This window comes from Kocuria cellulosilytica, assembly GCF_040981245.1.
Lineage (GTDB): Bacteria > Actinomycetota > Actinomycetes > Actinomycetales > Micrococcaceae > Kocuria > Kocuria cellulosilytica.
On record NZ_JAVFWZ010000005.1, the window covers coordinates 168,533 to 224,900 of the forward strand.

50 protein-coding genes and 4 tRNA genes (2 of these 54 cut by a window edge) are annotated in these 56,368 nt (G+C 73.5%); 32 read left to right on the forward strand and 22 right to left on the reverse strand.

Translation table 11 applies throughout. The annotated features are described in order from the left end of the window. Positions 1–548, reverse strand: partial view of a hypothetical protein gene (locus tag RCG67_RS10010; RefSeq protein WP_368825980.1) — the 5' portion only. 97 nt of this gene lie to the left of the window's left edge; 548 of the gene's 645 nt are visible here — the first part of the coding sequence; it begins with the start codon at positions 546–548; its stop codon lies off the left edge, out of view. Positions 549–591: 43 nt separating this feature from the next. Further along, a complete protein-coding gene (gene glsA, locus RCG67_RS10015) occupies positions 592–2,463 on the reverse strand; it encodes a glutaminase A (protein ID WP_368825981.1) in 1,872 nt (623 codons plus the stop codon). Positions 2,464–2,638: 175 nt separating this feature from the next. Here glsA and RCG67_RS10020 point away from each other — a divergent pair. Beyond that, a tRNA-Lys gene (locus RCG67_RS10020) sits at positions 2,639–2,711 on the forward strand. A gap of 929 nt (positions 2,712–3,640) precedes the next feature. Here RCG67_RS10020 and RCG67_RS10025 read toward each other — a convergent pair. Together RCG67_RS10025 and RCG67_RS10030 are read right to left on the reverse strand one after the other, a co-directional pair. Further along, positions 3,641–3,922, reverse strand: coding sequence for a hypothetical protein (locus tag RCG67_RS10025; RefSeq protein WP_368825982.1), 282 nt, complete (start codon positions 3,920–3,922; stop codon positions 3,641–3,643). A 174-nt stretch (positions 3,923–4,096) separates the two neighbouring features. Next, a complete protein-coding gene (locus RCG67_RS10030; protein ID WP_368825983.1) occupies positions 4,097–4,351 on the reverse strand; it encodes a hypothetical protein in 255 nt (84 codons plus the stop codon). A gap of 170 nt (positions 4,352–4,521) precedes the next feature. On the opposite strand from RCG67_RS10030, the gene RCG67_RS10035 reads away from it, so the two are divergent. After that, positions 4,522–4,761: a hypothetical protein gene (locus tag RCG67_RS10035; protein WP_368825984.1), complete on the forward strand. Its 240-nt coding sequence runs from the start codon at positions 4,522–4,524 to the stop codon at positions 4,759–4,761. 71 nt (positions 4,762–4,832) lie between these two features. Here the strand turns inward: RCG67_RS10035 and pstS are convergent, their stop codons facing one another. Then, entirely contained in the window at positions 4,833–5,981 is a 1,149-nt protein-coding gene (gene pstS / locus RCG67_RS10040; protein WP_368825985.1) for a phosphate ABC transporter substrate-binding protein PstS, read from the reverse strand. A gap of 121 nt (positions 5,982–6,102) precedes the next feature. Between pstS and RCG67_RS10045 the strand changes: the two genes are divergently transcribed. Next, on the forward strand, positions 6,103–7,395 hold the full coding sequence (locus RCG67_RS10045) for a DUF2254 domain-containing protein (RefSeq protein ID WP_368825986.1): 1,293 nt from the start codon (positions 6,103–6,105) through the stop codon (positions 7,393–7,395). 9 nt (positions 7,396–7,404) lie between these two features. On the opposite strand, the gene RCG67_RS10050 is transcribed toward RCG67_RS10045, so the two are convergent. Next, the gene (locus tag RCG67_RS10050; RefSeq protein WP_368825987.1) at positions 7,405–8,931 is read right to left on the reverse strand and encodes an MFS transporter; all 1,527 of its coding nucleotides are present in this window, start codon (positions 8,929–8,931) and stop codon (positions 7,405–7,407) included. Positions 8,932–9,102: 171 nt separating this feature from the next. Here RCG67_RS10050 and RCG67_RS10055 point away from each other — a divergent pair, with 171 nt between their 5' ends. The 4 genes from RCG67_RS10055 to RCG67_RS10070 all read left to right on the forward strand — a co-directional run bounded on the left by RCG67_RS10055 (position 9,103) and on the right by RCG67_RS10070 (position 17,019). Then, on the forward strand, positions 9,103–10,893 hold the full coding sequence (locus RCG67_RS10055; RefSeq protein WP_368825988.1) for an AMP-binding protein: 1,791 nt from the start codon (positions 9,103–9,105) through the stop codon (positions 10,891–10,893). Between the two features lie 622 nt (positions 10,894–11,515). After that, entirely contained in the window at positions 11,516–13,702 is a 2,187-nt protein-coding gene (locus tag RCG67_RS10060) for a RecQ family ATP-dependent DNA helicase (RefSeq protein ID WP_368825989.1), read from the forward strand. Positions 13,703–13,756: 54 nt separating this feature from the next. After that, positions 13,757–14,848, forward strand: a complete 1,092-nt coding sequence (locus tag RCG67_RS10065) for a glycosyltransferase (protein WP_368825990.1) — start codon at positions 13,757–13,759, stop codon at positions 14,846–14,848. Positions 14,849–14,922: 74 nt separating this feature from the next. Continuing rightward, on the forward strand, positions 14,923–17,019 hold the full coding sequence (locus RCG67_RS10070; RefSeq protein WP_368825991.1) for an acyltransferase family protein: 2,097 nt from the start codon (positions 14,923–14,925) through the stop codon (positions 17,017–17,019). Positions 17,020–17,038: 19 nt separating this feature from the next. On the opposite strand, the gene RCG67_RS10075 is transcribed toward RCG67_RS10070, so the two are convergent. Then, positions 17,039–18,496, reverse strand: a complete 1,458-nt coding sequence (locus tag RCG67_RS10075; RefSeq protein WP_368825992.1) for a lipopolysaccharide biosynthesis protein — start codon at positions 18,494–18,496, stop codon at positions 17,039–17,041. Between the two features lie 108 nt (positions 18,497–18,604). On the opposite strand from RCG67_RS10075, the gene RCG67_RS10080 reads away from it, so the two are divergent. From RCG67_RS10080 to RCG67_RS10100, 5 genes are all read left to right on the forward strand, one after another. Next, on the forward strand, positions 18,605–18,727 hold the full coding sequence (locus tag RCG67_RS10080; RefSeq protein ID WP_368825993.1) for a hypothetical protein: 123 nt from the start codon (positions 18,605–18,607) through the stop codon (positions 18,725–18,727). A gap of 5 nt (positions 18,728–18,732) precedes the next feature. Beyond that, positions 18,733–19,839 carry a glycosyltransferase gene (locus RCG67_RS10085; protein WP_368825994.1) on the forward strand — a complete coding sequence of 369 codons (1,107 nt, stop codon included), beginning with the start codon at positions 18,733–18,735 and terminating at the stop codon, positions 19,837–19,839. A gap of 62 nt (positions 19,840–19,901) precedes the next feature. After that, positions 19,902–19,990 (forward strand) — tRNA-Ser (locus RCG67_RS10090). Positions 19,991–20,163: 173 nt separating this feature from the next. Beyond that, positions 20,164–20,556 carry a spore germination protein GerW family protein gene (locus RCG67_RS10095; RefSeq protein WP_368825995.1) on the forward strand — a complete coding sequence of 131 codons (393 nt, stop codon included), beginning with the start codon at positions 20,164–20,166 and terminating at the stop codon, positions 20,554–20,556. A gap of 12 nt (positions 20,557–20,568) precedes the next feature. Further along, positions 20,569–20,979 (forward strand): phage holin family protein, encoded by a 411-nt coding sequence (locus tag RCG67_RS10100; RefSeq protein ID WP_058875318.1) that lies wholly within the window; start codon positions 20,569–20,571, stop codon positions 20,977–20,979. 13 nt (positions 20,980–20,992) lie between these two features. Here RCG67_RS10100 and RCG67_RS10105 read toward each other — a convergent pair whose 3' ends face one another. Beyond that, positions 20,993–23,110 carry a prolyl oligopeptidase family serine peptidase gene (locus tag RCG67_RS10105; RefSeq protein WP_368825996.1) on the reverse strand — a complete coding sequence of 706 codons (2,118 nt, stop codon included), beginning with the start codon at positions 23,108–23,110 and terminating at the stop codon, positions 20,993–20,995. Positions 23,111–23,174: 64 nt separating this feature from the next. Between RCG67_RS10105 and RCG67_RS10110 the strand changes: the two genes are divergently transcribed. Further along, positions 23,175–25,139: an FAD/NAD(P)-binding protein gene (locus tag RCG67_RS10110; RefSeq protein WP_368825997.1), complete on the forward strand. Its 1,965-nt coding sequence runs from the start codon at positions 23,175–23,177 to the stop codon at positions 25,137–25,139. A 67-nt stretch (positions 25,140–25,206) separates the two neighbouring features. Here RCG67_RS10110 and RCG67_RS10115 read toward each other — a convergent pair. Beyond that, positions 25,207–25,294 (reverse strand) — tRNA-Ser (locus RCG67_RS10115). 97 nt (positions 25,295–25,391) lie between these two features. On the opposite strand from RCG67_RS10115, the gene RCG67_RS10120 reads away from it, so the two are divergent. From RCG67_RS10120 to RCG67_RS10135, 4 genes are all read left to right on the forward strand, one after another. Next, complete coding sequence (locus RCG67_RS10120; protein WP_368825998.1) at positions 25,392–26,828, forward strand: cryptochrome/photolyase family protein; 1,437 nt, start codon at positions 25,392–25,394, stop codon at positions 26,826–26,828. 152 nt (positions 26,829–26,980) lie between these two features. Next, positions 26,981–27,964 carry an NAD(P)H-quinone oxidoreductase gene (locus RCG67_RS10125; RefSeq protein ID WP_368825999.1) on the forward strand — a complete coding sequence of 328 codons (984 nt, stop codon included), beginning with the start codon at positions 26,981–26,983 and terminating at the stop codon, positions 27,962–27,964. A 118-nt stretch (positions 27,965–28,082) separates the two neighbouring features. Beyond that, entirely contained in the window at positions 28,083–28,547 is a 465-nt protein-coding gene (locus tag RCG67_RS10130) for a hypothetical protein (protein ID WP_368826000.1), read from the forward strand. A 59-nt stretch (positions 28,548–28,606) separates the two neighbouring features. Further along, positions 28,607–28,927 carry a hypothetical protein gene (locus tag RCG67_RS10135; protein ID WP_368826001.1) on the forward strand — a complete coding sequence of 107 codons (321 nt, stop codon included), beginning with the start codon at positions 28,607–28,609 and terminating at the stop codon, positions 28,925–28,927. A 13-nt stretch (positions 28,928–28,940) separates the two neighbouring features. Here the strand turns inward: RCG67_RS10135 and RCG67_RS10140 are convergent, their stop codons facing one another. From RCG67_RS10140 to RCG67_RS10160, 5 genes are all read right to left on the reverse strand, one after another. Further along, the gene (locus RCG67_RS10140) at positions 28,941–29,531 is read right to left on the reverse strand and encodes a glycosyltransferase family 2 protein (protein WP_368826002.1); all 591 of its coding nucleotides are present in this window, start codon (positions 29,529–29,531) and stop codon (positions 28,941–28,943) included. A gap of 218 nt (positions 29,532–29,749) precedes the next feature. After that, complete coding sequence (locus RCG67_RS10145; RefSeq protein ID WP_368826003.1) at positions 29,750–30,181, reverse strand: ATP-binding protein; 432 nt, start codon at positions 30,179–30,181, stop codon at positions 29,750–29,752. Further along, complete coding sequence (locus tag RCG67_RS10150; RefSeq protein ID WP_058875326.1) at positions 30,174–30,506, reverse strand: STAS domain-containing protein; 333 nt, start codon at positions 30,504–30,506, stop codon at positions 30,174–30,176. The genes RCG67_RS10145 and RCG67_RS10150 overlap by 8 nt, the downstream gene beginning before the upstream one ends. After that, positions 30,490–32,445: a glycosyltransferase family 2 protein gene (locus tag RCG67_RS10155; protein ID WP_368826004.1), complete on the reverse strand. Its 1,956-nt coding sequence runs from the start codon at positions 32,443–32,445 to the stop codon at positions 30,490–30,492. Before RCG67_RS10155 ends, RCG67_RS10150 begins: the two co-directional genes overlap by 17 nt. Further along, positions 32,442–33,539, reverse strand: a complete 1,098-nt coding sequence (locus tag RCG67_RS10160; protein WP_368826005.1) for a PP2C family protein-serine/threonine phosphatase — start codon at positions 33,537–33,539, stop codon at positions 32,442–32,444. Before RCG67_RS10160 ends, RCG67_RS10155 begins: the two co-directional genes overlap by 4 nt. 79 nt (positions 33,540–33,618) lie before the next feature. Between RCG67_RS10160 and RCG67_RS10165 the strand changes: the two genes are divergently transcribed. After that, positions 33,619–35,436 carry a sensor histidine kinase gene (locus RCG67_RS10165; protein ID WP_368826006.1) on the forward strand — a complete coding sequence of 606 codons (1,818 nt, stop codon included), beginning with the start codon at positions 33,619–33,621 and terminating at the stop codon, positions 35,434–35,436. A gap of 761 nt (positions 35,437–36,197) precedes the next feature. Here the strand turns inward: RCG67_RS10165 and RCG67_RS10170 are convergent. Together RCG67_RS10170 and RCG67_RS10175 are read right to left on the reverse strand one after the other, a co-directional pair. Beyond that, on the reverse strand, positions 36,198–37,109 hold the full coding sequence (locus RCG67_RS10170) for a hypothetical protein (RefSeq protein WP_368826007.1): 912 nt from the start codon (positions 37,107–37,109) through the stop codon (positions 36,198–36,200). Positions 37,110–37,948: 839 nt separating this feature from the next. Continuing rightward, positions 37,949–38,587 carry a restriction endonuclease gene (locus tag RCG67_RS10175; protein ID WP_368826008.1) on the reverse strand — a complete coding sequence of 213 codons (639 nt, stop codon included), beginning with the start codon at positions 38,585–38,587 and terminating at the stop codon, positions 37,949–37,951. Positions 38,588–38,887: 300 nt separating this feature from the next. Between RCG67_RS10175 and RCG67_RS10180 the strand changes: the two genes are divergently transcribed. Both RCG67_RS10180 and RCG67_RS10185 read left to right on the forward strand, forming a co-directional pair. Then, positions 38,888–39,829 (forward strand): tyrosine-type recombinase/integrase, encoded by a 942-nt coding sequence (locus tag RCG67_RS10180; protein ID WP_368826028.1) that lies wholly within the window; start codon positions 38,888–38,890, stop codon positions 39,827–39,829. A gap of 149 nt (positions 39,830–39,978) precedes the next feature. Further along, the gene (locus RCG67_RS10185) at positions 39,979–41,205 is read left to right on the forward strand and encodes an aldehyde dehydrogenase family protein (protein ID WP_368826009.1); all 1,227 of its coding nucleotides are present in this window, start codon (positions 39,979–39,981) and stop codon (positions 41,203–41,205) included. A gap of 263 nt (positions 41,206–41,468) precedes the next feature. Here the strand turns inward: RCG67_RS10185 and RCG67_RS10190 are convergent. After that, positions 41,469–41,541: transfer RNA gene (locus RCG67_RS10190), tRNA-Thr, on the reverse strand. Positions 41,542–41,762: 221 nt separating this feature from the next. On the opposite strand from RCG67_RS10190, the gene RCG67_RS10195 reads away from it, so the two are divergent. Further along, positions 41,763–42,482, forward strand: a complete 720-nt coding sequence (locus tag RCG67_RS10195) for an HAD-IA family hydrolase (protein WP_368826010.1) — start codon at positions 41,763–41,765, stop codon at positions 42,480–42,482. Between the two features lie 180 nt (positions 42,483–42,662). After that, positions 42,663–43,313 carry a hypothetical protein gene (locus RCG67_RS10200; RefSeq protein WP_368826011.1) on the forward strand — a complete coding sequence of 217 codons (651 nt, stop codon included), beginning with the start codon at positions 42,663–42,665 and terminating at the stop codon, positions 43,311–43,313. Between the two features lie 64 nt (positions 43,314–43,377). Here the strand turns inward: RCG67_RS10200 and RCG67_RS10205 are convergent, their stop codons facing one another. The 3 genes from RCG67_RS10205 to tmk are packed head-to-tail and all read right to left on the reverse strand — an operon-like array spanning position 43,378 to position 46,855. After that, positions 43,378–44,967 (reverse strand): alpha/beta hydrolase, encoded by a 1,590-nt coding sequence (locus RCG67_RS10205; protein WP_368826012.1) that lies wholly within the window; start codon positions 44,965–44,967, stop codon positions 43,378–43,380. 32 nt (positions 44,968–44,999) lie between these two features. Then, positions 45,000–46,139, reverse strand: coding sequence for a DNA polymerase III subunit delta' (locus RCG67_RS10210; RefSeq protein WP_058875333.1), 1,140 nt, complete (start codon positions 46,137–46,139; stop codon positions 45,000–45,002). Beyond that, positions 46,136–46,855, reverse strand: a complete 720-nt coding sequence (tmk, locus tag RCG67_RS10215; RefSeq protein WP_368826013.1) for a dTMP kinase — start codon at positions 46,853–46,855, stop codon at positions 46,136–46,138. The genes RCG67_RS10210 and tmk overlap by 4 nt, the downstream gene beginning before the upstream one ends. A gap of 82 nt (positions 46,856–46,937) precedes the next feature. On the opposite strand from tmk, the gene RCG67_RS10220 reads away from it, so the two are divergent. The 3 genes from RCG67_RS10220 to RCG67_RS10230 all read left to right on the forward strand — a co-directional run bounded on the left by RCG67_RS10220 (position 46,938) and on the right by RCG67_RS10230 (position 49,285). Next, positions 46,938–48,107, forward strand: coding sequence for a trans-sulfuration enzyme family protein (locus RCG67_RS10220; RefSeq protein WP_368826014.1), 1,170 nt, complete (start codon positions 46,938–46,940; stop codon positions 48,105–48,107). Positions 48,108–48,117: 10 nt separating this feature from the next. After that, entirely contained in the window at positions 48,118–48,432 is a 315-nt protein-coding gene (locus RCG67_RS10225) for a DUF2516 family protein (RefSeq protein WP_058875335.1), read from the forward strand. A gap of 94 nt (positions 48,433–48,526) precedes the next feature. Beyond that, positions 48,527–49,285, forward strand: a complete 759-nt coding sequence (locus RCG67_RS10230) for a phosphoglyceromutase (RefSeq protein WP_368826015.1) — start codon at positions 48,527–48,529, stop codon at positions 49,283–49,285. Positions 49,286–49,394: 109 nt separating this feature from the next. Here RCG67_RS10230 and phoU read toward each other — a convergent pair whose 3' ends face one another. Beyond that, positions 49,395–50,093: a phosphate signaling complex protein PhoU gene (gene phoU / locus RCG67_RS10235; protein WP_058875337.1), complete on the reverse strand. Its 699-nt coding sequence runs from the start codon at positions 50,091–50,093 to the stop codon at positions 49,395–49,397. Between the two features lie 220 nt (positions 50,094–50,313). On the opposite strand from phoU, the gene RCG67_RS10240 reads away from it, so the two are divergent. Next, complete coding sequence (locus RCG67_RS10240; RefSeq protein WP_368826016.1) at positions 50,314–51,582, forward strand: sensor histidine kinase; 1,269 nt, start codon at positions 50,314–50,316, stop codon at positions 51,580–51,582. Continuing rightward, positions 51,579–52,259: a winged helix-turn-helix domain-containing protein gene (locus RCG67_RS10245; RefSeq protein WP_368826017.1), complete on the forward strand. Its 681-nt coding sequence runs from the start codon at positions 51,579–51,581 to the stop codon at positions 52,257–52,259. The genes RCG67_RS10240 and RCG67_RS10245 overlap by 4 nt, the downstream gene beginning before the upstream one ends. Positions 52,260–52,344: 85 nt before the next feature. On the opposite strand, the gene RCG67_RS10250 is transcribed toward RCG67_RS10245, so the two are convergent. Then, positions 52,345–52,893 carry a hypothetical protein gene (locus RCG67_RS10250; protein ID WP_368826018.1) on the reverse strand — a complete coding sequence of 183 codons (549 nt, stop codon included), beginning with the start codon at positions 52,891–52,893 and terminating at the stop codon, positions 52,345–52,347. 156 nt (positions 52,894–53,049) lie between these two features. Between RCG67_RS10250 and RCG67_RS10255 the strand changes: the two genes are divergently transcribed. The 5 genes in view from RCG67_RS10255 to rlmB are tightly spaced (at most 41 nt apart) and all read left to right on the forward strand, a layout consistent with a single transcriptional unit that may run on beyond the window. Continuing rightward, a complete protein-coding gene (locus RCG67_RS10255; RefSeq protein WP_017831963.1) occupies positions 53,050–53,532 on the forward strand; it encodes a CarD family transcriptional regulator in 483 nt (160 codons plus the stop codon). A gap of 7 nt (positions 53,533–53,539) precedes the next feature. Further along, a complete protein-coding gene (gene ispD, locus RCG67_RS10260) occupies positions 53,540–54,364 on the forward strand; it encodes a 2-C-methyl-D-erythritol 4-phosphate cytidylyltransferase (protein WP_368826019.1) in 825 nt (274 codons plus the stop codon). A 4-nt stretch (positions 54,365–54,368) separates the two neighbouring features. After that, positions 54,369–54,860 carry a 2-C-methyl-D-erythritol 2,4-cyclodiphosphate synthase gene (ispF, locus tag RCG67_RS10265; RefSeq protein WP_368826020.1) on the forward strand — a complete coding sequence of 164 codons (492 nt, stop codon included), beginning with the start codon at positions 54,369–54,371 and terminating at the stop codon, positions 54,858–54,860. A 35-nt stretch (positions 54,861–54,895) separates the two neighbouring features. Then, positions 54,896–56,326 carry a cysteine--tRNA ligase gene (cysS, locus tag RCG67_RS10270; RefSeq protein ID WP_368826021.1) on the forward strand — a complete coding sequence of 477 codons (1,431 nt, stop codon included), beginning with the start codon at positions 54,896–54,898 and terminating at the stop codon, positions 56,324–56,326. Between the two features lie 41 nt (positions 56,327–56,367). After that, position 56,368: a 1-nt sliver of a 23S rRNA (guanosine(2251)-2'-O)-methyltransferase RlmB gene (gene rlmB / locus RCG67_RS10275; protein WP_058875344.1), read on the forward strand. Its footprint extends 974 nt past the window's final position; a 1-nt sliver of its 975-nt coding sequence is all that appears in the window; its start codon straddles the right edge of the window (only 1 of its three bases is visible, at position 56,368); the stop codon falls past the right edge of the window.

A 56,368-nucleotide genomic window follows, 5' to 3' on the forward strand; every position in this document is an offset into this window, starting at 1 on the left:
CGCGCCGCGCCGGGGTCCACGACCGGCATCTGCCCGGTGTCCGTCAGCCGGATCCGGCCGAGGGCGATCACGCGGCAGAAGGCCGCGAACCGGTCCAGGGCGACGTCGAACTCCCCGTTGAACGCCCCGGAGAGGATGGCGTCCGCCATCGAGGTGATCTCCTCCGCCCCGGGCGGCTCCGCGACCCCGGCCACCACGTGCGAGACCTGTGCGGTGCTCCGCCCCGCCGCGAAGTAGCGGCCCATCCGCACCGGGTCCTTCCGGACCCCGGCCCGCAGGGCGTAGAGCCGCCACAGGGCCCCGGGCAGGGAGACCGCCGGAGCCTCCGCCCACATCTCGGCGATCCCCTCCAGGCCCTGCTCGTCGGTCAGCTCGATGAGCCGCCGGCTGATCTCGGGGTCGTCGCTGGCGCGCCCGCGGGAGACGAGGGCGTGGGCGGCGAGGTGGGCGGCCTCGGAGACGCGCGCCGGGTCGGGGCCGCCCTCGTGCGCGTCGAACTGCTCCGGGGAGAACTTCACCGGCTTGTGGTGGCGGGGAGCTTCGCTCATGCGTCCAGCGTACGGCCGTGGCCCGCGGCGGGCCACGGAGCGCTCACCAGTCGCTGGCCGAGGCGTGCACCGCCGCGTCCCGCCACTGCTGGTCGGCCCGCTCGAAGCCGTCCCGGGCCAGGGCCTTCCACAGCCGCAGCCCCAGGACGGGGTCCTCCTGCTCGAGCTCCGCGAGCGTCTGCGGGGGCAGCACCCGCGCGGTGACGTCGGTGACGGCGCTGAGCGTCACGTGCTGCTTGTCCCCGGTGCCGAGGGCGAGCTCCCCGAAGCTCATCCCGGGCCCGAGGACCTGCAGCTCGACGCGCTCGCCGACGGGAGTGCGCAGGGACATCGAGACGCTGCCGCTGACGATGAGGTGGATGCCGGCGAAGTTCTGCCCCGTGCGCAGGATGTTCTCCCCGGCCGCCCACGTCCGCTCCACGGTCCGGGCGCGGAGGGCGCGGGCGTCCTCGGGCTCCAGCCGGGAGAACAGCTCGGACTCCACGGGCCGGACCCGGGACGGGGTGCACTCCGGTCCGCCGTGCTCCTCGAGCAGCGCGTCCTCGACCCACTTGATGGCCGCGGCCCGGCTGGGGAACACCTCCAGCGGCGGCTCGCCCTCGAAGGAGCCGGCGAAGCCCGGATCGGTGGCCACCGCCACCACGGTGCGGCCCGCCGCCTGCAGCTCGGCCCGGGTCTTGGCCAGCAGCGGCATGGCGTACTCCGCGATCACGTCCACCCGGCGCATGTCCACGACCACGTACTGGGCGCCGTAGGCGACGTCGCGGACCGTGCGGATCGCGGTCTCGGTGCCCGTGAACAGCAGGTCGCCCTGGAGCTCCACGACCACGGCGTCCTTGCCGTGCTCGGCCAGCACCGCCTCGGCCTCGGCGTTGCGGCGCACCAGCGACGGGGACTGGTCGATCGGGTAGCTGGCGCGCACGGTGGAGCGGGCCACCCGGGCGGTGTGCGTGAAGTGCAGGTCGAGGTCCTGGGAGAGCCGCTCGCAGGCGAGCACCCCGCGCACGCTGTTGCCGTGCCGGTCCAGGGCCGGGGAGAAGGTGGCCACCGCCAGCTCCCCGGGCAGGACGGCGATGATGCCGCCGCCCACCCCGGACTTCGCGGGCAGGCCCACCCGGACCATCCACTCGCCGGCGTCGTCGTACATCCCGCAGGAGCTCATGACGGACAGCACCCGGGAGACCGTCCCGACGTCGAACACCTCGTCCCCGGTCAGCGGGTTCGTGCCCGCGTTGGCGAGGGTCGCGCCCATCAGGGCGAGGTCGCGGCACGTGATGAGCACCGAGCACTGGGCGAAGTAGTCCTCGAGGGCCTGGGTCGGGTCCCCGTCGATGATCCCGGCGGAGGCCAGCAGATAGCCGAGGGCGCGGTTGCGGTCCCCGGCCTCGCGCTCCTGGTCGAGGACGTCCGGGCTGATCGCCAGCTCCCGGCCCGCGCACCGCGAGTAGGCGTCGCGGATCCGGTCCCGGCGCAGGTCGCGGTCGCTGTCGGGCACGAGCCACGTCGAGGCGATCGCGCCGGCGTTGATCATCGGGTTGGCGGGCCGCCCGGTGCCGGGCTGGAGGGAGATCTCGTTGTAGGCGTCCCCGCTGGGCTCCACGTCCATCTTCGCGTGCACCGCCTCCGCCCCGAGGTCGGAGAGCGCGAGCGCGTAGGTGAAGGCCTTGGAGATCGACTGGATGCTGAACTCGTCCCGCGTGCTGCCGGCCTCGTAGACGTGCCCGTCCGCGGTGGCGATGACGACGCCGAAGCGCTCGGTGTCGGCCTGCGCGAGCGCGGGGATGGAGGGGCTGGGCTCGCCGCCGCGGACGTCCCGCAGCTGCTCGACCACCTGCGCGAGGTACTCGGTGACGGCCGACGGGCCGAAGAGCCCCGTCTCGGCGCGTGCTTCTTCCTCGGTGCTCGGGTGCGGCACGGTCGGTCCTCCGGTCGGGTCGGCGTGGGCGGCTCGGAACAGGCCACCACTCTAGCCGTCGGGCGGCTGAGCGGATCGGGCCGGCCCGTCGCGGGGTCCGGACCGCGGCGGGAACCGTGCGGTAGAGTGGTGCCCGCTCCGGACCGGCCGTGCCCCGCGCCCGCCGTTGGAGCGCGGGCCCCTAGCTCAGTTGGCAGAGCAGTGGACTTTTAATCCATGGGTCGTGGGTTCGAGCCCCACGGGGCCCACGCAGCGCAAGGGCCCCGGCCTCCCGGAACGCCCGGGGGCCGGGGCCCTCCGCCGTGGCCGGGACGCGGCCCGTGCTCCGGGTGCGCGGCGGTCCCCGGGCGGAGGCCGCCGTCGCAGGGGCGGTCCTCGGCGCCGGCCGGGCGGGCGCGCTCCGTGGCGGCGCCGGTGAGGCAGCGGGCGGAGTCGACGAGGCGGGCGTTGCGCTCGGCCGCCCACTGCGGGACCCGGGCGGGCATCGTGGCGTACCAGCCCAGGTTGTCCCGGCACTGCGCCCGCAGGGCGGAGCCGGCGCCGGTGTCGGTCGCCGTCACGGTGAGGGTGGAGGGGAAGCGCCGCCGCCCCCGGGCGGACCCGGTGCCGCTGAGCCGGAACGCGACGTCGGAGCCGACGTCGACGACCGCCTCCTTGCCCTTCTGCCGCACCGTGGCGCCCTCCGCCCGGAAGTGCTCCGTGACGCGGTCCAGGGCCTGGGCGGCGGGCAGACCCGACGCCCACTCGTCCTGGAGGCAGAAGCGCTCGTGGCGTGCCGCGCGGGGGGCCCACCGGCAGAACAGGAGACCGGCGCCGACGGTCCCCAGCCAGAGCACGGTCGCCCACAGCGGGAGCTCCAGCCGGCGCAACGCCCAGAACGGCGCCAGCAGAAGGACCGCCCCGAGTGCCGTCAGGCCCCTCGGCGTTCCTCGCGTGTCGGTCATGGACGCGTTCCCCCTCCGCGCGGCGAGCCCCGCCCCGTCAGCTGGCTTCCTTCCTACGGGAGGGCATTTGCTTCCGCAAGACACGCAAGGGGGGACAGGGGGCAGGGGCGGTCCGCGCGGAGGCCGTGGTGCCGCGGCCCCGGCCGCGCGGACCGCGGCCACGGAGCGGCTGCGGAGCTGCCGCGGAGCACGTGCCGGGGAGGCGCCCGCGCTGCGCCGCGGGCGGGGAACTGCTAGTCGAGCAGGGCGAGGGCCTCGCCGATGCGGTCGCGCAGGACCCTGGCCTGCTCCACGGTCCACGCCTCGTGGCCGATGTGGAGGACCGTGCCGTCGGGGTGGGCGTAGGAGCCGTCCGCCGTGCTGATGACCTCCCAGGTCTCCAGGAGCGCGACCGGTGACGGGCCGGCGAGGGACCGTGCGGGCAGCTCCCGCGAGTTGGTGACCGTCTCGGGATCGGTCATCTCCTGACGGGTGGCCCAGCGGGGGCGGGGGACGAGAGCGGTGTTCTCGTACATGGGGGTGCCTTCCAGGAAGAGGGGGTATGTCCATGTTTGTGCATGTGACGGCGCGTTCGTGCTCGTGGCGTGCGCGTGTCGCCGGGGGATCGAGGTGTAGACGTCCGTCGGCGCCGCCTGCACTTTTGTCCTGCCGGACGACGTCGCTCCGCCGGGGCCGGCCTGCTGCCCGCCCTACGGCCCCTCGAGCTGCTCGGAGGGGGTGGGGACGGACTCGGGGCCGGGCGGGTCCGGCGCCGGGGCCGCGGACCCGGTCCCGGGGTCCGTCGGAAGACCGTCCGGGATGGGGGTCGGAGTGGCCGTGACCGGGGGAGGAGGGCTGAACGAGGTGGGAGAGACGCCGGGCGTGCTCTCCGCGTCCTGCGGCCGGTCGTCGCACCCGGTCAGCGTCAGCGCGAGCAGGGCCACGGCGGGGATCGTGCGGCGCATCGGGGAGCCTCTCTGTCGGGGACGACTCCTCCTACGGTAGCGGGGCGCGGCGCCGTCGCGGAGGAACGTCGCGGAGGAAGGCCGGGGCGTGGGTCCGGCCGCCGCCGGCGCGCCCGCGCCCGGGGTGTGCGAGGATCCGGGGACCAGGGTGCCGACCGGCAGGAGCCGCCATGTCCGAGCGAAGCAGCGAACGCACCGCCCTCGTCCTGCTGTCCGCGACCGCGGTGCTGCTGCTCGGGGGCCAGCTCCTCACCTGGTCCTCGGAGGACGGGGCGTTCAGCGCCCTCGTGCTCGTGCTGCTGCTGCTCTGGTCGGCGGTGATCGCGGTCCGGGTGGTCCGCTTCGTCCGGCGGGGCCGCCGCCCGGACGACGCCGGGCCCGACGGGCACGGGCCCCACGGTCCCGCGTAGGGCGCTGCCGCCGGCTGCCGGTGAGCCGCTCGCGCCCTGCCGGGCCCGTGCCCGGGCCCCGTCCCGACCGGTCAGCGGAGGCTGATGGAGTCGAGGGCGGCCTGCGCCTCGGCGGTCAGGTTCTCCGGCAGCGGGGCGCTCTTGACGGCCTCCGACGAGGCCTGCTGCCCCTCCTCGCTGACCACGTAGTGCCCGAACGCCTTGGCCAGCTCGAGGACCTCCGGGTCCGCGTAGCTGCTGCAGTAGATGTGGTAGGAGACCAGGACCACCGGGTAGGCCCCGGGCACGTCCGGCTCGCGGTCCAGCTCGAGGGCGATGTCGTGCGGGCCGGTGCCCTCCACGCGGGAGGCCTCGCCGACCGCGGCGCCGGCCGCCTCGCCGGACACGGCCACGTACTCGGAGCCGACCTCCACCCTGGCCTTGCCGAGGGACTCGTCCACGAGCGAGTCGTCCGCGTAGGTCACGGCGCCCTCGGTCTCCGCCGTGAGGCTCACCACCCCGGCGTTGCCCTGGGAGCGCTCGGTGGGCAGCTCCGACGGCCAGCTGCCGTCCTCCTCGTCCGTCCACACCTCGGGGACCACCGAGTGCAGGTAGTCGGTGAAGTTCTCGGTCGTCCCCGAGTCGTCCGCGCGGGCGATGGGCGTGATGGGCAGGTCGGGCAGCTCCACGCCCTCGTTCTGGGCGGCGATCGCCGGGTCGTCCCAGCGGGTGATCTCGTGCCGGAAGATGTGCGCGATCGTCGCGGCGTCGAGGTTCAGCTCCTGGATGCCGGGGAGGTTGAAGGCGATGCTGATCGGGGAGATGTAGACGGGGATGTTCAGGGCGCCGCCGGGACCGCAGAACTCGCGGACCTCGGCCTGCTCGTCCTCGTCCAGGTACGCGTCCGAGCCGGCGAAGTCCGTGCCGCCGCCCACGAGCGCGCTGCGCCCGGCCCCGGAGCCCGCGGAGAGGTACTGGACCTGGGCGTCCGGGTGCCTCGACTCGAAGCCGCTGCGCCACGTCAGCATGGCGGCGTTCTGCGCCGAGGACCCCACGCCGGTCAGGATCCCGGACAGGTCCGAGCCGCCCTCCTCCGCCGCCCGGCGCTGCTCCTCGCCGAGCGGATAGTCGGAGCCGCACCCCGTCAGCGCCGTCAGGGCCAGGACCAGGGCCGGCGCCGCGCCGGTCCGCAGCGCCCGGGCGGGCCTGGTCCGGCGGGGCGGTCGCGAAGCGTTGAGCATGGAAGGGTCTCCTCGGAAGCGGTCAGGGTGCGGCGACAGGGAGGCGGCGCGCCCGCAGGCGTGCGGGTCCGGGCGCCCAGCCTACCGCCACCGGCGCGGTGGGCCGGTCTAGGGTGAGCCCATGGAAAAGCTCTCCTCCTCCTGGCGCCGGGTGTCCAACAACTTCTGGTTCGTGCCCGCCGTGTGCGTGCTCATCGCCGTCGTGCTGGCCCAGTCCGTCGTGGCCCTGGACCGGTGGCTGCCCGAGGGCCTGGACTCCCCGTGGGTCGCCTGGGTCTACGCCGTCGGCATCGACGGGTCCCGGGCGATGCTCGCCGCGATCGGCGGGTCGATGCTCGGCGTGGCCGCGACCGCCTTCTCCATCACGATCTCGGTGATCGCCACGGCCAGCTCCACGTACGGCCCGCGGCTGGTGCGCAACTTCATGGCGGACCGCTGGAACCAGCTGGTGCTGGGCGTGCTCGTCTCGACCTTCATCTACTCCCTGCTGGTCCTGCGCACCATCCGTTCGGCCTCCGACGACCTCGCCCAGCCGTTCGTCCCCCATCTGGCGGTCAACCTCGCGGTGCTGATAGCGGTCGCGGACGTGGCGCTGGTCGTCTACTTCATCCACCACATCGCGGACTCCGTGCAGGTGGACACCCTCGTCCGCGGCGCCCGCCGACGGCTGCTGGGCGTGATCGAGCGGTGGCACCCGGAGGAGGTGCCCGAGGAGCTCGTCCGGACGGTGCGGCACCGCGACGGCGGGGGCGGGATCACGGCGGGCGCCGACGGCTACGTCGCCGGCGTCGACTTCGAACGGCTGCGCGACCACGCAGGCTCCGGAGACGTCGAGATCGAGCTCGTCCCGCGCGTGGGCGACCACGTCCTGGCCTCGGAAACCCTGTTCCGGGTGTGGCCCGAGCACCGCGCCGAGGAGCTCCGGAACCGGCTGCGGCGCTGCGTCCGGCTGAGCGACTCGCGCTCGGCCGACGAGGACGTGCGCTTCGCGGAGCAGCAGGTCGTGGAGCTCGCCGTGCGCGCCCTGTCCCCGAGCACCAACGACCCCTACACCGCGGTCAACGCCATCGAGGAGGTCGCGTCCGGTCTCGTCCGGGCCGTCTCGCGCCCGCTGCCCGGCAACACGGTCGTGATGGACGGCGTGCACCGGCTGCGGTACGGGACGGTGGGGATCGACGAGCTCGTCGACATGCCGTTCGACCAGATCCGCCCGCACGCCACCGGGCACGTGAGCGTCCTGCTCGCCCTCGTGGACCTCGCCGCGCGCCTCGAGCAGGCGAGCATCCACCCGTCCGTGCAGCGGCAGGTGCGCGAGCACGTCGAGGTGCTGCTCGACCAGTTCCGGGACAGCGCGCCGCACCCCCGGGACCTCGCCCGGGTGGAGCAGCACGTCAGGGTGCGCTCGGCCGGCTGAGCGCGTCCGCTACCGGCGCCGGAGCCGCGGGACGCGGCGCAGCAGGACGCCCACGGCCACGGCGGTCGCGGCCAGCAGAGCGGCGCCGATCCCGGCCGACAGGTGCACGCCGGCCTCGAAGGCGGCGACGGCCGAGGCCAGCAGCTCCCCGGACGCGTCCGGGCCGAGGGCCGCGGCGACGTCGACCGCCCCGCCGAGGGTCTCGGACGCGGTGGCAGCCTGCTCCGGGTCCAGTCCGGGCGGCAGGACCGTCCGGCGGGCGTAGGTCGCGGTCACGGCCGTGCCCAGGACGGCCACGCCGAGCGCGGCGCCCAGCTCGTAGGCGGTCTCCGAGATCGCCGAGGCGGCGCCGGCCTGCTCGGGCGGCACCTCGGCGAGGACGAGGTCCCCCGCGATCGTCTGGGCCGCGCCCGAGCCCAGCCCGACGACCACGAGGGCGACCACGAGCACGAGCCCGCCGGAGAGGTCGCCGAGCAGGACGAGCAGGAAGCCCGAGGCCATGACGAGCAGCCCGCCGCCGAGCACGAGCGCCGGCGGCACGAAGCCGACCACGTGCACCACCAGCAGCCCCGAGGCGATCGTGACGGCGGCGCCCGGCAGGAGGGCCAGACCCGCCTGCAGGGGCGGCATGCCCTCCACGAGCTGCAGGTGCTGGGAGACGAAGAACAGGAAGCCGATGAAGGTGGTCGAGGCCACCAGGTTGTTGAGCAGCCCACCGGCGAACGGGGCGTGGCGGAACAGCCGCAGGTCCAGCATCGGCACCGGGCTGCGCAGCTGGCGGCGCACGAACAGCGCCCCGGCGGCCGCGGCCGCCACCGCGGCGGCCAGCACGCCGGCGGAGGGCCCGTGCGCGCCGAGGTCCTTGATGCCGTGCACCAGGGCCACCATGGTCACCACGATCAGCGCGGCGCTGGGCACGTCCACCGGACCCGGCGCCGGGTTGCGGGACTCGGGCACCAGCACGGGCGCCAGGACCAGCAGCGGCAGCAGCACGGGGACCGCCAGCAGGAACACGGACCCCCACCAGAGGTGCTGGAGCAGGAACCCGCCGACGACCGGCCCCAGGACCCCGCCCGCCGAGAAGCCCGTGGCCCACACCGCGATGGCCGCCCGCCGCTGCGTGGCGTCGTGGAACATGTTGCGCAGCAGGGACAGGGTGGCGGGCATCAGCATCGACCCGAAGAGGCCCAGCGCCGCCCGCGCGGCGACGAGCACCTCCCCGCTCGGGGCGAACGCGGCCACCGCGGACACGGCCGCGAAGCCCGTGCTGCCCACCAGCAGCAGCCGGCGGCGGCCCACCCGGTCCCCGAGGGCGCCCATGGGCACGAGCAGCCCGGCGAGCACCAGCGGATAGGCGTCCACCATCCACAGCAGCTGCGCCCCGGTGGGCCGCAGCTGCCGGGAGATCTCCGGCAGGGCGAAGTTCAGCACCGTGTTGTCCACCGAGATCAGCAGCACCGGCAGCATCAGGACCACGAGCGCGGCCCACTCGCGGGCGCCGGCGCGGGCCGGGGCGTCGGGTGCCGGGGACAGCATGGCGGGACGGGGCTCCTTCGGGACGGGGTGCGGGGCCCATCCTTCCAGAGCCGGCACCGGCCCGTTCCGGACGGAGGGGTCCGCGCCGCACTAGACTGCTCGGGACGGCCCGCCGGGCGAGCCCGCCCGGCACGTAGCGGAAAGCACGCAGCGGAAAGATTGAGGTCCCCGATGGTCGAGCCGGTCCCCACGAGCGCGATGTCCGACGCCGCCCCCGGCGTCTCCGAGCAGTACGAGGCGGCCCGGGACCGCGTCCTGGAGCTGCGGGAGGACTACGACCGGGCCCGCGAGGAGTTCCGCTGGCCGCGGATGGAGCACTTCAACTATGCCCTGGACTGGTTCGACCACGTGGCCCGCGACCCGCGGCGCGGGGCCCGGGACGCGCTGTGGATCGTCGAGGAGGACGGCACGGAGCTGCGCCGGACCTTCCGCGAGCTCACCGAGTCCTCGTCCCGCACCGCGAACTGGCTGCGGGGCCTCGGGGTGCGGCGCGGCGACCGGGTCCTGCTCATGCTCGGCAACCAGCTCGAGCTGTGGGAGGTCCAGCTCGCCGGCATGAAGCTGGGCGCGCCCCTGATCCCCACCGCCGTCATGATGCCGCCCGCGGACCTGCAGGACCGGGTGCAGCGGGGCAGGGTCTCGTGGGTCGTCACGGACACGACCAACGCGCCGAAGTTCGCGGACGTCGAGGGGGACTACCAGCTCGTCGTCGTCGGGGCGGGCGCCGAGGCGGTGCGCGAGCGGCTGCCCGGCCGTCCCGTGCACGCCTACGCCGAGGCCGCGGACGCGGACCCCGTGCTCGTGCCGGACGGCGTCACCCGCTCCCGGGACCCCCTGCTGCTGTACTTCACCTCCGGCACCACGTCCCAGGCCAAGCTCGTGGAGCACACCCACTACTCGTACTCCTTCGGGCACCTGTCCACGGTCTACTGGATGGGGCTGCGCCCCGGGGACGTCCACCTGAACATCGCCTCGCCCGGCTGGGGCAAGCACTCGTGGTCCAACTTCTTCGCCCCGTGGATCGCGGAGGCCACCGTGTTCATCCACAACCAGGCCCGCTTCGACGCGGTCGGGCTCATGGAGCAGATGGGCCGCGCGGGGGTCACGAGCTTCTGCGCCCCGCCGACCGTGTGGCGGATGCTCATCCAGGCCGACCTGCACCGCGTGCAGGACCCGCCGACGTCCGCCGTCTCCGCCGGGGAGCCGCTCAACCCCGAGGTGATCCGCCGGGTCCAGGACGCGTGGGGTGTGACGATCCGCGACGGCTACGGCCAGACGGAGACCACGCTGCAGATCGCCAACACCCCGGGGCAGCCGGTGGTCCCGGGAGCCATGGGGCGGCCCCTGCCCGGCTTCGTCGTCGAGCTCTTCGACCCGCAGACCGGCGCGCCCGCCGAGGAGGGGGAGATCTGCCTGAAGGTCGACGACGACCCGCCCGGGATCATGGCGGGCTACATCGACGAGCCCGAGCGCACCGCCGAGGTGGTCCAGGACGGCTGGTACCACACCCGGGACATCGCCCGCCGGGACGAGCACGGCGTCTACACGTACGTGGGCCGCACCGACGACGTCTTCAAGGCCTCCGACTACCGGATCTCCCCGTTCGAGCTCGAGTCCGTGCTCATCGAGCACCCGGCGGTGGCCGAGGCCGCCGTGGTCCCGGCCCCGGACCCGGTCCGGCACGCGGTGCCGAAGGCCTACCTGGTGCTCGCCGCCGGCGCCGAGCCCACCCGGGAGCTCGCGGGGGAGATCCTGCGCTTCGCCCGGGAGAACCTGGCGCCCTACAAGCGGGTGCGCCGGGTGGAGTTCACCGACCTGCCGAAGACGATCTCGGGCAAGATCCGCCGGGTGGTGCTGCGGGAGCGCGAGGAGGCGGCGGACCGCTCCGGCGCCGCGGCGCCCGCGGACGGCGGGTACGGCGTCGAGTACACGGAGGCGGACTTCCCCGGGCTGCGCGGCTGACGTCCCGCCGCCGGGCGCGGCGCACCGGCCGGCGGGCCGGTGCGCCGCGCCCGAAATGTGGCGTAACGCACATCCCGGACCGTGCGCCCAACGGGGGACGTCCGGCGCGCGGGGTGTCCCCACTTCGTGCCACGCGGGCCGCCGCGGAATACCGCCCGGTAGGGAAAGGGTGCCGCCGAACCCCTCGTTGACCAGCACCAATGGATGAATTCCGATGGATGTCCCCCAAGCCGAATGTGACTTCACGCGCCGTGACAGGTCCCGGAAACCCTGCCACCATGGTGGCAATTGGTTCACCCGATGGGGCAGAACCAACTGATCCGCCGGGGGGCGGATCGACAGCGGTTCATCGGGGGATGGGCCGCGTGCACGCCGGCATCGGGGGGTGCCCGTGCGACCGGTTCATCGGGGGGTGAACCGAATGGGAGCACCGCTGGGGGGCGGTACTCCCGCCAGGCGAGTCTCTGCTCGCCACCGGCCGTCAGGCCGGTCGATGCGCCCGCTGCGGGGGCCATCCGCTCGGCGGATGGGCAGCGGGCGCATCGCTCTGTCCGGGGCCGCCGCCACGGCACGTCCCCGCCTCCGGTCGGGCGGCGTCGGGGGGCCCTGGAAGACTGGGGCCATGACGACTTCCACGGCCCACCACACCGCCGCCCACGACACCGCGCCGGACCCGGCGCTGCGCGAGGACGCCCTCGAGCTGCTGCGCGCGCTCACCGGCCGGCCGGACGCCGCGTTCCACCCGGGACAGTTCGAGGCCGTCGAGGCCCTCGTGGGACGCGGCCGGCGGGCCCTGGTGGTGCAGCGGACCGGATGGGGCAAGTCCGCGGTCTACTTCCTCTCCGCCCTGCTCCTGCGGGCCCGGGGGCGCGGGCCCACCCTGATCGTCTCCCCGCTGCTGGCCCTCATGCGGGACCAGGTCTCCGCCGCCGCCCGCGCCGGCGTGCGGGCGGCCGCCATCAACTCCGCCAACGCCACCGAGTGGGGGCAGATCGCCGCGCAGCTGGAGGCCGACGAGCTCGACGTCCTGCTGGTTTCCCCGGAGCGGCTCAACAACCCGGCGTTCCGGGAGCAGCAGCTGCCGCAGCTGGTGGCCCGGCTCGGGCTGCTCGTGGTGGACGAGGCCCACTGCATCTCCGACTGGGGCCACGACTTCCGTCCCGACTACCGGCGCATCCGCGACCTCATCGCCCGGCTCCCGGAGCAGGTCCCCGTCCTGGCCACGACCGCCACCGCGAACGAGCGCGTGGTCGCCGACGTCGAGGAGCAGCTCGGCGTGCGGCCCGGCGGCAGCGGCACGGGCGAGGTCTTCACCCTGCGCGGCCCGCTCTCCCGGGCGTCCCTGCGCCTCGGCGTGCTGGAGCTGCCCTCGGCCACGGCGCGGCTGGCCTGGCTGCTCGAGCACGTCGGGTCCCTCCCCGGCAGCGGGATCATCTACGCGATGACCGTCGGCGCCGCCGAGGACACCGCCCAGGCGCTCGCCGACGCCGGCATCCCGGTGCGCGCCTACACGGGGCGCACCGACCAGGGCGAGCGCGAGGAGCTCGAGGCCGCCCTCAAGGAGAACCGGGTCAAGGCCCTCGTGGCCACCTCCGCACTCGGCATGGGCTTCGACAAGCCGGACCTCGGCTTCGTGGTGCACCTGGGCGCGCCGTCCTCGCCCGTGGCCTACTACCAGCAGGTGGGCCGCGCGGGCCGCGCCACGGACAACGCGGACGTCCTGCTGCTGCCGGGCACCGAGGACCGGCGGATCTGGGAGTACTTCGCCACCGCGTCGATGCCCACCGAGCAGAAGGCCACCGCCGTGCTGGCCGAGCTGGCGGCCGCGGGCGGGCCCCTGTCGGTGGCCGTGCTGGAGTCCCGCGTGGACGTCCGGCGCAGCCCGCTCGAGCTGCTCCTGAAGGTCCTCGCCGTCGAGGGCGCGGTGGAGCGCGTGCAGGGCGGGTGGCGGGCCACGGGGACGCCGTGGCACTACGACGCCGAGCGCTACGGGCGGATCGCCGCGGCGCGGGTGGCCGAGCAGAACGCCATGCTGGAGTACGAGCGCACCACCGGCTGCCGGATGGAGTTCCTCGCCCGGCAGCTCGACGACCCCACGGCCGAGCCCTGCGGGCGCTGCGACGGCTGCGCCGGTCCCTGGTACCCCACGACCGTCGACGAGTCCGCCACCGACTCCGCCGGGGCCGCCCTGACCCGCGTGGGCGTCGTGCTGGAGCCGCGCGCCCAGTGGCCCACCGGGATGCCGCGCCTCGGGGTCGACGTCAAGGGCCGCATCCCGGAGGAGGAGCGCTGCGCCGAGGGCCGGGCGCTCGCCCGGCTCACGGACCTGGGCTGGGGCAACCGGCTGCGCGAGGTGTTCCGCACCGACGAGCAGGGCGCGCCGGTCGACGGAGCGGTGGACCCCGCCCTCGGCCGGGCCTGCGTCCAGGTGCTCGCCGAGTGGGGCTGGGCGGACCGGCCCGCCGCGGTCGTCTCCGTCCCGTCCCGCTCCCGGCCCCGGCTCGTGCGCTCCCTGGCGCAGGGCATGGCCGAGGTCGGGCACCTGCCCTATCTCGGGGAGCTCGACGTCCCCGAGGGCTTTCCGTCCGGGGGGCACGGCGGCAACAGCGCGTACCGCCTCGCGGCCCTGTGGGAGAAGTTCGGGGTGCCCCCCGAGCTCGCGGAGGGGCTGGACCGGCTCGGCGGGCGGCCCGTGCTGCTCGTCGACGACCTCGTGGACAGCCGCTGGACGCTCGCCGTGGCCGCCCGTGCCCTGCGCCGGGCCGGCGCCGGGCCCGTGCTGCCGTTCGTCCTGGCCGCCCAGGGCTGAGGCGCGGACCGCGCCCGGGCAGGACCCCCGGCGCGGTCTTGTACGCTGTCCTGCGTGTCCTCTGCTCCCACGCCGCTCGTCGACGTCATCATCCCGGTGCACACCACCGCACGACCCGTCGACCGGGCCGTCGGCTCCGTGCTGGCGGGCGGGCTGCCGGTCGGCGGACGCGGCGGGGTGCACATCACGGTGGTCTGCCACAACGTGCGGGCCGCGCTGATCCGCGACCGGCTCCCGGTGCGGCAGCGGCCGCTCGTCGAGCTGGTGGAGTGCTTCGACGGCACCGCCAACCCGGCCGCGCCGCGCAACCTGGCCCTGGAGCGCTCCCGCGCCCGGTACGTGTCCTTCGTGGACAGCGACGACACGCTGGCCCCCGGGGCGCTGGCGGCCTGGACGGCGATCGCCGAACGGCACGGCTCGGCGGCGGTGCTGCCGCGGCTGCTCCGGGGCGGCGGCGGCGTGCTCCGCACCCCCGTGCCGCGCCCCTTCCGCCGGGCGGACCTCGACCCCGTCAAGGACCGGCTGGCCTACCGCACCACCAGCCTGGGGCTGCTCCGCCGGGAGGTCCTGGCCGCCCGCGGCCTGCGCTTCCAGGGGCAGTACGCCACCGGGGAGGACCTGGGCCTCACCGCCCGCGCCTGGTTCGGGGGCGGACGCATCGACCTCGCGCCGCGGCGGGCGCACTACGTGGTGCACGACGACGCCGACGGGCGGATCACGACCGGGGAACGGCCCCTCGCCGAGGACCTCGCGGCGTTCACCGACCTGCTCGGCGGCACCTGGTACGCCGGGCTGGCCGCGGCGCAGCGCACGGCCATCGCCGTCAAGGTGCTGCGGGTCCAGCTGCTCGGCGCCGTGCACGCCCGGGCGGCGCAGGCGTGGACCGGTGCGGACACCGAGACGTGCCGGGCGCTGCTCCGGCTGCTGGACCGGGTGGGCGGGCCGGCGCTCGAGGTCCTCCCGCGGGCCGACCGGGACCTGCTCGACCTGGTGGTCCGGCCGGGAGCCACCGCCGAGCAGGTGCTCGAGGCCTCCGCGCGACGACGCTGCTTCGGCCGTCCCGGCACGCTGCTCCCGCGCGACCCCCGGTGGGCCCTGCACCGGGAGGCGCCCCTGCGGTTCATGGCCGCGTCCCTGCTGGTGTGACCGGAAGGTGACGCCGTTCGGTGGAACAATGGGCCCAGCCAGTCGCCCGACCCCCCGCCCGACGAGAGAACTCCATGAGCCGACTCCTCCCCGCCGACCCTCCCCCCGGGGTCGTGAGCCGCACCGCGCTTCCGGTGGGCACGGCCCCGCCCGCCCACCGCTTCCGCCCCGAGGTCCAGGGGCTGCGCACCGTGGCCGTCCTCCTGGTCGCCGTCTACCACGTGTGGATCGGCGGGGTCTCGGGCGGGGTGGACGTCTTCCTGTTCATCTCCGCGTTCCTCATGACGCTCTCCTTCGTCCGGCGGATCGAGTCCGGCCGCGGGCCGCAGCTGGGCCGCTACTGGGCCAGGACCTTCTCCCGGCTGCTGCCCCCCGTCGTCGTCACGGTCCTGGGCACCCTCGTGGCGGTGCGCCTGCTGTTCCCGCCCGACCGCTGGTACGCCGCGATCGAGGAGGCGGCGGCCACGGTGCTGTACGCCCAGAACTGGCTGCTCGCCTTCAACGCGGTGGACTACTACGCCGCGGACACGTCCGGGGCCAGCCCGTTCCAGCACTTCTGGTCCCTGTCCGTGCAGGGTCAGGTGTTCCTGCTCTGGCCGCTGCTGCTGGCCCTGTGCGGACTGCTCGCCCGGCGCACCGGGTGGTCCGTCGCCGGGGTGGCCACCGGCGTGTTCGGCGCCGTCTTCCTCGCCTCCTTCGCCTTCTCCGTGGTCTCCACGCACAACGAGCAGGCCTTCGCCTACTTCGACACCCGTGCCCGCCTGTGGGAGTTCGCCCTGGGCTCGCTGCTGGCCCTGGCCGTGCTGCGGGGCGTCACCCTCCCGGGCGCGCTGCGCCTTCTGCTGGGCTGGACCGGGCTCGTGGCGATCGCCGTGTGCGGGCTCGTCCTCGACGTCCAGGGCTCCTTCCCGGGCTGGGCGGCCCTGTGGCCGCTGACCGGGGCCGCCCTGGTGATCCTGGCCGGGCACACCGGCGACCCCCGCGGGGCGGACGCCCTGCTCAGCCGCCGGCCCCTGCTGGCCCTGGGGGAGGCCTCCTACGCCGTCTACCTGGTGCACTGGCCCGTGCTCGTGACCTACCTGGTGGTCACCGACCGCGCCAAGGCCACGCTGCTGCACGGACTGCTCATCCTCGTGGGGAGCATCGTCCTGGGCGTGCTGGTGCACCGGCTCGTCGAGCGGCCCCTGCGGCCGCGCGGGGGACCCCGCGCGGGCCTGCGCCAGATCGGCCTCGTGGTGCTGTGCGTCGCACTCGTGCTGGTCCCCGTCGCCGGGGCCCGGGTGGTCCTGGACCGGCAGGCGCAGGAGGCCGCGGAGCGGGCCGCCGTCGAGAACCCCGGAGCCACCGTGCTGACCGGGGACCTCTCCTGGGAGCGGGACCCGGACGTGCCCACGATCCCGGACCCGCTGGTCCGCGAGGGGCAGTGGTCGGCCCTGCCGGAGTCCTGCGACGCCGCGACGGAGGACTGGTTCGACGGCTACAAGGTGGCCTGCTCGACCCTGCCGGTCGACCCGGACGCCGAGGTCGACGCCATGGTGATCGGCAACTCCCACGCCGAGCAGTGGCTGCCGGCCGTCGAGGCCGTGGCCCGGGACCGCGGCTGGAACCTGCGCTCGATCGTCCGGGGCGCCTGCCGGTACCAGCCGGTGGAGACCACGGACAACACCGAGTGCCAGGAGCTGATCGGGCTCACGGACCGGTACCTCGAGGAGCAGGACATCGACGTCGTGTTCACCACGTCCACGGTCACCGCCGACGAGGGGCCCGGCGAGCAGATCGCCCCCGGCTTCGAGCAGGTCCTCGAGGACCTCGGCTCGCGGGGCATCACTGTGGTCGGGATCCGGGACAACCCGCGGTTCCCCTTCAACATGGTCACCTGCATCGACCAGCACGGCCCGGACGCCGAGCGCTGCAACCCGCCGCGGGCGCAGAAGCTCGCCCCGCAGAATCCGGCCGAGGCGCTGACGGCGCGGCACGAGAACTTCGTCAGCATCGACATGAGCGACTGGATCTGCCCCGACGGCACGTGCCCGTCCCGGATCGGCAACCGCTGGGTCTACATGGACGACAACCACATGCCCCGCGACTACGTGGTCTCGATGGTCCCGGCCTTCACGGAGCAGTTCGACCGGCGGGTCCAGCAGGGGGCCGGGCGGCTGCCCCCGGAGTGAGCGCGCGCGGGAGGCCGGCTCAGCGGCGCAGCCGGGCGCGCACGGCGCGCACCGCCGGCCGCAGGTCCCGCAGGCTGAGCCCGGCCCACACCGCGAGGAACACGGCGGTCGCCCCGAGCGCCGGCAGCACCCGGAAGTCCGGGCCCAGCACCTGCAGGGCGCCCAGGACCATCGCGTAGCCGGCCACGATCCGCAGCAGCACCGTGCCCCACGCCATCCGGTCGAGGCGCCAGACCACCAGCAGCGGCAGGACCGAGCTCAGCAGCGAGCCCACGAGGTAGCCGACGGCGGAGGCCATGATGCCCAGCTCCGGGCCCAGCAGGAGCATCGTGAGCACCCCCAGCCCCAGACCGAGGCCGTTGGCGGCCGCCAGCACCTTGATCCCCCAGGGCTCGGTGCCGTTGAGCCGGGCATTCGCGGCGTTGAAGCTCGTGGCGGAGACCGCGAAGAACAGGACCACCAGGAGGGGCTCCGCCTCCTGGTACTCCCGGCCGAAGATCAGCAGCACGGGCTCGGCCCAGAGGATGCCCACCCCGAACACCGGGAGGAACACGGTGACCATGGTCCGCAGGATGACGTCCACCTGCCCCGTGAGGCCCGCCGTGTCACCGGCCGAGAACATCCGGGCCACGCTGGGGGACAGGGCCGTGAGCATCGCCCCGGAGAGCATGCTGGCGGGGGTGGCCAGCGCCACCGCGGAGGCGTAGAGGCCGACCTCGGCCTTCGTGGCGAAGCCGTCGCCGATCACCAGGGACAGCTGCATCAGGCCGGTCGCCGCGACGATGTGGGCCGACCCCCAGGCGGTGAAGACCAGGATCGCCCGGCGCCGCGCCGGGTCGAGGCGGGCCCCGGTGCGGCGGGGCCAGGACGGCAGCGCGTAGACCGTGTAGCCGGTGATCAGGGGCAGCAGCAGCGCCCAGTGCCAGCCGGCGAGCAGGACCAGCAGCAGCAGGGTGAGGGTGAGGAACGAGCTGATGGTGTCCCACGCCGTCGTCGTCACGAACTGGTTGTTGCCCGTGCGGACCCCGCGCACGAAGTTGTAGGCGGACAGGGCGAGCACCAGCAGGCCCGCCGAGACCGCGTAGCCCCAGGAGAGCTCGAGCACGAACGCGGCGTAGAGCACCGCTGAGACGGACAGCAGCGCCATCCCCGCCGCCGCGCTGGTCGCGGCGAAGGAGGCCGTGGCCGCCTGCCCCTCCGGGTCCTGGCGGCCGCGGGCCATCGCGATGAACTTCGAGGCGGCCGTGCCCGAGGCCTGGGGCCACAGCAGGACGAGGAACAGGGCCAGCGAGATCGTCAGGTTGACCTCGCCCAGGGTCTCCTGGCCCAGCAGGCGCCCCACCAGGACGCTGTAGCCGAAGCGGGACAGGCCCTGGACGAACACGGCCACCACGGTCAGCGCGAACGCCGACCCCAGGGGGTTGTCGGTGTTCGCGTGGTTGGGCGGCGGGAAGAGGATCGAGCGCAGCCGGGACATCAGGCGGCCGACCCGGGGGAGGGGCTGGTCATCGGGCCCGAGTCTACCCGCGCCCCCGGCGCCCTCCCGGGACCTCCCCGGGTGCGGCCCCGCCGATAGGCTGGTGCCATGACCGCCGCCCCCGCCCCGTCCAGCAGCCCGTCCGGCAGCCCCTCCGGCACCTCCCTGCGCACCGCTGCGTGCGCCGCGCCCGGCGACGCCTCCGGCCGCCCCGGCGCGGGGAAGGGCTGAGCCCCGTGCGCGTGCTCGTCGTCAGCACCTGGTACCCGTCGGCGGAGCGGCCCGGGGAGACGCCGTTCGTCCCCCGGCACGTGCGCGCCGCCGCCCGCCACCACGACGTCCGGGTGCTGCACGTGCGGCTGCTGCGCACCGGTCCGGCCGTCCAGGAGCAGTGGGACGGGGTGCCGGTGCTCCGGCTCCCGTTCCACCCCCTGCACCCGGCCACCGTGCTGCGGGCGTGGGCCGCGGTCCGCCGCCACCTGGCCGGCGCCGACGTCCTGCACACCATGCCCTTCTCGGCCGCGCTCGTCTGCCTTCCCTTCGCGGGACGCCGCCCGTGGGTGCACACGGAGCACTGGAACGGCGTGCTCACTCCCGAGCAGAACGGGCCCGTGTGGCGGCGCCTCGCCGGGCTCCGCCGGATCCTGCGCGTCCCGGACCGCGTCACCGGCGTGAGCACCATGATGTGCGACGTGCTGCGCCGCTTCGCGCCGGCGGAGCGGGTCGAGCGGATCGGCAACGTGGTCGACCACGCCGAGCAGGTCACGGCCCCGCCGCGGGCGCGCACCCTCGAGCTCGTCGCGGTCGGCGCCCTGCGCGCCATCAAGGACCCCCTCCTGGCGGTCGACACCGTGGCCTGGCTGTGCGACGCCGGCCACGACGTGCGCCTCACCTGGTGCGGCTCCGGCGGGCTCGAGCAGGACGTCCGGGACCGCGCGCGGGCCCGGGGGATCGGGGACCGCGTGCGGCTCCTGGGCGCCGTCGGCGCGGACGAGGTGCAGCGGCGCCTGTCCGCCGCCGACGTGTTCCTGCTGCCCAGCCGCTCGGAGACCTTCTGCGTGGCGGCGGCCGAGGCCCTCGCCGCGGGGCGGCCGGTGATCATGGGCGCCCTCGGCGGGCAGCGGGACTTCGTCCACCCGGGCAACGGACGGCTCGTGGCCGAGCGCACCCCCGAGGCCTTCGGGCGGGCCGTGCTGGACGTCGTGGCGGACCCGGACCTGCTCGGCCCGGAGGCCATGGCGGCGGAGATCCGCTCCGTCTACGGGTCCGAGCGGGTCGCCGCGGACCTGGACCTGCTCTACCGCGGAGTGGTCGCCGGGCGGCGCGGACGCCGCAGGCTTTGACCCCGTGCCCGGTCCTCGCTTAAGCTGGCCCGTGTTGTCCACCCGCGCGGTGGGCCACGGATGGAGACGTGCCAGAGCGGCCGAATGGACTTCACTGCTAATGAAGGGTCGGGGTTAAACCCGACCGGGGGTTCAAATCCCCCCGTCTCCGCGCCCGTGATGTCCCAGGACATCCGAAACACCCCGGACCTACGGTCCGGGGTGTTTCGCGTTCGAGGCGCCCGGTGCCGCCCGTCATCTGGGCCCGCGCCGGTGACCGCGGACGGGCGGCTTCCTAGACTGAGGGCCAGCGCGCCGCCGACGTCCGAGCCCAGGGGGAAGACCATGTCCGAGCAGCAGCAGCACCGCGCCGTCCCCGCCTGGCGGGCCGGGACCACGGACCGCTCCGTCCTCGAGCAGGCCGTCGACGCCGTGACGGTGCGCCGGGTCTTCGGCGAGGCCTACGAGGTGGGCGGCAGCACGGTCGTCCCCGTCGCCCGCGTCCGGGGCTGGGGCGGCGGTGGCGGCGGCTCCGGCGAGGAGAAGGACAGCTCGGGCAGCGGCTCGGGGGTGGGCTACGGCGTGCGCGCCGAGCCGGCCGGGGTCTACGTGGTCCGGGGGGACGGCGTCACGTGGCGGCCCGCCGTCCACGCGGAGCGGATCGCCCTCACGCTGGGCCTGGCGCTGTGCGGCGCGATCACGGTGGTGGGCTGGGCCGCCGTCACCCGCCGCTCCTGAGAGGATGGGGCCATGTCGTTCCTGCTCCGTGTCCTCGTCAACGCGCTCGCCATCTGGGTGGCCGCCTGGATCCTGCCCGGGATGGGCATCGCCGCGGATCCCTCCGTCGTCTCGGCCGTCGGGGGCGAGACCGCGGCGTCGGTCCTGGCCTACCTGTTCGTCGGCCTGGTCTTCGGCGTCGTGAACGCGGTCGTGCGTCCCGTGCTGAGCATCCTGTCCCTGCCGATCACGTGCCTGACGCTGGGGCTGTTCGCCATCGTGGTGAACGCGGCGATGCTGTGGCTGACGTCCTGGCTGAGCTCGTTCACGCCGCTGCGGCTCGAGCTCGACTCCTTCCTCTGGACGGCGGTGCTCGCCACCCTGATCATCGGAGTGGTCTCCCTCCTGATGGGCTGGCTCGTCCCCGAGCGCGAGAAGCGCTGACCCGCGCCGGGGCTCAGCCCCGGTGCAGCGCCGTCCACAGGAACTCGTGGGAGAGCGCGTGCAGGCGGGCCGCCTGCTTGTTGTCGCCCGCGCCCGCGTGCCCGCCCTCGGTGGCCTCGTAGAACCACACGTCCTCGTAGCCCATCCCGAGCATCCGCGCCGCCGCCTTGCGCGCCTGGACGGGCCCCACGCGGTCGTCGCTCGTGGCCGTCCAGAACAGGACGGGCGGGTAGTCCCGCCCCTCCTCCAGCAGGTGGTACGGCGAGAAGGTGCGCACGGACTCCCACTGCTCGGGGTCGTCCGGGTCGCCGTACTCCGCGATCCAGGAGTGGCCCGCCGAGAGCTTCGTGTACCGGCGCATGTCCAGCAGGGGCACCCCGCAGGAGACCGCCCCGAACAGCTCGGGGTGCCCGGTGAGCATGTTCCCCACGAGCAGCCCGCCGTTGGAGCCGCCCGAGCACGCGAGCGTCTCCCGCCTGCACACCCCGCGGGCCTGCAGGTCCGCCGCGACGGCCGCGAAGTCCTCGTACGCCCGGTGCCGGTTCCCCTGCAGGGCCGCACGGTGCCACGCCGGGCCGTACTCCCCGCCGCCGCGGATGTTGGCGAGCACGTAGACGCCGGAGCGCCCGGCGTCGTCGGTGCGGGTCAGCCAGGACCGGCCGAGGGCCCCGGAGTAGGCGGGGGTCCGGGAGACCTCGAAGCCCCCGTAGCCGGAGAGCAGCGTCGGGCTGCCCCCGTCGAGGACCGGGTCCGAGGGGCCCACCTGGAAGTAGGGCACCCGGGTGCCGTCCGCGGAGACCGCGAAGTGCTGCTCGACCGAGAGCCCGGCCGCGTCGAAGAACGCCGGCGCGGTCCGCGCAGTGCGCGGCGGCGCCTCCTCCCCGCCGCCGACGGGGAGGGTCCCGCGGGACACGGTGGTGGGGGTGAGGAAGCCCGTGGCCACGAGCCAGTAGTCGTTGCCCGCCTCCGGGTCCTCGTCGTCGACGGCGTAGGCGTCCACGCTGTGCAGCGCCGGCGCCCCGGGCAGCTCGGTCGAGGTCCACGGGCCCGGCTCGGCGACCCGCACCACCGAGGAGACGTCCTGCAGCAGGCCGAGGATCAGCCGGTCGGCCGTCCAGGACCAGGACTGGAGGGAGGTGCGCTCGTCCGGGACGAAAACGGCGGCCACGGACCGGTCCCCGGCCAGGAACGCCTCGAGCTCCGCCGCCAGCAGCGATCCGGCCGGGTGCACGGTCCCGTCCAGCTCCAGCTCCTCCTGCGGGCGCAGCAGCAGCCACTGCCGGTGCAGGTCCACCGTCACCGAGTCGGGGACGTCGACGTGCACGGGCCCGCCGTCCCGCAGCAGGTAGGTGCGGGAGGAGAAGAAGTCCACCACGTCGACGGCCACGTCCCGGACGAAGCCCGGGGTGTGGTCGCGCACGAGCACCGCCTGGACGTGGTCCTCGGCCACCTCGAACGCCTGCCGGGCCTCGGCCAGGGCCTGCCCTCGGCGCAGGACGCGGACCGTGCGGGGATAGGAGGACGTGGTCATCGACCCGGGGCCGAAGTCGGTGCCCACGTGCAGGGTGTCGGCGTCCACCCACGTCACGGACGACTTCGCCGTGGGGACGTCGAAGCCGCCGGGCACGAACCGGCGCTCCTCGAGGTCGAACTCGCGCACCCGCTTCGCGTCGCCGCCGTCGGGGGAGAGGCTCAGGAGCGCCCGCCGGTGCAGCCCGCCGGTGTACTGCGGGCGCAGCAGCCGGGCCCCGCCCCAGACCCAGTCGACGCCCTCCTCGGCGGCCAGCGCGTCGACGTCGAGCAGGACCTCCCACCGGGTGTCCTCGCTCAGCCAGGACTCCCACGTGGTGCGGCGGAAGACGCCGCGCGGGTGCTCGGCGTCGCGCCAGAAGTTGTAGTAGTGCGGCCCGTGCTTGGAGACCATGGGGATCCGCTCGGTCGAGTCCATGACCTCGAGCACGTCGGCCTCGAGGCGCCGCAGCCGCGGGCTCTCGAGCGCCGCCAGGGTGCGCGCGTTCTGCTCCGCGACCCACTCCAGGGGCGCGGCCCCCGTGATCTCCTCGAGCCACAGGTTCTCGTCGTGCGGCTGCTCGGCGGTCGGGCGGGCGGCGGTCTGCGCGGTCTCGGTCATGACCGCCATCGTAGGCGCAGGCCCGTGCCCGTGGCCCGCCGCGGGGGTCGATACCCTGAGGGTCATGAGCGCAACGGGCAGGGCAGGCAGCGAACGGCGGGTCACGGTGATCGGGGCGGGCCCCCGCGGGCTGTCGGTGGTGGAGCGGCTCACGGCGCGTGCGGCGGCCTCGGGCACCCGGGTCCGCGTCGACGTCGTGGACCCCTTCCCGCCCGGCCCGGGGCACGTGTGGCGGACGAACCAGTCCCCGCTGTACCTCATGAACACGCCCTCGGTGTACCCCACGGTGATCGCCGACGACGGCGTGCTGCCCGTGGACCCGCTCGAGCCGCTGCGGAACATGAGCTTCGAGCACTGGCGGCTCGCGGCCGTGTCCGGGGAGATCGCCGTGGACCCCGACGACGCCGCGCACCTCACCCGGATGACGCCCCAGTCCTATCCCTCCCGGCGGATGTACGGCGTGTACCTCGCCTGGGTCTTCCGCGCCCTGCAGGACGCGCTCCCGGGCTCGGTCCAGCTGACCGTGCACCGGGCCGAGGCCGTGGGCGTGCACGTGCGCGAGCACGCCCGGCACCGCTACGACGTGGAGATCAGCGGCGGGCAGAACCTGCCGGCCGACGCCGTGGTGCTCGCCCTCGGCCACCTCGACGCCGATCTGCGCCCGGACCAGCAGGAGCTGGTGGACGGCGCCGCGGAGTCCGGGCTGACCTACTGGCCGCCGGCCGTGCCCGCCGACGTGCACTGGGAGGACCTGCCGGCCGGGGAGACGGTCCTGGTGCGCGGGATGGGGCTGAACTTCTGCGACGTCCTGGCCCAGGTGACCGAGGGCCGCGGCGGGATCTACACCCAGGAGGGGGAGCGCTACGTCTACCACCCGTCCGGGCGGGAGCCCGTGATCGTGGCCGGCTCCCGGCGCGGCGCCCCGTACCGCTCCAAGGCGGTGCTCGAGGGCTACTACGCGTCCTCCCTGGTCACCCGGTTCTTCACCCTCGACGCCGTGCGGGCGCTCGCGGCGCGCGCGGAGGGACCGCTGTCCTTCGAGACGGACCTCTATCCGCTGATCCGCAAGGACGCGCAGTGGAACTACTACACCGTCCTGGCGCGGACCGCCCCGGACGCCTTCGAGACCGACCCGGGGCAGTTCCTGGCGCGCTTCGACGCCGTGCTCGGCACGGGGGACGACCACCCCGAGGGGCCGTGGACGTCCCGGGCCGAGCGGCTCATCGCGTCCGCCGTGGTCCCGGGCCGGCAGCTCAACGCCATCCGGCTCGCCCGCCCCTTCGAGGGGCTCAGCTTCGCCTCCCACGACGAGTACGCGGCGGCCGTGGTGCACCACCTGGACCGGGACGTGCACGGTGCCCTGGCCGGTGAGGACGACCCGCTGCAGATGGCGGTCGCCTCGCTCAACGCCGCCCGCACCGTGCTCAAGGCCGTGCTCGCGGACATCGGGATCGGCGACGCCTCCTGGACCGACGAGCTGCGGCGCGCGTTCGAGCCGTTCGTGGAGGGCCTCGCCTCCGGGCCGCCGGTGCTGCGGACCCAGCAGCTGGCGGCGCTGGCGCGGGCCGGCGTGGTGCGCTTCCTCGGCCCGGACCCGCAGTTCCGGGTGGACGAGGAGGAGGGCCGGTTCGTGGCGAGCTCCCCCTGGGTCAAGGACGAGCCCTTCCGCGCCGAGCATCTCGTGGAGGCCATGTCCCCGCCCAACGACGTCCGGCGCAACATCTCCCCGCTGCTGTCCGCGATGCACCGGGAGGGCCTGGTGCGGGTCCGGGCGATGGAGACCCGGGACGGCGTGGCCACCGTGCCGGGCACCGGACTGGACGTCACCCGCCCTCCGCACCGGGCCGTGCGCGTCGACGGCGGCGTGGAGCCCGGCGTGCTGGTGCTCGGCCTGCAGCTCTCGGCGGTCCAGTGGGGCGTGGCGATCGCCGCGGAGGCCGGCGCGTCCGCGGAACTGGGCGCCCGGACCCTCGCGGACGCCGACCGCATCGCCGAGGCGGTGCTGGACGCGCACCCCGCCGCGGCCTGATCCGCGGTCCCGGGCCGGGACGCGCGAAGGCCCCCGCCGGCGGGTGCGGCGGGGGCCTCGTGCGGGGCGGAAGGTAAGGGATTTGAACCCTTGGTACGGGGTCACCGCACACCGGTTTTCAAGACCGGCTCCTTAGGCCGCTCGGACAACCTTCCCCGTGCCCGGCCGGCCCCGGGTGGGGGGGCGGCGGAGCGCGCAGCCCATTCTTCCACGGCGCCCGGAACGCCGCCAAAGCCCGGGTAGGGTGAGCGCGTGGACGCACCCGAGAGCCCCGCCCGCGGGACGACGACGATCGTGTGGTTCCGGGACGATCTGCGCGTCACGGACCACCCCGCCCTCGACGCCGCGTGCCGGCGGGGCTCGGTGCTGGCCCTCTACGTCCTGGACGAGGAGTCCGAGGGGGTCCGGCCCCTCGGCGCGGCCACGAGGTGGTGGCTGGACGGGTCGCTGCGGTCCCTGCGGGAGTCCCTCCGCGCGCTGGGCATCCCCCTCGTGCTGCGCCGCGGCCCGGCGGAGCACGTGCTCCCCGAGGTCCTCGGGCGCACGGGAGCCGGCGGGATCACCTGGAACCGCCGCTACGGCGGGCCCGAGCTCGCCGTGGACGCCGGGGTCAAGCAGTGGTGCGCCGAGCACGGGGTGGAGGCGCACTCGTTCCAGGCCGCGCTGCTGCACGAGCCGTGGACCCTGCGCACCGGGGCCGGGGGCCCGTACAAGGTGTTCACCCCGTTCTGGAAGGCCCTCCGGACCCTGGAGATCCGGCAGCCGCTGCCCGCCCCCGGCGCGGGCCGGGGCGCGGCCGCGGAGGCCGCGTCCGCCGCCGGCGCCGAGGACCAGGACGACTGGGGCCTGCAGCCGTCCGCCGAGCGCGCGGCCGGACTGGACGCGGCGTGGACCCCCGGGGAGGCCACCGCGTGGGAGCGGCTGGACGACTTCCTGGACCGTGTCGAGGACTACGCCGAGGGCCACGACCGGCCCGACCGGGACGGCACGAGCCGGCTCTCCCCGCACCTGCGGTGGGGCGAGATCAGCCCCTTCGCGGTGTGGGACGCGGCCATCCGGCACCGCGCCGAGCAGGGGAGCAGCCCGGGACTGGAGCGGTTCCTGGCCGAGCTGGGCTGGCGGGAGTTCAACTGGCACCTGCTCCACCAGGTGCCGGACCTGCACGTGCGCCACGTCCGCCCGGCCTTCGACGCGTTCCCGTGGCGGGACCCGGCGGAGGCCGCCGCCGACGTCCGGGCCTGGCAGGAGGGGCGCACCGGCCTCCCGCTCGTGGACGCGGGCATGCGGCAGCTGCGGGCCACGGGCTGGATGCACAACCGGGTCCGGATGGTCGCCGGCTCCCTGCTCACCAAGAACCTGCTGGTCGACTGGCGGGCCGGGGAGCAGTGGTTCTGGGAGACGCTCGTGGACGCCGAGCCCGCGTGCGGGCCGGGGAACTGGCAGTGGGTCGCCGGCTCCGGCGCGGACGCGAGCCCGTTCTTCCGCATCTTCAACCCGCTGACCCAGGGCCGGAAGTTCGACCCCGAGGCCCGCTACATCCGCCGCTGGATCCCCGAGCTGGCCGGCGACGAGGGCGTGGACCCGCACGAGCCCGGCCTGCTCGGCCCCGCGGTGGGCTACCCCGCGCCGGTCGTGGACCTGCCGGCCAGTCGCGGCCGGGCCCTGGACGCCTACGCCTCGATCCGCTGAGCACCTCGATCCGCTGGGCACTTCGATCGGCTGAGCTCTGGATCCGCCGAGCACCGCGGGCCGCTGTTCGCCACGGGCCGACGCCGGGTGACCGGGTCCCCGCCCCGGGCCACAATGGGAGCGCACGTCGCCCCCGACCGGAAGGCCCCACCATGCGCGCAGTGCTCGAGACCACCCCCGGCGGACCGGAGGTCCTCGCCGTCGCCGAGGTCCCCGCCCCGGAGCTCACGCCCGGCGGCGTGCGGATCCGGGTCCGCGCCGCCGGGATCAACCGGGCCGACGTCATGCAGCGGCAGGGCAGGTACCCGGTCCCGCCCGGCGCCTCGGACGTCTTCGGCCTCGAGGTCTCGGGCACGGTGCAGGAGCTCGGTCCCGCGGTGCCGGCCGGGGCCGGCCTCTCGCCCGGGGACGAGGTCGTGGCCCTGCTGGACTCCGGCGGCTACGCCGAGGAGGTCGTGGTCCCGGCCGGTCAGGTCCTGCCCGCGCCCGCCGGGGTGGACCTGGTGGCCGCCGCCGGGCTGCCGGAGGTGTGCGCCACGGTGTTCTCCAACGTCTTCATGGCCGCCGCCGCCCGCGAGGGCGAGACGATCCTGGTGCACGGGGGCACGGGCGGCATCGGCACGAACGCCGTCCAGATGTGCCGGGCGCTCGGGCTGCGGGTGCTGACCACGGTCGGCGGCCCGGAGAAGGCCGAGGCTGCACGGCGGCTCGGCGCGGAGACGATCGACTACCGGCAGGAGGACTTCGTCGAGCGCGTGCGGGAGCTCACGGACGGACGCGGCGCCGACATCGTGCTCGACGTCGTGGGCGGGTCCTACCTCGGGCGCAACCTGGACGCGCTGGCCACCAGCGGGCGGATCGCGGTCATCGCCACCCAGGGCGGGCGGAAGGGGGAGCTGGACCTCGGCAAGCTCATGGCCAAGCGTGCCGCCGTGATCGGCACCACGCTGCGCCCACGGCCCGTCGCGGAGAAGACCCGGATCATGGCCGCCGTGCACGAGCACGTGTGGCCGCACGTCGAGTCCGGGGCCGTCCGCCCGGTCGTCGACCGCACCTTCCCCCTGGACGAGGTCGCGCGGGCCCACGAGTACTTCGACTCCGGCACGCACATCGGCAAGGTCCTGCTCGTGCCGTGAGCGCACCGGCCCGGCCCCGCGCCGGCCCGCCGTCGCGGCGCCCCGTCCTCGCCGCGTGCGCGCTGGAGGCGGGCCGCCGCGCCGTAGGATGGACCGTCCCCTCCTGAAAGGACCGCCCGTGGCATTCCTGCGCGACTACCGCGCCGCTCGCCGTGACGAGGCCGAGCTCGGGCTGGGCGTGTGGCGCCGCGCCCACGACCGGTTCCGCCGGGGCCTGGACCGCTTTCACCAGATCCTCGAGAGCCTCCCCGACAAGTCGCTCGCGCAGTCCGTGGTGCCCACCGCCAACGCGCTCGCCGATCTGCTGCCGGAGGTGCGGGCCGTGTGCGCCGCGGCGCAGCGCACGGCGCCGAGCCGCAGCTACGACATCCCGGCCTCCCCGGGCGGCTACCTCAACGACGTCCACCGTGAGCTCTCCCGGGCCGGCAACGCGATGGCCCAGGCCGCGGAGGCCCTCACCATGGCCCGGTTCATGCGCGCCGACGACGAGAGCGCGGCCCACCGGCTGGACGCGGTCGTCCGCCGGGCCGAGGCGGTGCGGGAGCACGTGGAGCGCGCCGGGGAGCTGCTGCAGCGCGGCTGAGCCCATCCCCGCCCGCGGCAGGGTGGACCCGACAGCCTGCTGATGGTTTGATGGGCGGCATGAACGCTTCCGGTTTCGACTACCGCGCGGCCGACGACGAGTTCGACGCCCGCTGGTCCCGCTCGCCCCTCGGCCGTCCCGGCCGCGGGGGCCCCGGCCGCTTCGGACCCGGCTACGACCTGCCCGGCCGCCGGGGCGGGACGTCCGGGCACCGCTCCGGCTTCCGGATGCTGCCCTTCCCCGGCTGGTCCACCCGGACCCGCCGCGGCACGAACGTCACGGTGGGCGGGTGCTGCCTGCCGATCCCGATCGGGTGCCTGACCACCACGGTCCTGGCGGGCGCGGCGGCCGTCGTCGTGGGCCGCACCGTCCGCGACTGAGCGGCCCGGCGGCTCACGCGGCCGCCGGCTCCGCCCCGACGAGCGCCACCGGCACGGGGGCGCCGTGCTCGGCCGGGGCCGGCAGGTCCTCCTCGGCCTCCACGGGCGGGCCGAGACGCCAGCCGACGGCCTCGAGGTCCAGGGCGAGACGCATCTGGCCGGTCACGGGGCCCTCGTCGCAGTAGCGGCCGAAGGAGCGGTGGACGTCCTCGAGCGCCTGCCGCCGGATCAGGGCCGCGGCGCCGCCGACGGCGGTGGGCCGGGCGGAGACGGCTCCCACGTTGCGGTCCTGGAGGGCCGCCAGGGCACGGGCCAGGAAGCCCGGTGGCAGCCGGACCCCCGGCTCGAGGACCAGCACCAGGTCGTCCGCGTCCATCCGGACGGTGGCCAGGGCCTGGTTCAGCGCCCCGGCCCGGCGGTGGCGGTTGTCCACGGTGAGCAGGACCTCGGCGCCGGCGTCCAGCGCGACCTCGACGGTGGCGTCGGTGGAGTCGTCCGACATCACGAGGATGCGCTCCGGCGGACGGGTCTGGCGGTGGAGGGAGGTGACCGCGTGCTGGACGCGCGCCGCCTCGTCGTGGGCGGGAATGATCGCGGCGATCATGACGACTTCTCCCGGTGTGCTCGGGGTGCGGTCCGCCGCCGGCGTCCCCCCGCGGCGAGGCGCCGGACCGGTCCCTGAACGATTGCTTGCGGTGACAACGTGAGCCCCCTGACGTGTTGTCCTGAGTCGAAGTCTAGGCACCGGGACCGACAGATTGCATCCGCAAATCAGGGGACGTCCGGCCTGGCGGGACCGCAGATCGGGGGTGCCGCGGGGCGCTACGCCTCGGCCGGGCCGCACTCCCGGCACAGCTTCCAGACGTTCGTGTCCCCGTGCCGCTCGAACACCACGCGGCTGACCAGTGCCTGGATCAGCGCGAGCCCGCGGCCGGACTCGTGGTGCTCGTGCGCCATGGGCCCGGTGAGGTCCACCTGGGCCGGGGCGGCGCCGATCTCGTAGATCCGTGCCTCCAGCCGCTGCGGGTCCGCGGCCAGCTCCACCGCGAGCTCGATCGGCTCCTCCGCCGCGGGCACCGCGTGGACCACCACGTTGCCGGCCGCCTCCACGACCGCGAGGGTGAAGGCCATCCGGTCGGCCTCGGGCACGAACCCGGCCTCGTCCCACAGCGCGTCCAGGTCGTCGTGCAGGGCGTCCACCGTCCCGGCCTCGGCCGGGCCCCGGCGCGAGCGGCGGGAACCGGCCTCAGTCATCGGCGAAGGCCGCGTCGGCGGTGTCGTATGGGGTCAGGACGCGGTGCATGCTGGTGAGCTCGAGGACCATGCGCACCTGGGGGCGGACGTTGGCGATCCGCAGGTCCCCGCCGGCCTGGCGGGCCAGCTTGAGGCACCCGATGAGCGCGCCCAGGCCGGAGGAGTCCATGAACTCGGTGCCGCCGAGGTCGACCACCACGTGGTTGCTGCCCTCGTCGACGACCTTCGTCACGACCTCCCGGAGCTTGGGCGCTCCCACCATGTTGAGCCGTCCGGTCCCCGTGATGTGGGCGAACCTCGGCTTCTGCTCAACCGTGAACTGCATCGGCACTCCTCTCCTCGGGCTCGAAGCCCGGATATCTCGCGGCGGAGACGAGCACGCTCAGCACCGCCAGGTCGAAGGCGACCCAGGCCACGTTGACCAGGGTTCCCACGGGTTCGTTCAGCCCGGTCACCAGGCGGACGGTGCCCACCACGAGCGCCGCCGCCAGCAGCCCCATCACCACCAGCTGGGGCCGGACCAGGTGCCAGGCGGGACCGGCGTCCTGCCGCACCTTGGGCGTGACCGCGAAGCCGAGGGGCCGGCCGAACCACACGTTGCGCGCGGCCGTGGTGCACGCCCTGATCCAGACGGGGAACAGCGCCAGGCTGTACTGCTGGCCCCGCCACGTGGGGATGCCGCGGCCCACCACCAGGAACAGCAGCTGGTTCACCACCATGAACGGGATGAAGCGGACGAAGAAGTCCCAGCTGAGGCTCGTGACCGGCAGGATGCCCAGCACCAGGTACACGATGGGGGCGGCGAAGTAGACGACGGCGGCGAAACCGCTGAGGTAGCTCCACATCGTGGCGAAGTACATGAGCCGCTGCCCCCAGCCGAGCCGGCGCTGCAGCAGCGGGTTCTCCCGGAGCAGGACCTGCACCGTGCCCTGCGCCCAGCGCAGGCGCTGGGTGAGCATGGTCCCGAGGTCCTCGGGGGCCAGGCCGTGGGCGAGGACCTCGTGGTGGTAGACGCTGCGCCAGCCCAGTCCGTGCAGGCGCATCGCGGTGGCCATGTCCTCGGTGACCGAGATCGTCGCCAGCGGCATCACCGGCTGGGCCTCGCCGGGCCGGTCCACGGAGACCGCCTCGAGCACCTCCCGGACCGGCTCCACGGCGGCCAGCGGGGAGAGGTCGCGGCGGGACATCCGCTCCACGGCGGCGGCGAGCTCGTCCGGCCACACCATGCCGTCCTCCGGGGGCAGCTCCAGGGCGGCGATCGAGGCGAGGTCGGCCTCGATCTGGGCGAAGTCCCGGGTGACCGTCCGCCGGGCCGCGGCGTCCACCTCCCGCTGCAGCCGGTAGGTCAGCTCGGTCAGGGGGGCCCCGGCCTTCAGCTCGGCGCGGGCCCGCTCGATGGCGGCCTCGACGTCGTCGAGCATGCCGGCGACGACGGGGTTCGCGGCCTCCGGGGACCGCCGCGCCTTCCGCAGCGCGGCCCGCGTGCGGGCGAGCGCGTTCCGGACGTCCTGCTCGACCTCGCGGACGTAGCCCGCGAGCCCGAGCTGCATGAGCGCCTCCCGGCGCAGGATCGCATTGGAGCCGCAGAAGAAGGCGGCGTTCCAGCCGTCCTTGCCCTGCTGGATGGGGCCGTAGAACAGGGGGGCCTGGCTGCCGAGCGGGTCGTGCCGGGGCACGTTGACGAACCACTGGGGCGTTTGCACCAGCGCCACCCTGCGGTCGTTGAACCAGCCCAGGGTGCGGTCCAGGATCTCCGGGTCCGGGACCTGGTCGGCGTCGAGGATCAGCAGGAACTCGCCCTGGGTGGTCATCAGGGCGTTGTTGAGGTTGCCGGCCTTGGCGTGGCGCGGCCGGTCGGCCCAGTCCTCGCTGCGCGTCAGGTAGCCCAGCCCGTGCTCGGCGGCCAGCGCCGCCAGCTCGGGGCGGGCGCCGTCGTCGAGGATCCACGTGCTGTGCGGGTGCCGGACGGCCTGGGCCGCCAGGGCGGTGCCCATCACGAGGTCGAGGGGCTCGTCGTAGGTGGTGATGAAGACGTCGACCGTGGCGCCCGCGGGCGGGGCGCCGGCCTCGCCCCGGCGCCGGAGCCGCCACACGGTGAGCCCGAAGAGCGAGACGTCGATCAGGCTGTACGTCTCGGCGAGCACGAGGGGCACGGCGATCCACCACGCGGCCCAGTTCAGCGACTCGAGCCAGCGCCAGGCGATGTAGTTGACGCCGAGCAGGAGGGTCAGGACGACCAGCAGCCGGACGAGGAAGCGGTTCACGGGGCGGTCCGGCGCCGGACCACCACGGCGGTGACGTCGTCGGAGCGGGACTCCCCGGCGGCCAGGTCGAGGACCGCCGAGCAGACCGCCTGGGCGTCCTCGTGGCGGGCGGCCACGTCCGCGACCGCCCGCACGGCGTCGTCGACGTCCTCGTAGGCGTCGAGGAGGCCGTCGCTGACGACGACGAGCGCGTCGCCGGGCGCGAGCACGATCCGGCCGGGCACCCACTGCGTCCCGGGCACGGCCCCCACCGGCGGGCCTCCCGGGCGCAGCCGGTCGGTCCCGTCCGCGCGCACGTGCAGTCCCAGCCCGTGGCCCGCGTCGACGTAGGCCACGGTCCCGTCGGCCGTGTCCAGGCGGGCGTGGAAGAGCGTGACGAAGGAGTTGGAGTGGGCGAGGTCCTGCTCGAGGTGCCGGCACGTGTCGCGGAAGGCCTGCGCCATGTCCGGCTGCCCGGCCGCGGAGCGCAGCACGGCCCGCACCGTGGCGGCGATGAGCGCGGCGCCCATGCCCTTGCCCATGGCGTCGGCCAGGGAGACCTGCAGCCCGCCCTCGGTCGTGTACCAGTCGAAGAAGTCCCCGCCCACGCTGCGGGAGGGCCGGCACGCGCCGGCCACGTCGTAGCCGGGCACGGACGGCGCGGCGGCGGGCAGCAGGCTGCGCTGGACCTCGGCCGCGCGGCGCAGCTCCTCGGCGTCGGCCTGCTCCGCCCGGGCGCGCGGCCGGCGGAACATCGCCTCGATCCGGGCCTGGAGCTCCCGCGGGCTGAACGGCTTGCTGATGTAGTCGTCCGCCCCGAGCTCGAGGCCCTCCAGCCGGTCGATCTCGCCCGGGCGGGCCGTGACCATGAGCAGGTAGGCGTCGGAGAACTGCCGGACCCGCCGGCAGACCTCCAGCCCGTCGAGGTCCGGGAGGTTGAGGTCCAGGGTGATGAGGTCGGCGCCGTCGCGGCGCACGGCCTCGAGTCCCTCGAGGCCGGTCGCGGCGGTCGTCACGGCGAAGCCGCGCATGCCGATGGTCTGGGCGAGGAGGTGGCGGATGTCGTCGTGGTCTTCGATCACGACGGCACGGCGACCCTGGGGGGAGGGGGTCATGGACTCATTAAGCCGCTATTCTTTGCAATTGTCATCCCGAGCCCCCGTGGATGACGCCCCCTGTCGGAAGAGATTCCCCGTGGACCGTCTGCTCACCGTCCTCTCCCTCGACCGGATCAGCTTCCACGAGCTGTCGATGCGCTCGCGCGTGCTCCTGAGCCAGCTGCCGCTGTTCGTCACGACCGTCGTGCTCGTCGCCGGGATCTGGATCGTGCACGAGCCGCTCCGGGACGATCTGCGGGTGCAGCTCGCCCTCGCGCTCACGGTCGTGCTGACGGCCCTGTGCGTACTGGTGCCGTGGGACCGGCTGCCCGACGGGGCGTTCCTCGCGGTGCCGGTCCTGGACTTCGTGCCCATCACGCTGCTGCGGGAGGGCACGCTGAGCACGGTGACCGGGGTGGGCATCATGGCGGCGTTCCCCGTCATCTGGTTCACCGGCTCGGGGCGGCTGCCCCGGGCGGCCGCCCCGCTGGGGTTCCTGCTGACCCTCGCCATGGTGTGGGTCCCCCTCGTGGTCCCGCCTCGACCGCTGAGCGCGCAGCTGCTGACGGCCCCGCTGCTGATCCCGTTCATGCTGCTGGGCATCGGGCTCACCGTGCAGGTGCTGTCGAACAGCATGGAGCGCCAGAACGCCGAGCTCGAGGCCAAGGACGCCGAGCTGCGCCGGCTGCTGAGCGCGACCGCGCGGCGGGAGCGGCTGCTCAACACCGTCCTGGACACGGTGGACGTGGGCGTGCTGGCCATCGACGAGCACGGCCACGACGTCCTCATGAACCGGCGCCAGCACCGGATCCACGAGCTCTCCCTGCCCGAGGGGATGCGGGACGGCGCCGAGGCGGACCTGCGCGTCTACGGGGACGCGGGCGGGACGCCGCTGCCGGCGGAGCGGCGTCCCGCCCGCCGCGCCATTCGCGGCGAGTCCTTCTCCGACGTCCTGATCTGGGCGGGGGAGCCGCCCGTGCAGCGGGTCCTCTCCGTGTCCGCCCGGGTGCTCCGGGACGAGGACGGGAGGACCGAGGGCTCCGTCCTGTCCTTCAACGACGTGACCGAGCTGGTGGCCGCGCTGCAGGCCAAGGACGACTTCCTGGCCGGCGTCTCCCACGAGCTGCGCACCCCCCTGACGTCCATCCGCGGCTACACCGAGCTGCTGGCCATGGACGACCGGCTCCCCGGGCACGTCCGCTCCGGGCTCGAGGTCGTCGAGCGCAACGCGGACCAGCTGCTCGTGCTGGTCGAGGACCTCCTCCGCACGGCCGGCCCCGGCCTGGAGCTGCAGCTGGTGGAGGCCGACCTCGTCGAGGTGGTCCAGCAGTCCGTGGCGGCGGCCGGGCTCCGTGCGGCGGAGGCGGGAGTGGACCTGCGGGTCGACGCCCCGCCCCGCCTGGCCCTGCCGTGCGACCCCGTGCGCCTGGGCCAGGTCCTCGACAACCTGCTCTCGAACGCCATCAAGTACTCCCCGGACGGCGGGCCGGTGACGGTCCGGGTGGCCTCCGCCGGGGCCACCGTGCAGGTGCAGGTCGCCGACCGCGGCATGGGCATGCGCCCGGAGGACGCCGAGAACGTGTTCAGCCGGTTCTTCCGCAGCCGCAACGCCCGGATGAGCGCGATCCCGGGGCTGGGCCTGGGCCTGGCGGTGGTGCGCGAGATCGTCCAGCGCCACGGCGGCACCGTCCGGTGCGAGAGCGCGCCGGGGGAGGGGACGGTCGTCACCCTGGGCCTGCCCGCGGCCGGACCGGACGGCGCGGAGGGCGGCGTCCGGGCGGCGCGGGGCGGCTCAGCGGCTGTACTCGAGCCGGACGGAGCCGTCGTCGGGCAGCACCAGGACCGTGCTGTGCTCGACGGTCCAGTCCTCGGGCAGCAGGAAGTACCGGCCGCCGCGCAGCGTGAGCAGCCGTAGACCGTCGTAGCGGTGGAGCGGGTCGTCCGGCGTGCCCACCTGCTCCGTGCCGACCCCGGGGAGACCCACGTGCAGCGGCTCCTCGCTGTAGACGACCGCCCGTGGCATCTTCTCCCGGCTCTCCTCCAGGTCGTAGGCCATGACTTCTCCCATGGCCTCGGCCGCGGCGGTCGTGCCCCAGAAGACCAGGAGGCCGACCACCGACACCAGCGCGGCGGCGCCCAGGAGCTGGCCGCGCGGCGCGGTGGGCGGTCGGTCCCGCGCCGTGACGCGCCGCCGGAGCCCGGCGGCCCACGCGGCGCCCAGGACGCACAGCGCCATGGCGAAGGGGAGGATCCAGGCCTCCCTGCTGTCCCGAACGGTGCGCTCCAGGAGCCACCCGGCGACGGCCAGCCCGATGAAGAGCCACGTCCCCCGGCGCGCCCACCGCGCCACCGGCGCGCTCCCGGACGCCCGGACGCGGGCGTCGACGCGCTCGCGGACCAGGTGGTCCGCCCACAGCCCGGCGAGGAGGGCCACGGCGATCCAAAAGAGGATTCCGTACAGGGAGCTGATGCTCAGCAGGAGGTAGTCCTGGGTGGTGTAGCCGAAGAGGTGCACGTCCAGGCCCATCGCCCGGGCCTGGGCGCCGGCGCGGACCCAGCCGTAGTAGACGAGCAGGGCCGTGAGCAGGCCGACCGAGACGCCCAGCTCCGAGACCGCCTGGACCAGGCGCGTCCAGAGCGGGGCCGTGGCCGGTCCCTCCGCCGCCACCGTGGCGCCTACGGCGTGGGCGCCGGAGCCGGTGTGCCCGCCGGAGCCGGTGTGCCGGTCGAGCCCGGGCCGGTCGCCGGCGGATCGGGGCAGGCCGTCGCCGGCACCTCGTAGACGAGGTGGGCCAGGCCGCCGACGGGCCAGTCCGCGTCCGTGACGGACACCGGGACGTGGCCCGTCACGTCGGACGGAGGGGCGCGGAAGAACAGGCTCCCGTTGCCCTGCTGCACCGGCACCTCCGTGGCGCCCACCGTCACGGCGCGGATGCCCTCGGGCGGCATCCACTCGAGATTGCCCTGCAGGAAGACCGGGGCGCCACCGCAGGTGGAGACGGGGATCTCGAGGCCCTCGAGCCCGGGGGCCAGGGGGGAGACGAGGCTCTCCAGGACGAGGGGACAGGCCGTGCCCTCGGGGACCCGCAGGTCCGGGACCGCCTCCGGCGCCCTGCGGTGGAACTCGACCAGCCGCCGCAGGCCCGCCACGGTCTCCTCCTCCCAGCAGCTGCCGGGGGCGGGAGCGGCGGCCAGGGCCTCCTCGCCCTGCCGCCACAGCTCGGCGTCGTTGGTCGTGGCGGCCTCGCACAGGAGGGCGCCGGCCCGCGGGATGGGCTGACCCCGGGACGCGAGCAGCTGCTCGTCGCCGCAGTCGCCGTCTTTCAGGGGGTCGTACCACAGCGGGGTGCCCTCCCCGTTGGGCCCGATCCGCAGCCAGGTCAGGATGCGCGAGACCGGGGGGTCGCCGGTCTCGCCCGGCGAGGCGACCGCGGACCCGGACGGAGCCGCGGAGCCCGGCGGGTTCGCGGAGCCGGACGGGGCGGGCGTGCTCGGGGACGAGCCGGGAGAGCCGCCGCAGGCCGGCACGGTCAGTGCTGCTCCGGCCAGGACGAGCGCGCAGAGCAGCTGTCGGGAACGGAGTTGCATGGTGCACCGCCAAAGTCGTCCGTGGTGGCCGGTCGCCCGGAACAGCCTCAGCGTACGGCGGGCCCCGTGCCACAAACAGGGCTGTGACCTGTGGTGACGCGACTGTGACGGCGGATGCGCGCCGTCCGGCGGGGGAGCGGGCGGGGCAGTGCAGAAGGCTCCGGACCCAGGGGGTCCGGAGCCTTCCGTAGGCGCCATGGTGTCGAGACAGCCAGCGTGGATACCTTCCACTTTGGAGGCGGCCGATGAGGGGCATCGTCGCGAGTAGGGCGTCAATTGCTCTCCGGCGCGGCAGTCCCAGGGTGGAAACCATGCGAGAGGCTCAACTTAGGGACCGCACGCGTGACCACTACAGCCGTCTCGGCTTGTGTGATCGATGTGCCGCCCAGGCGGCCTACGGCCATGCCGACGGATTCAGCGCCGTGCATCCTCCATGTGCTCATTGCATAGGATTCCTGACGCAGCTTCTGATCCCACAAGCCAATGGGTGGCGTAGCTTCCGGCGCGGGCAAGCAGGTCGCTGAGCGAGGATAAACGGCTCTGTGTGCCTATCTGAACGCGCCCGGAGAACATCGGGGACTGTCCAGGTCCTCAGGTCTCCGGGCGCGTTCAAATCGTGAATCTGGAACCCGTAAGGTCCCGCACGAGCTATGCACCACCGATTCTCGCCGCCGCACTGATGGCCCCCCCCCGTGGCCCCTTAGGTGGACGAGGGAAATAAGCGACGCTTGTAGATGCATGCTGTCGTGCCATCGGCACTACAACCGACGACTTCGACGGCTGTAACATCGGCGCCTCGTACCTAGCGGCATGCTGGGCGTTGTCTCGATCGCCGGTCTTCAGTACACGCGCACCCAATGAAGTGAATTGTTCAGCTTGTAAAGGGTGACGCCCAGGTCGCGGCCCGTAGTCGTGGCCTTTGCGGTATACCCGCTGGAGGAGAAGAAGAGGGCCTCCCTTCCTTGGTACTGCGGGCGCATGGTGGTGCCTGCGAGTTGCACAATGGCAGGCTCGCCGATCGGAGTGTTGTAATGCTTGACTTGGGCGATCGCTCCGGCGGCGACCACATCGACTCCGCCATCTGCGCCAGGATTCGTCAGCGTTGCACCGGGGTAGCCATTGGCGCGCATAAAGTCCCTGGCGCTGCGCTCAGCGTCCTGCCAATTTGTAACGTAGATCGACTGGTCGCGCATCGCTTCGTAATATTCCGAGGGCTTCGAATCCCCCAGGTCATCGCTGGGCGAACTGGTGCTCGTTGCGTTGATCATGGCTACTGCTATGCCAAGGATAACTATCGTTCCCAGTATCGAGCCGGTCCCCGACCAGAACGGAAAGCTCCACGGCGCCACCCAGCTGACGATCTCCAGTAGCAGGCACAGTGCTATGACAACGCCGGCGAGACCGAGAGCCAATAGGGCGCACCCGGCTGCAGAACTCTCGTTTTCCTCTGCTTCCTCACTCTTACTGGAAATTGCCACGCCACTTCCTCCTGTGCGAGTGCAAATGTAAATTCATGGGCCCATCGTAGAGCAGTCCTGCGCCGCGCCAGACCAGGCTTGACGAGGATCTGACGACCCTGTTGTGGGGACAATCCTCGCGCGCGCAGAACGGGCGAATCGATCCTGGCGGACTGCTCGGATGGTTGCAGGTGCCGACCGCTTTCGCTGGCTCGTATGCGGCTGAATGGGAGGAGGGGGGCAGTGCTCTAGAGGAAGTGTCACAACCACTCGGCATGCCTTATTTGCGGAACACATGATAAGGCGAATTTTCATGTGTCTATGACCAGCCATCTAGCACCTTCTAGGACCCCTGCTAAGCACACGACTGAGACTCTGCCCCACGGCGAGCTCATCGCCAGCTGGCTCGCTTCCCTATCTTCTGAGAACACGCGGCGTGCATACCGGAGGGACCTCGCCAGCTTCCTGTCGTGGCTGTCCGTCTCCAAGTTGGATCTACTGGAGGTCCGTCGCGTTCATGCAGACACCTGGCGCAGCACCTTAGAGGGCGCGGCGTCCACGCGGGCCCGGAAGCTTTCAGCCGTGTCCAGCTTCTACGCCTACGCCTTGACTGAAGACGCTGTGCCGGGAAACCCCGTAGCCGTTGTCCGTCGGCCCCGGGTCAATCTCCACGACAGCACCACTCAAGGACTTAGCGAATCTGAGGCGCGGGCGTTGCTGGCGGCTGCCCAAAACGACACTCCACGCTCCTATGCACTGGTGTATCTGGTGCTGACCACTGGCATCCGCATAAGTGAAGTTCTAGAGGCCCGTCGCTCCGCGATCAAGCACGTACCCGGCGCCGTAGTTCTAGAAATTGTGCGGAAGGGTGGCAAGCGCGGCCGGGTCACCGTTACGCCCGGTGTGGCCAGGGCTCTAGAAAACTACTTGAGTGAACCCATCCGTAGTGCCACGCCGGCGCGGCGCGGCGACAGGCAGGATCCCTGGCTGTTCACCACCGCCACCGGCCACCAGTGGGCCCAGTCGGAGGCGTACCGAACCGTCCGTCGACTGGCCGATAAGGCCGGGATTCCGGGGCGCATCAGCCCACACTCCCTGCGTCATGCCTACGCCACCATCGCTTTGGATAATGGAGCGGCGCTGCGCGACGTCCAGGATTTCATGGGGCACGCCGACCCGCGTACCACTCGCCGCTATGACCGATCCCGCAATCGGCTGGAACGTGACCCCGCGCTGACTCTTTCTAGGGTATTTGGGGCGTAGCGCAAGTAGCGCAAGTAGCGCACTGACCCATCCGTCGAGCCGTGCGCCACGGATGGCTGATACACCAATATGTGCGATCTGAGAGGTGGCATCCAATATCATGAGATCGTGGATCAATCCACCACATGACCGAAAAGGTATAAGGAGATATGGGCGCTGAAGCTACCGCACAAAAGGAAGTTTCTCATGCAATAGAGGAGACGCAGTCGGGCGTGCAAGGCCCTCTCTATGTCGGCCGATTCGGAGTCGTGCTTTTGCGTCTTCCTGATGGAAGTGAACCTATGTTCACAACACCCGACGCAAGGGAATTTTCCCACAGCGTATCCGAGAAGTTGCGAAAGGCGCTAGATGTTGACCCTCGCGTAGTGAAGGTCTATATCGAAAGAGCGATTAAAACGGTGGATAACGCCAGGACCCACACTTACTGGGAGTTCAACTCTGAAGCTGAGGACTTCGGGGAGTTTATAGATCGATTTGAGGTCCTGCGTTTAAATGAACCCATTGTCTTCCGCGTCCGGGTCCCTATTAAAAACCAGCCAATCTATCGGGGGATCGATGATGTGCCCTCGGACGAATACTTAGTCGTCTGGGATGGGGTATCCGTTCTCGTACAGTGGAATCAGGATGTGACTGAAGCCACTGCATCAGGCGGCCACATTGTATTTGACGTGCTTGAAGCCGCTGCGGGTGAGGCCGGGTACGCGGCCGAGGTGGTCGCATGTAGCGCAGAGTGTCATCACAAGTTCGTTCATGCAGACGTGGTCACCTTTGATGGAGACACTCATCCAGATAAATTCGTTATATCCGGAGAGACGCCAGTAGGCGTCGGTGTAATCACGCCCTTTAATCGCGAGAAAGATGACCTATCCAACCTGCTTCGAACCTATCACGAAATTTCTTACGCAGTGGATATATACTCTCAGGTAAGAGATTCAGTGGATTCCATCTACTCGATGGAGACGAAGGCCCGCAGCGACTCGGCCAAGCTTATGCTGATCGAGTACAGCAGGGCTTCCTCTCGGCAGTTCCCTAATCCTCGAAGTGTTGTGGATGCTTGGAAACTGCGGAACTTTAGGGGTGAATCTCGGAAGCTGCTTTCGGGGCTTTGGCTCGCCATGAATTATGTAGAGTCCTTCGAGCGCGAGTGGAGAAGGTCTAGCGTTAGGTTCAAATCTGTACTAGAGGAAAATGGGTTGGAAAAACTGACGCCCATCTTTGATATTGGCGAAGAGGAAATCGAGGCGCTTGACCTGTCACTTATTAGAGAGAATCTGCAGGATTCGAGCAGTCGCATGGACTCCCGCATGATTTTTTTCGCTACTCTGGCCGGCGCCGGCGCCGCGCTCGGCGGTGCCGCATTAAGTGGTGGTGTGTGAACCCTTGTTCGCGCGTCCTGCTCTGGCGGATGGCTTGCGGACAAGACCTACGCCCGGCCTCGCGCTGCGTGTTCACCCCAAGTGGGGCGCGACCGAGATCGAGACGTCTCTAGGGGTGTCCAAAAAGTGTCCAACCTTCCGGGAAAGGTGCGGAAAAGCAGGGAACGCATGGACGTTTTAATTCGTCAAGCTTGACTTATGGCTGGCTATGAAAAAACCCCGTTTCCCTAGTTTGACTAGGGGAAACGGGGTCTTTCTGATCGAGCCTCCTGTCGGAATCGAACCGACGACCTTTTCATTACGAGTGAAACGCTCTACCGACTGAGCTAAGGAGGCGTGCACGCAACCGTCCGGGACGGCCTCAGTGCAGGTGAAACTCTAGCAGAGAGCGGCGGGGCGTCCCCAATCGGGGTGGCCGGTCCCCGTGCGGGCGTTCCCCGGGAGTTCACCGGCTCTTCGGCCGGCCCGCCTTACCGGCCCGGGGGAGCGGGGCGCACCCTGGACGGACACGACGACGGGGCGGGCCGCTGCGGTCCGCCCGGAACAGGAGCAGCCCAGTGCGCACCCCGGACAGCGGCATCGCGCCGGACCTCGAGCTGGCCTTCCTCGACATGTCCGGGACGGTGTTCCACGACAACGGGATCATGGAGCGGGCCTTCGAGCGCACCGTGACGGGCCTCGGCGTCGACCCCGGCTCCGCGCGGTTCGGGCAGATGCTCCAGCACGTCCGGGGCACGCTGGGCCAGTCGAAGGCCGGAGTGCTCGAGCAGCTGTTCGCCGCCGAGCCCGCGCGTGCCCGGCAGGCGGTCCGGGACTTCGGGCGCCATCTCGACGAGCTGCTGGCCACCGAGGGGGTCGTCCCCGTGGCGGGCGCGGAGGAGGCCGTCACGGCGCTGCGCGAGGCGGGCCTGCGGGTGTGCCTGGCCACGGGCTACGACCGGCACAGCCTCAACACGCTCCTGGAGCAGCTCGGCTGGACCGGTCTCGCCGACCTCAGCCTGTGTCCCTCGGACGCGGGGCGCGGACGGCCCTGGCCGGACATGGTGCTCACCGCGGTGCTGGCGCTGGACCTCGGCGACGTCCGCCGGGTCATGGTCGTGGGGGACACCGCCGCGGACGTGCAGGCGGGGCTGCGGGCCGGGTCCGCCGCGGTGGTCGGCGTCCGCACGGGCGCGCACGACGCCGCGTCCCTGCGCGCGGCCGGGGCCCACGTGGTGGTCGACTCGGTCCGGGACCTGCCCGGTCTCGTCCGGGCACCGGTGCCCGGACGGAGCTGACGCCCCCCGCCACGGGGTGACGGCGGGGCACCACGGAGGGGGCGGCGGCCCGGACCGCGCGCCAGTGTGACGCGCTCCGTCGGGCGGGGGCGACGACGACCCCGGATGTTGGCATGCTGGACGGCGGACGGCGAGCGCCCGGCCGTCCGGACCCGCAGCGAGCACCCCGCAGAGGACGCCATGGAAAGCGCACACCTGTCCCCCCACCGTGTCCGGCACCGGTCGTGGCGGCCCGCCCAGCGGCTGGCGCTCCTGGGCGCACTGGTCTCCTTCGGGCTGCTCGGGCTGCTCAGCCTGCTGGCCGGCGTCGAGACCGTGGTGCGGGCCGGGCAGGGGTCGGCCGATCTGTGGCTGGAGGCCGCGGCGGTGACCGCGCCCAGCATGGTGGACCTGGGCCCGGGCCTCTCCTCGCAGGGCTACGACCACGTGCACGTGGGCGTGACGGGGGTGAGCCCGTCGAGCATGGTGCCCTACGCGCTGACCCTGGCGCTCGGCTCCACGGTGTTCGCCGGGATCTGCGCGTTCCTGGCGTACCTGTGCGGCCGCATCTACCTCGGCAGGCCGTTCGGGCGGGTCCTGACCGCGGGACTGACGGCCTGCTCGGCGGCGCTCGTGGGGCTCGCCCTGCTGGGCCCGCTCCTGTTCGCCACGGCCCAGGCGCGGATCTTCGCCGACCTCGGCGTCGACCTCGGCCGGGCCCCCTTCGTCAACGACTACGCCTTCGGCGACACCGACGCGGTCGTGCTGGTCGCCGGCGTGCTCCTCGGGCTGACGGCGCTGGCCTTCCGCGCGGGCGGGGGGCTCCAGCAGGAGGAGCAGGACCCGGCCTGACGGACGGCGTCCGGGTCCTGACCGGTCGCCCACCGGGCGGCCGGACGGTCCGGGGTGTCCGGCCTCAGGAGCAGGTCGTCCCCGGCTCGGGGAGCTCGCCCTCGAGCAGGTAGGCGTCCACGGCGTCCTGCACGCAGCGGTTGCCGGCCGAGTAGGCGGTGTGGCCGTAGCTGTCGTAGGTCAGCAGCCGGGCGCTGTCGAGCTGCTCCGCGAGGGCCTCGGACCAGTGGTAGGGCGTCGCGGGGTCGTGCGTGGTGCCCACCACGAGGACGGGATCGGCACCCTCGGCGTCGATCGGCTCCTCGAGGCCCGCCGGCTCGGCGGGCCAGCCCTGGCACGCGGCGTCGCCGTAGCCGAGGTACGGGCCGAAGGTCGGCGAGACCTGCTCGAGCTCCTCCTGGTGCCGGGCCATCTGCTCCGCCGTGACCGTCCCCTCGGGCCGGTCGAGGCAGTTGACGGCCGTGAAGGCCATCGTGGTGTTGTTCGTGTACCGGCCCTCGGCGTTGCGCCCGTGCGTGGCGTCCGACTGGGCGAGCAGCGCGGAGAAGTCGCCCTCGAAGGCGTCCCCCAGGGACTCGTTGAGCGCCTCGTAGGTGCTGGTCGAGTAGAGGGGGCCCAGGATGCCCTCGACCACGTTGGTGGCGGTGACCCGGCGGCCGTCCGCGGCGGTCACGGTCCCCTCCTCGACGGAGGCGATGAGCTCCTGGATGCGGGTCATCGCCTCGTCCACCGAGACGCCGGCCAGCACGCAGTCCGGATTCTCGAACTGGCACTGCTGCACCCAGTGGCGCAGGTTCGCCTCGAAGCCCTCGGCCTGGTCCGCGGTGGCGTCCATGTCGCTGAGGGTCGGGTCCACGCCGCCGTCGAGCACGAGCCGGCCGACCCGCTCGGGGAACAGCTCGGCGTACACCGCGCCCAGGTGCGTGCCGTAGGAGAAGCCCAGGTAGGTCATCCGCTCGTCGCCGAGGACGGCCCGGAGCACGTCCATGTCCCGGGCGGCGCTCACGGTGTCCATCTCGGCCACGAGCTCGCCGGAGTCCTGCACGCACGCAGCGCCGAGCTGCTCGTACTCCGCCCGGATCTGCGCGGCCGGCTGCTCCTGCGGGTCGAACATCGGCTCGGCGCGCCACGCGTCCAGCTCCGCGTCGTCGAGGCACTCGATCCCCTCGGAGCGGCTCACGCCGCGCGGGTCGAAGCCCACGACGTCGTAGGCCTCGCGCACGTCGCCGGTGACCGTGTACTGCGCGTAGAGCATCGCGTCCACCCCGGAGGCGCCGGGGCCGCCGGGGTTCAGGAGCAGGCTGCCGCGGGCGTCGCCGCGGGCGGGCAGGCGGGACATCACCACGGTGGTCGTCGCCCCGGCCGGGTCGGCGTAGTCGAGGGGCACCTCGACGTCGGCGCACCGGAGGTCGTCCTGCGCGCCGTTCGTCTCCACCTCGAACTCGCAGTCCTCCCAGACGACGGTCTGCGTGTAGAAGCGCTGCAGCTCCTCGGGGCTGCCCTCGACGACGGCGCCGGTGGCGCCCCCGGAGGTCGGCTCGCCCGTGGCGCCGGCGCCGAGGGAGGAGCACCCGCTCAGGAGCAGGCCGGCCGCGCCCAGCACGGCCGTGGCGGGCAGGAGGGCGCGGCGCGAAGGGGCGGCACGGCGGATCATGGGGCTCCTCAGGGGGGGGCGGGAGGGGGATTTCAGAGCAGGGAGACGGCCATGGCCTCGAAGGCCAGCTGCGCGCTGACGTTGGTGCGGATCCGGTCGCGGGTCCGGCTGATCACGTCGATGCGGTGCAGCGTCCGCTCGGGGGTCGCGTTGGACGCGTGGTCCTGCAGCTGCTGGGCCAGGTGCTCGTTGACCAGGGCGGAGCCCGTGCGCAGCTGGAGGGTCAGGACGTCGCGGTAGAAGGTCGTGAGGTCGATGAGGAAGCGGTCGAGGGTGTCCGTCTGGATCCGCCGGGACCGGCGCTTCTGGTCGGCCTCGAGCCGGTTGAGGGCGCCGCGGATGGCCGGCGGCACCCGCCCGGACTCCGGCGCGCCCAGGGCCACGAGCAGCTGCTTGCGCTCCGCCTCGTTGCGGGACTCGGCGTCCGCCTGGGACTCCTCCACGGCGATCTTGTGCAGCCGGTCCGCGGCCCGCACGGCGTCCGGCACCCCGGAGAGCTTCAGCGGCATGGAGACGACCTCCTGCCGCCGGGTGCGGGCGTCGTCGTAGAGGGCGAGCCGCTTGGCGATCCCCACGTGGGACTGGGCGAGCCGGGCGCTCTCCTCCGCGCGCCGGCGCGGCACCCCGTGCCGGCGGATCAGCAGCTCGGCCACGTCCTCCACGGCGGGCACCTTCAGCGTGGCCGGACGGCAGCGCGAGCGGATCGTCACGAGCACGTCCATGGGGCTCGGCGCGCACAGCAGCCAGATGGTGTTCGGCGGGGGCTCCTCGATGGCCTTGAGCATCACGTTGGAGGTGCGCTCCGCCATGCGGTCGGCGTCCTCGACCACCATGACCCGCCAGCGGCCCACCGAGGGCCGGTCCTGGGCGCGGACCACGAGCTCGCGGGCCTCCTCGATGGTGATCTGCGGGTTCTCCGTGACGAAGTGGGTGAGGTCCGCGTGCGAGCTGGCCAGGACGGTGCGGCACGCGTGGCACTGCCCGCACCCGCGCTCGGCGGGGTCCTCCTGCTCGCACAGCAGGGCCGCGGCGAACGCGAGGGCGGCGTTGGAGCGCCCCGAGCCGGGCGGGCCCGTGAACAGCCAGGCGTGGGTGGGCCGGTCCTCCTGCGCGGCGCGCCGCAGCTGCGCCACCACGGCGTCCTGGCCCAGCAGCTGGTCCCACACGCTCACGCGCCCACCCCCGCGGTCCGGGCGGAACGGGGGAGCCCGGCCAGGCGGGCGCGCACGGCGGCCGTGATCTCCCCGGCCGGCCGGGTGGCGTCGAGCACCAGGTAGCGCTCCGGCGCCCGCCCGGCGAGCTCGAGGAACGCCTGCCGGTTCGCGTCGTGGAAGACGTCGGGCTCGGTCTCCAGGCGGTCCCCCGGGGCGCCGTCACGGGCCTCCCGGCGGGCGCGCCCGGTCCCGGCCTGGACGTCGAGCAGCACGGTGAGGTCCGGGACGAGCCCTGCGGTGGCCCACGCGTTGAGCTCCGCGACGCGGTCGACCCCGAGGCCGCGGCCGGCGCCCTGGTAGGCGGCGGACGAGTCGGCGAACCGGTCGCAGACCACGGTCCGCCCGGCGGCGAGCGCGGGACGGATGAGCTGGGCGACGTGGGCGGCGCGGGCCGCGGCGAACAGCAGGGCCTCGGCGCGGGCGTCGACGGGCCCGTGCGCGGGGTCCAGCACGAGCTCGCGCAGCCTCTCGCCCAGCGGGGTGCCCCCGGGCTCCCGGGTGCGCACGGTGTCGTGCCCCTCGGCGCGCAGGGCCTCCACGAGCCGGCCGGCCTGGGTGGACTTCCCGGCGCCGTCCCCGCCCTCGAACACGACGAAGAGCCCGCGCCCGGACGGGGCGGGGGAGGATTCCGCGGCGGCGGCGGGCGGCGGGACGGGAGCCGGTCGGGTGGTCACGGTCCCAGCCTATCCACCCGGGAGGACAGCGCCCTCCGGTCCCGTGCGGGCTGGGGACGCCGCGGGCCGATAACCTGGGCCCATGACTGCGCGCCCCGAGATCCCGCCCGCCCACGGCCCCGCCGACCTCCGCCCGGACACCGTGCTGGTCGCCGGCGGGCGGCCCGCACCGGAGCACGACGCGCCGGTCGGCCCGTCCATCGTGCTGACCTCCACCTACCGGGGCTCCGGCGAGCTCGACGAGCGGAACCGCACCTACGGGCGCTTCAGCAATCCCACGTGGGAGGACGTCGAGGACGTGCTGGCACGGCTCGAGCAGGCGCAGCTCCCCGGTCTGCTCTACGCCTCGGGCCTGGCCGCCGTCGCGTCGGTGCTCTCGCTCGTCCCGGCGGGCGGCTGCCTGGTGCTGCCCCGGCACAGCTACCAGGGCTCCCTGGCCCTGGCCGCGGACCTCGAGTCCCGGGGGATGCTGACCGTCCGGACCGTGGACGTCACGGACACCGAGGAGGTCGTGGCCGCCCTGGGCGCCGCCGACCTGCTCTGGCTCGAGAGCCCCACCAATCCCATGCTGGAGGTCGCCGACCTCCCCGCGCTCCTCGCGGCGGCCCGCGAGCGCGGGGTGCTCACGTGCGTGGACAACACCTTCGCGACCCCCCTCCTGCAGCGCCCGCTCGAGCACGGCGCCGACGTCGTGGTGCACTCCGTGACCAAGTACCTGGCGGGGCACTCCGACGTCGTCCTGGGGGCGGCCGTCACCTCCGACCCCGCCCTGCGGACCCGGCTGCACGGGCACCGCTCCCTGCACGGGGCGATCCCTGGCCCGTTCGAGGCCTGGCTGGCGCTGCGGGGGATGCGGACCCTGGCGCTGCGGGTCGAGCGCTCCGCGGCCAGCGCCGCGGAGCTCGCCCGCCGCCTCCAGCGGCACCCGGCCGTGCTCGAGGTCCGCTACCCGGGCCTGCCCGGGGACCCCGGCCACGAGCGCGCCGCCGCGCAGATGGACGGCTTCGGCGCGATCGTGGCGATCGTCCCCGCGGGGGACGTCGCCGCCGTCGAGGCGGCCGTGGACACGCTGCGCGTGTGGACCCCCGCGACCTCCCTCGGCGGGGTGGAGTCCCTGGTCGAGCGGCGGCGCCGGCACCACGAGGAGCCGCACAGCGTCCCGGAGACGCTGCTGCGCCTGTCGGTGGGCATCGAGAACGTCGAGGACCTCTGGGAGGACCTCGACCGCGCCCTGTCCGCGATCGACCGGTAGGCTGGGCGGCGTGGACATTCCCTGGGTCTTCCTACTCGTGCGTCTCATCGACATCTCGCTCGCGCTGGTCGTCGCCGGCCTGGCCGTGTGGGCCTTCGTGGACTGCCTGACCAAGGCACCGGTGCAGTTCCAGCGCGCCTTCAAGCGCACCAAGGGCTTCTGGCTCGCGCTCACCGGGGGCTCGCTGGCGTTCACGGTCTTCACGCTGCTGCTCCTGCGGCCCAGTCTGTTCGTGCTGCTCATCGCGGGCACGGCCGTGGGCGTCTACCTCGCCGACGTCCGCCCCGCCGTGGGCCTGGAGTCCAAGGGCCCCAACAACTGGTGACCGCCGGCCCCCGGGCGCGCGGCTGACCCCGCGACACGGGGCGCCGGTGACGCCCGCTTGTCCCGCGCCGCCGCGCGGGTGGAAGAATGGCGCCATGGCTACCGAATCAGCACCGCACAAGCTCGTCCTGCTCCGGCACGGACAGTCCGACTGGAACGAGAAGAACCTGTTCACCGGGTGGGTGGACGTGGACCTGACCGAGAAGGGGCGGGAGGAAGCCGTCCGCGGCGGTGAGCTGCTCGTCGAGAAGGGGATCGCACCGGACGTCCTGCACACCTCGCTGCTGCGCCGGGCGATCACCACCGCCCACCTCGCGCTGGACCGGGCGGACCGGCACTGGATCCCCGTGAAGCGGTCCTGGCGGCTCAACGAGCGCCACTACGGTGCGCTCCAGGGCAAGGACAAGACCCAGGTCCGCGAGGAGTACGGCGACGAGCAGTTCATGACCTGGCGCCGCTCCTTCGACGTCCCGCCGCCCGAGCTCGAGGACTCCGACCGGTACTCCCAGGCCGGCGACCCCCGGTACGCCGACGTCGAGAACGCGCCCCGCACCGAGTGCCTCAAGGACGTCCTCGACCGCTTCATGCCCTACTGGGAGCAGGAGATCGTCCCCGACCTGCGGGCCGGGCACACCGTGATCGTCGCCGCGCACGGAAACTCCCTGCGCGCGCTCGTGAAGCACCTCGACGGCATCTCCGACGACGACATCGCGGCCCTGAACATCCCCACGGGCATCCCGCTCTACTACGAGCTCGACGAGGACCTCCGCCCGCTCGTGGCCGGCGGCGAGTACCTCGACCCCGAGGCCGCCGCGAGCTCGATCCAGGCGGTCGCCAACCAGGGCAAGAAGTAGCCCCGGCCGGCTCCCGCAGCACGAGCAGGGGGGCCGGGCCCGCCGCAGCGGCGGGCCCGGCCCCTCTGCTCCTGCCCGGACGCGGCACAGCGCGCGCCCGGACGGGCGCTCACTCGCCCCCGTCGCGGCCCACGTGGCCGTGGCCGGTCGGGCGGTCGGAGGTCGCCGGCACCCAGTCGCCGGTCACCAGGTAGGAGACCTTGCGGGTCACCGAGACCCCGTGGTCCCCGATGCGCTCGAGGTAGCGGGAGCACAGGGTGACGTCCACGGCGGTGGGCACGGAGCAGTCCCAGCTCGGCGCGGCCAGGGCGTCGAAGACGGACTGGTGCAGCTTGTTGACCTCGCCCTTGAGCGAGAAGATCTCGTCGGCCAGGGAGAGGTCGCGCGTCTGGAGCACCTGGATGACCCGGTCCACGATCTGCAGGTCGAGGTCGAACATCCGGGTGAACGTCTCCACGAGCGGCTCGGGGATGACCGGCTCGGGGTAGCGCAGGCGCACGGCCTGGGCCAGGTGCCGGGCGAGGTCGCCGGCACGCTCCAGGGAGGCGCTCATCCGCAGCGCGCCCACGATCATCCGCAGGTCCGAGGCGACCGGGCTCTGCAGCGCGAGGATGTCGATCGAGCGCTCGTCGAGGTCGTTCTGCAGGAAGTCGATCCGGGCGTCGTTGGAGATGACCTCCTCGGCGAGCTGGATGTCCGCGTCGAGCAGCGCGTCCTTGGCGCGGGCGAGGGCCTCGCGCACCAGGGTCGCGATCTGGATGAGCTCCTCACCGACCTGGTGGAGTTCTGCCTGGAAAACCTTGCGCACGGATGCGTCCTTTCGAGATGCGGCGGCGTCCCGTGCCGCCGCGGCCGGGGTGCGGCGCGGAGCGGGACGGATGACGTGGGGGCCGGGTGCGAGCACACCCGCCGCCACCGTCACAGCCAGGAGTGAACTTTCGCTCATCTTAGGATGAACGTTCGTTGAACCTGTAGCTCGTGACGCCCCGTGCGGGGCCGCCGCGCCCCCGAGTGCCTAAGCTGGATCCGTGAGTCCAACTGCCATCGCCGTCGCCGCGGGTCTGCTCGGCTTCGCCCTCGGGGTGAGCGGTCTGATCGCCCTGCGGGTGAGCGGGCGCGGCCGCCGCGCCCGCGCCGACGTCCAGGAGCCCACGCTGCCCGACGGCACCGCGGACGTGCTCGCGGTGATCGGCCGGGCCTACGTGGTCGTGGACGGGGTCGACGGCGTGGTGCGCGCCTCCCCGGCGGCCTACGCCTTCGGCCTGGTCCGCGGGCACACCGTGGTGCACGAGCAGATGCTCGAGATGATCCGGCGGGCCCGGCGCAGCGGCGTGATCGAGGAGCGGCGGGTCGAGCTGACCCGCGGGCCGTTCCAGACGGGCGCGGTGGTGCTCGACGTCCGCGTGGCCCCCATCGCGGAGGAGTACATCCTGCTGCTCGCCGACGACCAGACGGAGATCGTCCGGGCGCAGTCGATCCGCAACGACTTCGTCGCCAACGTCTCGCACGAGCTGAAGACCCCCGTGGGCGCCATCGGGCTGCTCGCCGAGGCGATCGAGGACGCGGCCGAGGACGAGGAGGCCGTGCGCCGCTTCGCCCAGCGCCTGCACAAGGAGTCCGCCCGCCTGACCGCCCTGGTCCAGGACATCATCGAGCTCTCCCGCCTGCAGGGCGCGGACGTGGTCACCGAGGGCCGCCCCGTGGACCTCAACCAGGTGATCGCCGACGCCGTGGACCGCAACCGGTTCCCGGCCGAGAACAAGGGCATCGAGATCGCGGTGGGCGGGCGCGTCACCCGGCCCGTCTTCGGCGACCCGGACCTGCTCGTCACGGCGCTGCGCAACCTCATCGACAACGCCGTGCACTACTCCCCGGAGGGCACCCGCGTGGGCGTCGGCGTCCGGGAGCGGGACGGGATGGCCCAGATCTCGGTGACCGACCAGGGCCCGGGCATCCCCGAGGACGAGCAGGACCGGATCTTCGAGCGCTTCTACCGGGTGGACGCGGCCCGCTCCCGCCGCACGGGCGGGACCGGGCTGGGCCTGAGCATCGTCAAGCACGTCATGTCGCAGCACGGCGGCGAGGCCACCCTCTGGTCGCAGCCGGGCCGCGGGTCCACGTTCACCCTGAGCATCCCCCAGATCGAGGGCGCCGACGACCCCGGGGAGGCCGCGCAGCCGGCTCCCGGCGCGTCCGCCCGCCCGGTGCCGGAGCCGGCACCACCCCGCCCAGAGGCATCGACCCCACGGCCCGCCGCCCCCGCGGCGCGCGCCGGGAGCACGGAGGACCGACAGTGACCCGCATCCTGATCGTCGAGGACGAGGAGTCCCTCAGCGACCCGCTCTCCTACCTGCTCGGGAAGGAGGGGTTCGAGGTGGAGGTCGTCGACAACGGCGTGGACGCCGTGGCGGAGTTCGACCGGTCCGGGGCCGACCTGCTGCTGCTGGACCTCATGCTCCCGGGGCTCTCCGGCACCGAGGTGTGCCGGCAGGTGCGGCAGCGCTCGTCCGTGCCGATCATCATGCTCACGGCCAAGGACGCCGAGATCGACAAGGTGGTGGGGCTCGAGCTCGGGGCCGACGACTACGTCACCAAACCGTACTCGTCCCGGGAGCTCGTCGCCCGGATCCGCGCGGTCCTGCGCCGGCAGGGGGAGCCCGAGGAGCTGGTCTCGGCGACCGTGCAGGCCGGGCCCGTGCGGATGGACATCGAGCGGCACGTGGTCAGCGTCCACGGCGAGCGGGTGGCCATGCCGCTCAAGGAGTTCGAGCTGCTGGAGATGCTGCTGCGCAACGCCGGGCGGGTGCTGACCCGCGGGCAGCTCATCGACCGGGTCTGGGGCTCGGACTACGTGGGGGACACCAAGACCCTCGACGTGCACGTCAAGCGCCTGCGCGCCAAGATCGAGCCCGACCCCTCCGCCCCGCGGCACATCGTGACGGTGCGGGGACTGGGCTACAAGTTCGAGGGCTGAGGCCGCCGCACCGCCGACGGAGAGGGCCCGGAACCCCGCGGGGTTCCGGGCCCTGTCGTCCGAGCGCGCGTGCCGGCAGGAGGCGTCAGTGACCGCCCTCCTGGCCCGCCATCTCGTCGAGGGGCACGGGCGTGTTGGAGGGGTTGGCCGGGGTGGTGGGGGCGCCGCCGGGGACGAACTCCGCGTAGCGCTCGAAGGTGTGGTCGAGCACCGGGACCTGCTCGGTGAGGGACTCGCCGCCCACGGTGAACTCGGTCTCGACCATGAGCCCCGGTGCGGCACCGGCGCGGTCCACGATCACGGGGTCGGCCTCCTCCAGCGCCACGGAGCCGTTGGCCGGGATCTGCACCTCGGCGGTGGCGCCGTCGACGTCCATCGACAGCGTGACGTCCTGGCCGCCGTCGTTGTCCAGGGTCCCCAGCACACGGCCCTCGGCGTCGGCGTCGGTGGCCACGATCAGCACGTTGGTCAGCTTGACGTCGCCCACCCGCTCCACGATGCCGTCCGCGGGGGAGTAGATCATGGTCGTGGCCGGAGGGTTGATGTAGGCGCATCCGGCGGTGGACAGCAGGGCGGCCGCGGCGGCGGCACTCAGGCCTGCGCGCTGCAGCAACTTGGGGGCGGCGATCTTCACGGCGCGTACTCCTCGGGAGCTCAGGACGGTGTCCCGCCCAGCCTATCCGTTTGCCGACGGTTCGTCCGCATCGCCGGGCCCGGAGGGCCCCGGCCGGCCCGGATCGGCGAATCCTACACCGTGTTAGAATGGAAGTTCTGAAAGGGGTATTTCCATATGGTTTTTGAGGTTGGCGAGACGGTTGTCTACCCGCACCACGGCGCGGCGACCATCGAGGAGATCAAGACCCGCACCGTCAAGGGCGAAGAGAAGATGTATCTCAAGCTCAAGGTGACCCAGGGGGATCTGGTGATCGAGGTACCCGCGGAGAACGTCGACCTGGTGGGCGTGCGCGACGTCGTCGACGAGGACGGGCTCAAGAAGGTCATCTCGGTCCTGCAGGCGAAGGACACCGAGGAGGCCAGCAACTGGTCCCGGCGCTACAAGGCCAACCTCGAGAAGCTCGCCTCGGGCGACGTGCTCAAGGTCGCGGAGGTCGTGCGCGACCTCTGGCGGCGCGACCGGGACCGCGGGCTCTCGGCGGGGGAGAAGCGGATGCTGACGAAGGCCCGCCAGATCCTCACCTCCGAGCTCGCGCTCGCCAAGAAGATCGACGAGGAAGAGGCCGAGAAGCGCCTCGACGACATCCTGGCGTCCTGACCGGCCCGTGACCGACGGCGCAGCACGGCCCAGCACGGCGAACCCGCCCTCCCCGGAGGGCGGGTTCGCCGTCGTCGTCGTGGCCGCCGGTTCCGGCACCCGGCTCGGGCACGGCATCCCCAAGGCCCTGGTGGCCCTCGACGGCCGCCCGCTGCTGGAGCACGCGCTGCGGGGCATCCGGGAGGCCGGGCCGACCGGGCCCGTGCTGGTGACCGTCCCCGCCGGGGACGTCGAGCTCTCCGCGACCGCCCGGGCGCACGGCGCGCGGCCGGTGACCGGTGGTGCCTCCCGCGCGGAGTCCGTGCGGGCGGCGCTGGCCGAGCTCGAGCGGACCGAGCCCGCCTGCCCCGCCGTGCTCGTGCACGACGCCGCGCGCTGCCTCACCCCGCCCGAGGTCTTCCGCACCGTGGTGGACCGGCTGCGCGCGGGGGAGCGCGCCGTGGTGCCCGTGCTGCCCGTCGCGGACACGATGCGCCGGGTCGACGACGCAGGCCGGTCGCTCGGCACCGTGGACCGCACCGTGCTGCGCGCGGTGCAGACCCCGCAGGGCTTCGACCTCGCCCTGCTCCGGGCGGTGAACCGCGCCGCCGAGGCGGCCGGGACGGACCCCGGGGCCGTCACCGACGACGCCTCCCTGGTGGAGGTCCACGCCCCGGGGACCGCGGTGCTGACGGTGCCCGGGCACGAGCACGCCTTCAAGATCACCCGCCCGCTCGACCTGGTGCTGGCCGAGGCCGTCCTGCGCGGGCGCGCGCCGGGCACGGCCGGGGCGGTGCCCGTCACCGCCGGCGCCTCCCTTCCCGACCCCCCTCCCGGACCCGAGGAGCGCTGAACCCGTGATCCTGCCCCGCACCGGCATCGCCGTGGACGTCCACGCCTTCGGGCCCGAGGGCACCCCGCTGTGGGTCGGGGGCCTCGAGTGGCCGGGGGAGCGCGGTCTCGCCGGGCACTCGGACGGGGACGTCGTGGCCCACGCGGCCGCCGACGCCCTGTTCTCGGCCTCGGGCACCGGCGACCTCGGCGCCAACTTCGGCGTGGACCGCCCGGAGCTCGAGGGCGCGTCCGGGACGCGGATCCTCGCCGAGGCGGCCCGGATCGTGCGGGCGGCCGGCTTCGAGATCGGCAACGTGGCGGTGCAGCTGATCGGGAACCGGCCGCGGTTCGCGCCCCGGCGCGCCGAGGCCGAGGCCGTGCTCACCGCGGCGGCCGGCGCGCCCGTCACGGTCAGCGCCACGACCTCCGACCGGCTCGGGCTCACGGGCCGCGGGGAGGGCCTCGCGGCCGTGGCCACCGCCCTGGTCGTCCCCGCGGGCACGGGCGGGGCCTGACCGGCGCGCCGCGGCCCGCCCTTATGATGGGCCGTGTGACTCTGCGCTTCTACGACACCGCCACCGCGACCGTGCGGGACTTCGAGCCCGCCCACCCCGGCGAGGCCCGTCTGTACTACTGCGGCGCCACCGTGCAGGGAATGCCGCACATCGGCCACGTCCGCTCGGCCCTGGTCTTCGACCAGCTCGCCCGGTGGCTGGCCCACCGCGGCTACCGGGTGACCACCGTGCGCAACGTCACCGACATCGACGACAAGATCCTCGCCAACTCCGCCGCGTCCTTCGCCCCGGACTACGACGGCGACCACCCGCGGGAGCCGTGGTGGGCGCTCGCCTACCGGTACGAGCAGGCGTTCAACGCCGCCTACGACGCCATCGGCGTCGGCCGGCCCACCTACGAGCCGCGCGCCACGGGCCACGTGCCGGAGATGCACGCCCTGATCCGCACCCTCGTCGACGCCGGGCACGCCTATCCCGCGCCGGACGGCTCCGGGGACGTCTACTTCGACGTCCGCTCCTGGGAGCGCTACGGCGAGCTCACCCACCAGTCGGTCGAGGACATGCAGGACGCCCCCGACGCCGACCCCCGCGGCAAGCGGGACCCCCGCGACTTCGCCCTGTGGAAGGGGCACAAGCCGGGCGAGCCCGGGACCGCGAGCTGGGACTCGCCCTGGGGCGCCGGCCGTCCCGGCTGGCACCTCGAGTGCTCCGCCATGGCCGCGAAGTACCTCGGCGAGCACTTCGACATCCACGGCGGCGGGCTGGACCTGCGCTTCCCCCACCACGAGAACGAGCTCGCCCAGTCCACGGCGGCCGGGCAGCGGTTCGCGAGCCTCTGGCTGCACAACGGGCTCGTCACCTACGCGGGCGAGAAGATGTCCAAGTCGATCGGCAACACCGTGTCCCCGGCGGACATGCTCGCCGAGGCCCGGCCGCTGGCCGTGCGCTACTACCTCGGCCAGGCCCACTACCGGTCCGTGCTGGACTACCGGCCCACCTCCCTCACCGAGGCCACGGCCGCGGTCGAGCGGGTGGAGTCCTTCCTGCGCGCGGCCCGGGACGCCGGGGCCGGCCTCGACGGGGCGGCCGGGGACGTGCCGGAGGCCTTCGGCGAGGCCATGGACGACGACCTCAACGTCCCCCAGGCCCTCGCGGTCCTGCACGAGACCGTCCGCGCCGGCAACTCCGCGCTCGCCGACGGCCTCGACGCCGCCGGGCCCGCCCGCGCGGTCCGCGCGATGACCGACGTGCTCGGGCTGACCGGGCTCATGGACCTCGGGGACGCCGGGGGCAGCACGGCCGAGCACACGGCCCTCGACACCCTCGTGCGCTCGCTGCTCGCCCAGCGGGACCGGGCCCGCGCCGCCAAGGACTGGGCCCGGGCCGACGCGATCCGGGACGAGCTCGCCGCGGCCGGCGTCGCGGTGCGCGACGCCCCCGGCGGATCCACCTGGTCCGTGGCCTGACCGGCCCGCCCCCCACCACCCACGACCGAACAGAGGAACCCA

Bases quoted from the DNA above. Each gene is read 5' to 3' on its own strand.
- RCG67_RS10180 (WP_368826028.1), top strand. From the start codon at position 38,888: ATGACCAGCCATCTAGCACCTTCTAGGACCCCTGCTAAGCACACGACT.
- RCG67_RS10145 (WP_368826003.1), bottom strand. From the start codon at position 30,181: ATGACTGAGGCCGGTTCCCGCCGCTCGCGCCGGGGCCCGGCCGAGGCC.
- RCG67_RS10135 (WP_368826001.1), top strand. From the start codon at position 28,607: ATGAACGCTTCCGGTTTCGACTACCGCGCGGCCGACGACGAGTTCGAC.
- RCG67_RS10060 (WP_368825989.1), top strand. From the start codon at position 11,516: ATGACGACTTCCACGGCCCACCACACCGCCGCCCACGACACCGCGCCG.
- RCG67_RS10095 (WP_368825995.1), top strand. From the start codon at position 20,164: ATGTCCGAGCAGCAGCAGCACCGCGCCGTCCCCGCCTGGCGGGCCGGG.
- RCG67_RS10070 (WP_368825991.1), top strand. From the start codon at position 14,923: ATGAGCCGACTCCTCCCCGCCGACCCTCCCCCCGGGGTCGTGAGCCGC.
- RCG67_RS10100 (WP_058875318.1), top strand. From the start codon at position 20,569: ATGTCGTTCCTGCTCCGTGTCCTCGTCAACGCGCTCGCCATCTGGGTG.
- pstS (WP_368825985.1), bottom strand. From the start codon at position 5,981: ATGCTCAACGCTTCGCGACCGCCCCGCCGGACCAGGCCCGCCCGGGCG.
- RCG67_RS10140 (WP_368826002.1), bottom strand. From the start codon at position 29,531: ATGATCGCCGCGATCATTCCCGCCCACGACGAGGCGGCGCGCGTCCAG.
- RCG67_RS10255 (WP_017831963.1), top strand. From the start codon at position 53,050: ATGGTTTTTGAGGTTGGCGAGACGGTTGTCTACCCGCACCACGGCGCG.
- RCG67_RS10125 (WP_368825999.1), top strand. From the start codon at position 26,981: ATGCGCGCAGTGCTCGAGACCACCCCCGGCGGACCGGAGGTCCTCGCC.
- RCG67_RS10025 (WP_368825982.1), bottom strand. From the start codon at position 3,922: ATGTACGAGAACACCGCTCTCGTCCCCCGCCCCCGCTGGGCCACCCGT.
- RCG67_RS10185 (WP_368826009.1), top strand. From the start codon at position 39,979: ATGGGCGCTGAAGCTACCGCACAAAAGGAAGTTTCTCATGCAATAGAG.
- RCG67_RS10150 (WP_058875326.1), bottom strand. From the start codon at position 30,506: ATGCAGTTCACGGTTGAGCAGAAGCCGAGGTTCGCCCACATCACGGGG.
- RCG67_RS10230 (WP_368826015.1), top strand. From the start codon at position 48,527: ATGGCTACCGAATCAGCACCGCACAAGCTCGTCCTGCTCCGGCACGGA.
- RCG67_RS10050 (WP_368825987.1), bottom strand. From the start codon at position 8,931: ATGCTGTCCCCGGCACCCGACGCCCCGGCCCGCGCCGGCGCCCGCGAG.
- RCG67_RS10055 (WP_368825988.1), top strand. From the start codon at position 9,103: ATGGTCGAGCCGGTCCCCACGAGCGCGATGTCCGACGCCGCCCCCGGC.
- RCG67_RS10080 (WP_368825993.1), top strand. From the start codon at position 18,605: ATGACCGCCGCCCCCGCCCCGTCCAGCAGCCCGTCCGGCAGCCCCTCC.
- RCG67_RS10030 (WP_368825983.1), bottom strand. From the start codon at position 4,351: ATGCGCCGCACGATCCCCGCCGTGGCCCTGCTCGCGCTGACGCTGACC.
- RCG67_RS10160 (WP_368826005.1), bottom strand. From the start codon at position 33,539: ATGACCCCCTCCCCCCAGGGTCGCCGTGCCGTCGTGATCGAAGACCAC.
- RCG67_RS10205 (WP_368826012.1), bottom strand. From the start codon at position 44,967: ATGATCCGCCGTGCCGCCCCTTCGCGCCGCGCCCTCCTGCCCGCCACG.
- RCG67_RS10170 (WP_368826007.1), bottom strand. From the start codon at position 37,109: ATGCAACTCCGTTCCCGACAGCTGCTCTGCGCGCTCGTCCTGGCCGGA.
- RCG67_RS10035 (WP_368825984.1), top strand. From the start codon at position 4,522: ATGTCCGAGCGAAGCAGCGAACGCACCGCCCTCGTCCTGCTGTCCGCG.
- RCG67_RS10105 (WP_368825996.1), bottom strand. From the start codon at position 23,110: ATGACCGAGACCGCGCAGACCGCCGCCCGCCCGACCGCCGAGCAGCCG.
- RCG67_RS10075 (WP_368825992.1), bottom strand. From the start codon at position 18,496: ATGTCCCGGCTGCGCTCGATCCTCTTCCCGCCGCCCAACCACGCGAAC.
- RCG67_RS10045 (WP_368825986.1), top strand. From the start codon at position 6,103: ATGGAAAAGCTCTCCTCCTCCTGGCGCCGGGTGTCCAACAACTTCTGG.
- RCG67_RS10220 (WP_368826014.1), top strand. From the start codon at position 46,938: ATGACTGCGCGCCCCGAGATCCCGCCCGCCCACGGCCCCGCCGACCTC.
- RCG67_RS10110 (WP_368825997.1), top strand. From the start codon at position 23,175: ATGAGCGCAACGGGCAGGGCAGGCAGCGAACGGCGGGTCACGGTGATC.
- RCG67_RS10200 (WP_368826011.1), top strand. From the start codon at position 42,663: ATGGAAAGCGCACACCTGTCCCCCCACCGTGTCCGGCACCGGTCGTGG.